Origin of the sequence: Sporosarcina soli (assembly GCF_042655805.1) — a bacterium.
GTDB lineage: Bacteria > Bacillota > Bacilli > Bacillales_A > Planococcaceae > Sporosarcina > Sporosarcina soli.
Genome location: NZ_JBHSNO010000008.1, coordinates 230,908 through 288,445 on the forward strand (window position 1 = coordinate 230,908; position 57,538 = coordinate 288,445).

At 42.2% G+C, this 57,538-nt stretch carries 60 protein-coding genes, 2 riboswitches and 1 other annotated feature (2 of these 63 running past the window's edge); of the genes, 18 read left to right on the forward strand and 42 right to left on the reverse strand.

Going from position 1 to position 57,538, the window contains the following annotated elements:
* The 8 genes from accC to ACFPRA_RS16390 all read right to left on the reverse strand — a co-directional run.
* Positions 1–1,003: the 5' portion of an acetyl-CoA carboxylase biotin carboxylase subunit gene (gene accC / locus ACFPRA_RS16355; protein WP_381437012.1), read on the reverse strand. It extends 368 nt beyond the left edge of the window; the window shows 1,003 of its 1,371 coding nt (coding positions 1–1,003); the start codon lies at positions 1,001–1,003; the stop codon falls past the left edge of the window.
* A 33-nt stretch (positions 1,004–1,036) separates the two neighbouring features.
* Complete coding sequence (gene accB, locus ACFPRA_RS16360) at positions 1,037–1,507, reverse strand: acetyl-CoA carboxylase biotin carboxyl carrier protein (RefSeq protein WP_381437015.1); 471 nt, start codon at positions 1,505–1,507, stop codon at positions 1,037–1,039.
* 25 nt (positions 1,508–1,532) lie between these two features.
* Complete coding sequence (locus ACFPRA_RS16365) at positions 1,533–2,519, reverse strand: 5-oxoprolinase subunit C family protein (protein ID WP_381437018.1); 987 nt, start codon at positions 2,517–2,519, stop codon at positions 1,533–1,535.
* Positions 2,495–3,229, reverse strand: coding sequence for a 5-oxoprolinase subunit PxpB (gene pxpB / locus ACFPRA_RS16370; protein WP_381437021.1), 735 nt, complete (start codon positions 3,227–3,229; stop codon positions 2,495–2,497). The genes ACFPRA_RS16365 and pxpB overlap by 25 nt, the downstream gene beginning before the upstream one ends.
* A 36-nt stretch (positions 3,230–3,265) precedes the next feature.
* Complete coding sequence (locus tag ACFPRA_RS16375) at positions 3,266–4,039, reverse strand: LamB/YcsF family protein (RefSeq protein WP_381437024.1); 774 nt, start codon at positions 4,037–4,039, stop codon at positions 3,266–3,268.
* Positions 4,040–4,055: 16 nt separating this feature from the next.
* Positions 4,056–5,510 carry a Na+/H+ antiporter NhaC gene (nhaC, locus tag ACFPRA_RS16380; RefSeq protein WP_381437027.1) on the reverse strand — a complete coding sequence of 485 codons (1,455 nt, stop codon included), beginning with the start codon at positions 5,508–5,510 and terminating at the stop codon, positions 4,056–4,058.
* A 118-nt stretch (positions 5,511–5,628) separates the two neighbouring features.
* Positions 5,629–6,414, reverse strand: a complete 786-nt coding sequence (locus tag ACFPRA_RS16385) for an SDR family NAD(P)-dependent oxidoreductase (protein WP_381437030.1) — start codon at positions 6,412–6,414, stop codon at positions 5,629–5,631.
* A gap of 306 nt (positions 6,415–6,720) precedes the next feature.
* A complete protein-coding gene (locus ACFPRA_RS16390) occupies positions 6,721–7,887 on the reverse strand; it encodes an NAD(P)/FAD-dependent oxidoreductase (protein ID WP_381437032.1) in 1,167 nt (388 codons plus the stop codon).
* A gap of 337 nt (positions 7,888–8,224) precedes the next feature.
* On the opposite strand from ACFPRA_RS16390, the gene ACFPRA_RS16395 reads away from it, so the two are divergent.
* Positions 8,225–9,436 (forward strand): sugar diacid recognition domain-containing protein, encoded by a 1,212-nt coding sequence (locus ACFPRA_RS16395; RefSeq protein ID WP_381437035.1) that lies wholly within the window; start codon positions 8,225–8,227, stop codon positions 9,434–9,436.
* 105 nt (positions 9,437–9,541) lie between these two features.
* Here the strand turns inward: ACFPRA_RS16395 and ACFPRA_RS16400 are convergent, their stop codons facing one another.
* The 3 genes from ACFPRA_RS16400 to ACFPRA_RS16410 all read right to left on the reverse strand — a co-directional run bounded on the left by ACFPRA_RS16400 (position 9,542) and on the right by ACFPRA_RS16410 (position 12,448).
* Positions 9,542–10,477 carry a metal ABC transporter substrate-binding protein gene (locus ACFPRA_RS16400; RefSeq protein WP_381437038.1) on the reverse strand — a complete coding sequence of 312 codons (936 nt, stop codon included), beginning with the start codon at positions 10,475–10,477 and terminating at the stop codon, positions 9,542–9,544.
* A 373-nt stretch (positions 10,478–10,850) separates the two neighbouring features.
* Positions 10,851–11,708, reverse strand: a complete 858-nt coding sequence (locus tag ACFPRA_RS16405) for a metal ABC transporter permease (protein WP_381437587.1) — start codon at positions 11,706–11,708, stop codon at positions 10,851–10,853.
* The gene (locus ACFPRA_RS16410) at positions 11,708–12,448 is read right to left on the reverse strand and encodes a metal ABC transporter ATP-binding protein (protein WP_381437041.1); all 741 of its coding nucleotides are present in this window, start codon (positions 12,446–12,448) and stop codon (positions 11,708–11,710) included. Before ACFPRA_RS16410 ends, ACFPRA_RS16405 begins: the two co-directional genes overlap by 1 nt.
* Before the next feature lie 317 nt (positions 12,449–12,765).
* Between ACFPRA_RS16410 and ACFPRA_RS16415 the strand changes: the two genes are divergently transcribed.
* Both ACFPRA_RS16415 and ACFPRA_RS16420 read left to right on the forward strand, forming a co-directional pair.
* A complete protein-coding gene (locus ACFPRA_RS16415) occupies positions 12,766–13,551 on the forward strand; it encodes an enoyl-CoA hydratase-related protein (protein WP_381437044.1) in 786 nt (261 codons plus the stop codon).
* Between the two features lie 14 nt (positions 13,552–13,565).
* Positions 13,566–14,618 carry an enoyl-CoA hydratase/isomerase family protein gene (locus ACFPRA_RS16420; RefSeq protein ID WP_381437048.1) on the forward strand — a complete coding sequence of 351 codons (1,053 nt, stop codon included), beginning with the start codon at positions 13,566–13,568 and terminating at the stop codon, positions 14,616–14,618.
* A 145-nt stretch (positions 14,619–14,763) separates the two neighbouring features.
* Here ACFPRA_RS16420 and ACFPRA_RS16425 read toward each other — a convergent pair whose 3' ends face one another.
* The 9 genes from ACFPRA_RS16425 to ACFPRA_RS16465 form a co-directional block, all read right to left on the reverse strand.
* Positions 14,764–15,663 (reverse strand): NAD(P)-dependent oxidoreductase, encoded by a 900-nt coding sequence (locus ACFPRA_RS16425; protein WP_381437051.1) that lies wholly within the window; start codon positions 15,661–15,663, stop codon positions 14,764–14,766.
* Between the two features lie 16 nt (positions 15,664–15,679).
* Positions 15,680–17,395, reverse strand: a complete 1,716-nt coding sequence (locus ACFPRA_RS16430; RefSeq protein ID WP_381437054.1) for an acyl-CoA dehydrogenase family protein — start codon at positions 17,393–17,395, stop codon at positions 15,680–15,682.
* 128 nt (positions 17,396–17,523) lie between these two features.
* Positions 17,524–19,278 (reverse strand): sigma 54-interacting transcriptional regulator, encoded by a 1,755-nt coding sequence (locus ACFPRA_RS16435; RefSeq protein WP_381437057.1) that lies wholly within the window; start codon positions 19,276–19,278, stop codon positions 17,524–17,526.
* A gap of 378 nt (positions 19,279–19,656) precedes the next feature.
* Entirely contained in the window at positions 19,657–20,565 is a 909-nt protein-coding gene (gene prpB / locus ACFPRA_RS16440) for a methylisocitrate lyase (RefSeq protein ID WP_381437060.1), read from the reverse strand.
* A gap of 18 nt (positions 20,566–20,583) precedes the next feature.
* The gene (locus ACFPRA_RS16445; RefSeq protein WP_381437063.1) at positions 20,584–22,020 is read right to left on the reverse strand and encodes a bifunctional 2-methylcitrate dehydratase/aconitate hydratase; all 1,437 of its coding nucleotides are present in this window, start codon (positions 22,018–22,020) and stop codon (positions 20,584–20,586) included.
* Positions 22,021–22,104: 84 nt separating this feature from the next.
* Complete coding sequence (mmgD, locus tag ACFPRA_RS16450) at positions 22,105–23,235, reverse strand: citrate synthase (protein ID WP_381437066.1); 1,131 nt, start codon at positions 23,233–23,235, stop codon at positions 22,105–22,107.
* A gap of 234 nt (positions 23,236–23,469) precedes the next feature.
* Positions 23,470–23,667, reverse strand: a riboswitch (cobalamin riboswitch).
* Between the two features lie 160 nt (positions 23,668–23,827).
* Entirely contained in the window at positions 23,828–25,087 is a 1,260-nt protein-coding gene (locus tag ACFPRA_RS16455) for a hypothetical protein (protein ID WP_381437069.1), read from the reverse strand.
* Between the two features lie 60 nt (positions 25,088–25,147).
* A complete protein-coding gene (locus tag ACFPRA_RS16460; RefSeq protein ID WP_381437072.1) occupies positions 25,148–25,522 on the reverse strand; it encodes a nucleotide excision repair endonuclease in 375 nt (124 codons plus the stop codon).
* Positions 25,523–25,653: 131 nt separating this feature from the next.
* A complete protein-coding gene (locus ACFPRA_RS16465) occupies positions 25,654–25,905 on the reverse strand; it encodes a hypothetical protein (protein WP_381437074.1) in 252 nt (83 codons plus the stop codon).
* Positions 25,906–26,130: 225 nt separating this feature from the next.
* Positions 26,131–26,405, forward strand: a binding site (T-box leader).
* Positions 26,406–26,482: 77 nt separating this feature from the next.
* Here ACFPRA_RS16465 and ACFPRA_RS16470 point away from each other — a divergent pair.
* Positions 26,483–27,343, forward strand: coding sequence for an SAM hydrolase/SAM-dependent halogenase family protein (locus tag ACFPRA_RS16470; RefSeq protein WP_381437077.1), 861 nt, complete (start codon positions 26,483–26,485; stop codon positions 27,341–27,343).
* 39 nt (positions 27,344–27,382) lie between these two features.
* Here ACFPRA_RS16470 and ACFPRA_RS16475 read toward each other — a convergent pair whose 3' ends face one another.
* Entirely contained in the window at positions 27,383–27,814 is a 432-nt protein-coding gene (locus ACFPRA_RS16475) for a YkvA family protein (protein WP_381437080.1), read from the reverse strand.
* A 171-nt stretch (positions 27,815–27,985) separates the two neighbouring features.
* Between ACFPRA_RS16475 and ACFPRA_RS16480 the strand changes: the two genes are divergently transcribed.
* From ACFPRA_RS16480 to ACFPRA_RS16495, 4 genes are all read left to right on the forward strand, one after another.
* Positions 27,986–28,297, forward strand: coding sequence for an ArsR/SmtB family transcription factor (locus ACFPRA_RS16480; protein WP_381437589.1), 312 nt, complete (start codon positions 27,986–27,988; stop codon positions 28,295–28,297).
* Complete coding sequence (locus ACFPRA_RS16485; RefSeq protein ID WP_381437084.1) at positions 28,294–29,592, forward strand: arsenic transporter; 1,299 nt, start codon at positions 28,294–28,296, stop codon at positions 29,590–29,592. Before ACFPRA_RS16480 ends, ACFPRA_RS16485 begins: the two co-directional genes overlap by 4 nt.
* A gap of 16 nt (positions 29,593–29,608) precedes the next feature.
* Positions 29,609–30,028, forward strand: a complete 420-nt coding sequence (gene arsC / locus ACFPRA_RS16490) for an arsenate reductase (thioredoxin) (RefSeq protein ID WP_381437086.1) — start codon at positions 29,609–29,611, stop codon at positions 30,026–30,028.
* Between the two features lie 119 nt (positions 30,029–30,147).
* Entirely contained in the window at positions 30,148–30,762 is a 615-nt protein-coding gene (locus ACFPRA_RS16495; protein WP_381437089.1) for a DUF3298 and DUF4163 domain-containing protein, read from the forward strand.
* A gap of 69 nt (positions 30,763–30,831) precedes the next feature.
* On the opposite strand, the gene ACFPRA_RS16500 is transcribed toward ACFPRA_RS16495, so the two are convergent.
* From ACFPRA_RS16500 to ACFPRA_RS16520, 5 genes are all read right to left on the reverse strand, one after another.
* The gene (locus ACFPRA_RS16500; protein WP_381437092.1) at positions 30,832–31,542 is read right to left on the reverse strand and encodes an NAD-dependent protein deacylase; all 711 of its coding nucleotides are present in this window, start codon (positions 31,540–31,542) and stop codon (positions 30,832–30,834) included.
* 242 nt (positions 31,543–31,784) lie between these two features.
* Positions 31,785–32,963 (reverse strand): MFS transporter, encoded by a 1,179-nt coding sequence (locus ACFPRA_RS16505; RefSeq protein ID WP_381437094.1) that lies wholly within the window; start codon positions 32,961–32,963, stop codon positions 31,785–31,787.
* Positions 32,964–32,967: 4 nt separating this feature from the next.
* The gene (locus ACFPRA_RS16510) at positions 32,968–33,378 is read right to left on the reverse strand and encodes a MarR family winged helix-turn-helix transcriptional regulator (protein WP_381437096.1); all 411 of its coding nucleotides are present in this window, start codon (positions 33,376–33,378) and stop codon (positions 32,968–32,970) included.
* Positions 33,379–33,520: 142 nt separating this feature from the next.
* The gene (locus ACFPRA_RS16515; protein ID WP_381437099.1) at positions 33,521–34,696 is read right to left on the reverse strand and encodes an MFS transporter; all 1,176 of its coding nucleotides are present in this window, start codon (positions 34,694–34,696) and stop codon (positions 33,521–33,523) included.
* Positions 34,697–34,824: 128 nt separating this feature from the next.
* Entirely contained in the window at positions 34,825–36,048 is a 1,224-nt protein-coding gene (locus tag ACFPRA_RS16520) for an MFS transporter (protein WP_381437102.1), read from the reverse strand.
* Positions 36,049–36,251: 203 nt separating this feature from the next.
* On the opposite strand from ACFPRA_RS16520, the gene ACFPRA_RS16525 reads away from it, so the two are divergent.
* Positions 36,252–36,824 carry a nitroreductase family protein gene (locus tag ACFPRA_RS16525; RefSeq protein WP_381437106.1) on the forward strand — a complete coding sequence of 191 codons (573 nt, stop codon included), beginning with the start codon at positions 36,252–36,254 and terminating at the stop codon, positions 36,822–36,824.
* Positions 36,825–37,185: 361 nt separating this feature from the next.
* On the forward strand, positions 37,186–37,563 hold the full coding sequence (locus ACFPRA_RS16530) for a hypothetical protein (RefSeq protein ID WP_381437108.1): 378 nt from the start codon (positions 37,186–37,188) through the stop codon (positions 37,561–37,563).
* 24 nt (positions 37,564–37,587) lie between these two features.
* On the opposite strand, the gene ACFPRA_RS16535 is transcribed toward ACFPRA_RS16530, so the two are convergent.
* Positions 37,588–38,193: a YitT family protein gene (locus tag ACFPRA_RS16535; protein WP_381437111.1), complete on the reverse strand. Its 606-nt coding sequence runs from the start codon at positions 38,191–38,193 to the stop codon at positions 37,588–37,590.
* Positions 38,194–38,385: 192 nt separating this feature from the next.
* On the opposite strand from ACFPRA_RS16535, the gene ACFPRA_RS16540 reads away from it, so the two are divergent.
* A complete protein-coding gene (locus tag ACFPRA_RS16540) occupies positions 38,386–39,675 on the forward strand; it encodes an MFS transporter (protein WP_381437114.1) in 1,290 nt (429 codons plus the stop codon).
* A 58-nt stretch (positions 39,676–39,733) separates the two neighbouring features.
* Here ACFPRA_RS16540 and ACFPRA_RS16545 read toward each other — a convergent pair whose 3' ends face one another.
* Together ACFPRA_RS16545 and ACFPRA_RS16550 are read right to left on the reverse strand one after the other, a co-directional pair.
* Positions 39,734–40,048 carry a magnetosome magnetite crystal formation protein family gene (locus ACFPRA_RS16545; RefSeq protein ID WP_381437117.1) on the reverse strand — a complete coding sequence of 105 codons (315 nt, stop codon included), beginning with the start codon at positions 40,046–40,048 and terminating at the stop codon, positions 39,734–39,736.
* 122 nt (positions 40,049–40,170) lie between these two features.
* Positions 40,171–40,410, reverse strand: a complete 240-nt coding sequence (locus ACFPRA_RS16550; protein WP_239390478.1) for a hypothetical protein — start codon at positions 40,408–40,410, stop codon at positions 40,171–40,173.
* A 152-nt stretch (positions 40,411–40,562) separates the two neighbouring features.
* Here ACFPRA_RS16550 and ACFPRA_RS16555 point away from each other — a divergent pair, with 152 nt between their 5' ends.
* Positions 40,563–41,840, forward strand: a complete 1,278-nt coding sequence (locus ACFPRA_RS16555; protein ID WP_381437120.1) for an erythromycin esterase family protein — start codon at positions 40,563–40,565, stop codon at positions 41,838–41,840.
* 127 nt (positions 41,841–41,967) lie between these two features.
* On the opposite strand, the gene ACFPRA_RS16560 is transcribed toward ACFPRA_RS16555, so the two are convergent.
* The 4 genes from ACFPRA_RS16560 to ACFPRA_RS16575 form a co-directional block, all read right to left on the reverse strand.
* Positions 41,968–42,300, reverse strand: a complete 333-nt coding sequence (locus ACFPRA_RS16560) for an ArsR/SmtB family transcription factor (protein WP_381437122.1) — start codon at positions 42,298–42,300, stop codon at positions 41,968–41,970.
* Positions 42,301–42,720, reverse strand: a complete 420-nt coding sequence (locus ACFPRA_RS16565; RefSeq protein ID WP_381437125.1) for an SRPBCC family protein — start codon at positions 42,718–42,720, stop codon at positions 42,301–42,303. It lies immediately after the preceding gene.
* 659 nt (positions 42,721–43,379) lie between these two features.
* A complete protein-coding gene (locus ACFPRA_RS16570; protein WP_381437127.1) occupies positions 43,380–43,865 on the reverse strand; it encodes a PaaI family thioesterase in 486 nt (161 codons plus the stop codon).
* Positions 43,866–43,908: 43 nt separating this feature from the next.
* A complete protein-coding gene (locus ACFPRA_RS16575; protein WP_381437130.1) occupies positions 43,909–44,640 on the reverse strand; it encodes an AAA family ATPase in 732 nt (243 codons plus the stop codon).
* A gap of 123 nt (positions 44,641–44,763) precedes the next feature.
* Between ACFPRA_RS16575 and ACFPRA_RS16580 the strand changes: the two genes are divergently transcribed.
* Positions 44,764–45,207 (forward strand): hypothetical protein, encoded by a 444-nt coding sequence (locus ACFPRA_RS16580; protein WP_381437132.1) that lies wholly within the window; start codon positions 44,764–44,766, stop codon positions 45,205–45,207.
* A 66-nt stretch (positions 45,208–45,273) separates the two neighbouring features.
* Here ACFPRA_RS16580 and ACFPRA_RS16585 read toward each other — a convergent pair whose 3' ends face one another.
* Complete coding sequence (locus tag ACFPRA_RS16585; RefSeq protein ID WP_381437135.1) at positions 45,274–45,645, reverse strand: DUF4181 domain-containing protein; 372 nt, start codon at positions 45,643–45,645, stop codon at positions 45,274–45,276.
* An 80-nt stretch (positions 45,646–45,725) separates the two neighbouring features.
* Here ACFPRA_RS16585 and ACFPRA_RS16590 point away from each other — a divergent pair, with 80 nt between their 5' ends.
* From ACFPRA_RS16590 to ACFPRA_RS16600, 3 genes are all read left to right on the forward strand, one after another.
* Positions 45,726–46,025: a hypothetical protein gene (locus tag ACFPRA_RS16590; RefSeq protein ID WP_381437138.1), complete on the forward strand. Its 300-nt coding sequence runs from the start codon at positions 45,726–45,728 to the stop codon at positions 46,023–46,025.
* A 116-nt stretch (positions 46,026–46,141) separates the two neighbouring features.
* Positions 46,142–47,965, forward strand: a complete 1,824-nt coding sequence (gene pepF, locus ACFPRA_RS16595) for an oligoendopeptidase F (RefSeq protein WP_381437141.1) — start codon at positions 46,142–46,144, stop codon at positions 47,963–47,965.
* Positions 47,966–48,098: 133 nt separating this feature from the next.
* The gene (locus ACFPRA_RS16600; protein WP_381437144.1) at positions 48,099–49,106 is read left to right on the forward strand and encodes a hypothetical protein; all 1,008 of its coding nucleotides are present in this window, start codon (positions 48,099–48,101) and stop codon (positions 49,104–49,106) included.
* A gap of 75 nt (positions 49,107–49,181) precedes the next feature.
* Here the strand turns inward: ACFPRA_RS16600 and ACFPRA_RS16605 are convergent, their stop codons facing one another.
* Genes ACFPRA_RS16605 through ACFPRA_RS16615 form a run of 3 tightly spaced genes read right to left on the reverse strand, consistent with a single transcriptional unit; the run spans position 49,182 to position 51,686 of the window.
* Positions 49,182–49,994 carry a MetQ/NlpA family ABC transporter substrate-binding protein gene (locus ACFPRA_RS16605; RefSeq protein ID WP_381437147.1) on the reverse strand — a complete coding sequence of 271 codons (813 nt, stop codon included), beginning with the start codon at positions 49,992–49,994 and terminating at the stop codon, positions 49,182–49,184.
* A 17-nt stretch (positions 49,995–50,011) separates the two neighbouring features.
* Positions 50,012–50,683, reverse strand: coding sequence for a methionine ABC transporter permease (locus ACFPRA_RS16610; protein ID WP_381437151.1), 672 nt, complete (start codon positions 50,681–50,683; stop codon positions 50,012–50,014).
* Positions 50,673–51,686 carry a methionine ABC transporter ATP-binding protein gene (locus tag ACFPRA_RS16615; protein WP_381437154.1) on the reverse strand — a complete coding sequence of 338 codons (1,014 nt, stop codon included), beginning with the start codon at positions 51,684–51,686 and terminating at the stop codon, positions 50,673–50,675. The genes ACFPRA_RS16610 and ACFPRA_RS16615 overlap by 11 nt, the downstream gene beginning before the upstream one ends.
* 147 nt (positions 51,687–51,833) lie before the next feature.
* A riboswitch (SAM riboswitch) is annotated at positions 51,834–51,944 on the reverse strand.
* A 176-nt stretch (positions 51,945–52,120) separates the two neighbouring features.
* Here ACFPRA_RS16615 and ACFPRA_RS16620 point away from each other — a divergent pair.
* Entirely contained in the window at positions 52,121–53,287 is a 1,167-nt protein-coding gene (locus ACFPRA_RS16620) for a pyridoxal phosphate-dependent aminotransferase (protein ID WP_381437157.1), read from the forward strand.
* Between the two features lie 99 nt (positions 53,288–53,386).
* Here ACFPRA_RS16620 and ACFPRA_RS16625 read toward each other — a convergent pair whose 3' ends face one another.
* Positions 53,387–53,716, reverse strand: a complete 330-nt coding sequence (locus tag ACFPRA_RS16625) for a hypothetical protein (RefSeq protein ID WP_381437160.1) — start codon at positions 53,714–53,716, stop codon at positions 53,387–53,389.
* Between the two features lie 175 nt (positions 53,717–53,891).
* On the opposite strand from ACFPRA_RS16625, the gene ACFPRA_RS16630 reads away from it, so the two are divergent.
* On the forward strand, positions 53,892–54,470 hold the full coding sequence (locus ACFPRA_RS16630) for a uracil-DNA glycosylase (RefSeq protein WP_381437163.1): 579 nt from the start codon (positions 53,892–53,894) through the stop codon (positions 54,468–54,470).
* A 196-nt stretch (positions 54,471–54,666) separates the two neighbouring features.
* Here ACFPRA_RS16630 and ACFPRA_RS16635 read toward each other — a convergent pair whose 3' ends face one another.
* From ACFPRA_RS16635 to wrbA, 4 genes are all read right to left on the reverse strand, one after another.
* Complete coding sequence (locus tag ACFPRA_RS16635) at positions 54,667–55,068, reverse strand: DoxX family protein (RefSeq protein ID WP_381437166.1); 402 nt, start codon at positions 55,066–55,068, stop codon at positions 54,667–54,669.
* 171 nt (positions 55,069–55,239) lie between these two features.
* On the reverse strand, positions 55,240–55,851 hold the full coding sequence (locus ACFPRA_RS16640) for a nitroreductase family protein (protein WP_381437168.1): 612 nt from the start codon (positions 55,849–55,851) through the stop codon (positions 55,240–55,242).
* A gap of 87 nt (positions 55,852–55,938) precedes the next feature.
* Positions 55,939–56,391, reverse strand: coding sequence for a MarR family winged helix-turn-helix transcriptional regulator (locus ACFPRA_RS16645; RefSeq protein WP_381437170.1), 453 nt, complete (start codon positions 56,389–56,391; stop codon positions 55,939–55,941).
* Between the two features lie 718 nt (positions 56,392–57,109).
* On the reverse strand, positions 57,110–57,538 hold the 3' portion of the coding sequence (wrbA, locus tag ACFPRA_RS16650; protein WP_381437172.1) for an NAD(P)H:quinone oxidoreductase type IV. The gene runs 183 nt beyond the window's last position; the window shows 429 of its 612 coding nt (coding positions 184–612); its start codon lies beyond the right edge, outside the window — the gene reads right to left on this strand; it ends in the stop codon at positions 57,110–57,112.

The following is a 57,538-nucleotide window of genomic DNA, read 5'->3' on the forward strand; positions in this document are numbered from 1 at the left end:
TCGCCCATCCATTGATTTGCACCTCATGCTGAAGAATGGACAATGGATGACCCGCAGCAACCGTAATTTGTTCCTTGATCAAATCAATTCCTGTAATGAGTTCCGTGACAGGATGTTCCACTTGAATGCGCGTATTCATTTCCATAAAGTAGAACGCTCCGTGTTTATCTACAAGAAATTCAACGGTGCCGGCTCCTTCATAGTGAACGGCTTTAGCTGCTAAAACAGCCGATTCTCCCATCTCCTTACGCAACTGAGCATCGAGTGCCGGGGACGGTGCTTCTTCTACCAATTTTTGATGGCGTCGTTGGATGGAACAATCTCTTTCACCCAAGTAAATGACGTTGCCTTGCTGATCCGCCATAATCTGGATTTCCACATGCCGGGGTTCTTCCAAATACTTTTCCAAATACACGCCGGCATTCCCAAAGGCTGTTTGTGCTTCTTGCTGTGCTTGCCGGATCGCTTTGGCTAATTCTTGTTCTTCATAGACGACTCGCATGCCCTTTCCCCCGCCTCCAGCGGTGGCTTTAATGATGACAGGATAGCCGATTGTAGCTGCAATGTCCTTAACGGTTTTGGCAGTTTCAATCAATCCGTCTGTTCCTGGCACCGCCTGTACGCCTGCCTGTTGCATTGTCTCTCTGGCTACTGCTTTGTCACCCATTTTTCGAATTGCCGTGGCACTTGGGCCAATAAACGTCAGCTGGCTCGTTTCACACATCTCCACAAAGTCAGCGTTTTCCGCCAAAAATCCATAACCTGGATGAATCGCATCCGCCCCTGTGACATCCGCAACACTGAGTATACTTTTGATATTCAAATAGCTATCTTTTGCTGCCGCTCTGCCGATACAATATGCCTCGTCAGCCATTTGTACATGTAACGCGTTTTTATCGGCCTCTGAATACACCGCCACCGTTTCAATGCCAAGTTCCTTACATGCTCGGATGATCCGAACTGCAATTTCTCCCCTATTGGCAATGAGTACTTTTTTGAACATAGTTACACCTCCCCTATTTGTTTACCAAAGCATTCACCATTCTTTTATTCGAAATAATGGTTGCCCAAATTGAACAACTTCGCCGTCTTGTACTAAAATATCAATAATTTCTCCATGGACTCCCGCTTCAATTTCATTGAAAAGTTTCATGGCTTCCACGATACAGACGACATCATCTGGCTGTACTGCTTTTCCAATCTCCACATAAGGCGCTGCTTCCGGATTTTCACGTAAATAAAAAGTTCCGACCATCGGAGACGTAATTTCCTGTACCTGCATCGCCTCTTCACTCACCGCTTCTGTTACACTTTCAACGGATGGTGCATTTGGTCGTTCTTGAACGGCAACTGCACTGACACTTGTCGCAAAGCTCAAATCCGTTTCAGACGTCGCACGCTCTTTCCTCAATGCAATTTTCGTAGAATCTTGTTCAAATACAAATTCTTGGGCGGAGGAATCTTTGAATAACTGGAAAATCTCGCGAACTTCTGCAATCTTAAACACAACTAACACTCCTCTAATTGTTCTCTTAAACTAAATTGGTTTTTGGCAATACTTTATTCACAAGCCGTAAATCTGCAAGTAAGCCTTCTTGTTCTCGTAATTGTCGTTGTGCTTCTGCCATTTCAATCGGTTGAAACTGAATGTTATCTCCTGGTTTTCGTTGAGCAACGTAAGAAAGATCCGTCGTAATAATAACGCCCATTTTTGTATAGCCCCCTGATGTGCCACAGTCCGCCATATGAATGATCGGTTGTCCACTTCCCGGAACTTGTATTGTACCGACCGTAATAAAATCCGAAATTATGTCTGGGCTATTCAAATGCTCCATGATAGGACCTTGCAAACGGTAACCCATCCGATCCGATTCATTGGAAACGGTATAAGCTTCATGCAAAAAGGCCGCGACCGATTTCTCCGCAAACTCTTGGTGATGCGGTCCCAATATGAACTGCACAGGACGAGTTGTTCTAAAGTCCGGGATATCCGCTGTACGCAATCTTCTTCCCACCAAATCTCCCACTTCATAGTTTGTGGGACCTAATGGAAGACGGTCACCAGCCTCCAATGCCCTCCCTTCCATTCCACCATAGTTTCCACGCGTAAATGTCGAACGACTTCCCATTACAGACGGGGTTTGGATGCCTCCAGAAAATGCGATATACGCTCGGCAACCATCTATATATTTTCCAAATCGTAGTTCGTCTCCTTGTTTCACACGCAAGGCTTTCCACATCGATACGACCTGCCCATTGAGTACGGGAGAGAGATTGCCTCCCGTTATCGCAATGACTCCATCGCTCTGAAACTGTAAATGGGGACCCACTATCGTCACTTCCAACGCCGCAGTGCCTTCCTCATTGCCGACAAGAATATTTGCTAAACGAAGTGACAAAGCATCCATTGCTCCCGAAGCGGATACGCCCATTGCTCGATACATGGGACGACCTAGATCTTGCACAGTGGTCAATAATCCTGGTCTCAGTACGCTTACATATTCCATTTTTGGTCCCACGCTTTCTGACTATCCTGATCCCACTGCTGGACTTCTTCCTCGCTCACCGGAACATACTGGATGTAATCGCCCGCCTGCAGAAGACTCGGTGGATCTGATTTTGGATTGAAGATTTCCATAGGTGTCCAGCCTACGATGTGCCACCCTGAAGGTGCAGTCATCGTAAAAATCCCTGTCAAATTATTCACGATTTGAATCGTTCCCTTCTCTACCTTGACACGTGGATTGGCTCGTCTCGGGAGCGACAATCTTGAATCAATATCACCACAATATGGATAACCGGCGATGAACCCGATCATATAGGTAAAATAACGTTTGGATTGAAGCAATGCCACAACTTCTTCAATTGTTAACTTTGCATGGTTGGCAATCTCCTCTAAATCAGGACCGTATCTCCCACCAAAGACGACTGGAATATGCAATGTTTTACTTTGTATTTCAACTTGCTCCAAATCGTATTCTTCTAGCTTTTTCAACTCTGTTATTAACTCACCAAATCCGATAAGCACCGGGTCATAACAGACCGTCAGATTATTGAAAGCAGGAATGAGCTGTGTAATGCCTCTAATTTCCCTTGTTTCAATTAAATGAGCAGTCGTATGAACGCGCTTGTTCGTTTCAAGAGATATGACATGTTCAAATTGAATAACGATCGCTTGGTCACCCATCGGAAAATAGAGCGGGGTCTTGGAAGCAACATTCGTTAACATGGGCAGTCTCCTTTTCTTATATATTTATGATTGGGCTTACTTATGCCAACGACCGACTGGTGCAATTTCGATTCCTTTTTCTACAATGGATTTTCTCAAGTGCCGCACAATATCCACTGCCCCTTGCGTATCTCCATGCACACATACGCTATCCGCTTGAATATCGATGAGTTCTCCATCAATGGTCTGCGCTTTTCCATCTAGGATCATTCTTAGTACATTGTCCGCCGCTTCCTGAGGATCTTTGATGACTGCACCTGGCAGTTTCCGTGATACGAGCGTTAAATCTCGGTTATATGCACGATCTGCAAATACCTCGAGGACATGTGAGATGCCTTTTTCTTGTGCGGCTTTATGAATTTCCGTTCCCGGTAAGACAAATAGTTTTGTCTTCGGTAACACTTCTTGGACCGCATCGACGATGGCATCCGCAATATTTCGGTTGACAAATGACATATTGCCCATACTTCCATGTGCTTTGACATGTTGGACTTCCACACCATGCTTTCGGCAAAACGCTTCCAATGCACCAATTTGATAAATGATATAATTCATTAAATCTTTGCGTGAAATATCGATATCTCGGCGACCAAATCCTAACAGGTCGGGATAGCCGATGTGCACACCGACACCTACGTTATATTCCTTGGCCATCGCTACTGTATGATCCATGACATTCGGATCTCCAGCATGAAATCCACAAGCAATATTAGCGGATGAAATGAGCGTAATGACCTCTTCATCCATCCCCAATTTATAAGCACCAAAACTTTCACCCATATCACAGTTTAGATCAATGATTTTCGTCATTGTCAATTCCCCCTTTCTAACTAATCGTTTGTTCAGCTTTCTCGGCCGAGATGGTTTTTTTTCTGTCCTTTTTGACGTTGCCCTCGACCTCTTCTGTATACCAAATGAACTTACCAGTGAACCCGTAGAACAAAGCAATCGCAAGACCAAGAAGGTTTAGCCAGGCAAATGGAAGATAAGACATCGTGGAAACACCTAGAACCGCCGCCATATAGATACCGTTATCTGCCCACGGTACTAACGGAGAGGTTAAGATTCCACCCGTTTCCATATTTCTTGATAATACACGTCGATCCACTTTTAACTGGTCATAGTTTTTTTCAGTTACTTTACATCCCGTAATTAACGAAACATAGCCGGCACTCCCAAAGAAATTGCCTAAAAAGGCCGCGAAAATGGTTGAAGAAGTTAATCTGCCTGCATTGGTAACCCACTTTGCTAAAATCATCGTAAGAACCGTCAAAATTCCGACCTGCTCCATCAAGCCACCGAAACCTAGTGCTAAAATCATAATGGCAATGACTCCTAACATGGATTCAATGCCCCCGCGATTGAATAATAAATCAATAAACGGAACTCCTGATTCAATCACAAATCCACTATATAATGTCCCAACCGCTGTCAAGAGGTCACTCCCTTGAAAAAGAACTGCCCATATGATGCCGAGCACAGATCCGAAAGCCAATGTCGGCATAGCTGGTATTCCTTTCGCCAACATGGCAATGACCACGACCATCGGGATGAGCATATACCATGAGACGTTAAAATTAGCACCCAATGCCTGAATATTAGTTGTCACGACACCGAGATCATTTCCACGACTCGAAAAGAAAAAGCCGGCTATTAAAAACATGATCCCCGAAAGGACAAGTGCAGGAAAACTGATTAATAACATCGATCGAACATGCTGTATGAGATCCACTTTTGCGAGAGAGGCCGTCATCACTGTCGAATCAGAAATCGGTGACAATTTATCCCCGAAATAGGCACCCGATACAACGGCTCCAGCTACGAGTGGCAACGGTAGTCCAAAGCTTTCACCGATTCCCATCATCGCAATTCCAGCAGTCCCCGCCGTTCCCCAAGACGTTCCTGTCGCTAAAGAAGTTAACGCGCAAATCAATAATGTGGCGACGAGAAATATACTCGGATGAATGATCTGTAGACCATAGTAAATTAGCGTAGGGACAATTCCCCCTGCAATCCACGATCCGATTAACGTGCCGACAAAAAATATAATAAGAATCGCTTCTAATCCCGTGAAGATGCCTGTGGCAATTGATTTTTGCAAATTATCATAGGCATGACCAAGGCGTAACCCAAGAAAAATGAGCACAAACCAAACCGCTATTAACGCCAGATGAAGCGGCAGTTCAAACACTGCAAGTGAAAAATACATGATGACTAAAAACGATCCCATGACAAGTAAGAGTTCAAATGAGTTGGGTAAACGAATTTGTTTTTCTTCCATACTTTCACAACTCCCCAGTTATCCATTTCATTTCTATAGAACAGTGACTGCATGAACAGCTTTCAGCAACGGCTACTCATCGCTTTCGCCTAGCTTGTTTAGAATTGAAAGGGATTGATTAGTCAAACATCAACGGTCTTGCCACTTTATTATACGTGCCTCCATCGACCATTAAGGAATGTCCGCTAATATAATTCGATTCGTCCGAAATAAGGAATAAACATGCATTCGCAATATCTTCTCCCGTCGCAATTCTGCCTAATGGCTGATAATCCAATGTTTGTTGAAACGCATCTTCCGGGTCTGGCAAACTTTTAAATGTTTCATAGAGCATTGGTGTATCGACTGTACTTGGACATACCGCATTGACACGGATATTCAAAGGACCGCAATCTAGTGACATTTGTCGTGTTAACGCTGTCATTCCGCCTTTTGACGCAGCATAAGCGGCAAAGCGAGTAATTGTCCGGTAAGCATGCCATGAAGCCATATTGACGATTGCGCCACCTCCGCGTTTTTCCATTTCTGCAATGGCATACTTTGAACAGAGAAATGCACCTGTCAAGTTGACATTGATCACTTTTTGCCATTCTGCTAATGAAGTATCTTTTACAGATTTTCGAATCGTAGCTGCGGCATTATTCACCAATGCGTCTACGCCGCCAAATTGTTCAACCGTTACATGCATCAAATCTTGCACATCTTGCTCATTGCTCACATCCGTTTTCCAAAAAATCGTCTCAATACCTTGTGATTGCAAATCTTTAGCCGTTTTCATACCCGTCTCTTGATCGATATCGGCAATGACAATTTTAGAGCCGTGTTCCCCCAGTTTCTTTGCCGTTGCTTCCCCAATGCCTTGACTTCCACCTGTAATGATCGTTACTTTTCCTTCTAATCTCATTCCAAACTCCCCTTTTTTCTCAGATTTTATAAAATGATTTGATCAATTACGCCTCGGCGTAATTGCGTCCGGATTTTGAATTTCGAATCAAACAGCGAAGGGTTTAATTGGCCGTATTTCTGCGTTTTTTTTGTAGAAATTAAGGCACCTTCAGGACGCGGCAACGCCTGAGTTCATCTATTCAGCCCGGGTTTGAAACCCTACTGAATTGAATGCATTTCTGGCATTCATCCCGCCACTTACAGAAGTGGGGGACTTCTGTAGCTGACGCTTCGCTTTCAGTACAAAAACATTTGCTGAAGCAAGTTAAAATACAGCTGTTTCCAATATAAGATTTTTCGTTGCAAAACGTTCAACCGATAATACAGACATATCAATCGTCTCGTATTTTCCTAGACGGATTAATTCGGAAAGTCCTTTGCCGGCTGCCGGCGCGTGTTGGAAACCATGTCCACTGAATCCACTGATGATGTAATAGCCCGTCATTAGTGGGTGTCCGCCTATGATAGCGTTATGATCGACCGGATTATAATCGTAAAGGCCCGCCCATCCGCTTTCGACTTTCAGTTGCTCAAAATTTGGTGCTCTATGCGCCAATACCGGCCACATTTCCTCCTCAAAATAGGATTTTTCCAGACGGAAATCATAGCCAAATGGCACATCATTCGCCCATCCTACAACAACTTTTGATCTTTCTCCACGAAAGTGTAGACCTGTAGGATCAAACGTAAATGGAATCGTATTTTGAAATTTCACGGTCGTATCGATTGAAAATAACTGGCGCCGCAATGGTTGAATAGGAATTTCCAATCCGATTTTTTTACTTAACTCCCCTGACCATGGTCCTGCTGCATTGACAACGATAGGGGCTTGATACGTATCTCCATTTCTCGTTCGAATGCCAGTCACTTTTTGTTGCTCGGTTAAAATTGTATCCACTTCTTCGTAAATGAATGTAACGCCCATCTGTCTAGCTTTTTTGACATATCCTTGCAATACTGAATACGGATCAGCATTGCCTGCGTTCGCATCGAATACTGAACCAGCCAAATCCTCCACATTGAGTTCCGGGAAGAAATCTTTCGTTTCCTTTTGATCCAACAAATCGGCCTGAACACCGAGCTGTTCTTGGATTTTCATAATATCTTTGAAGACTGGGAGCGTTTGATCATTCAATAAATACAGATAGCCATCTTGGCGAAAATCGATATGGCAAGGTTCACTGTCAATCGCCATTTCTTCTTCGAAGTTTTTATAGATTTCATAGCTGTACTGACTCATTTTAATATTGATTTCTGTACTGAATGTTTGCCGGATCCCCCCCTCACTGCGCGGTGTAGATGAGTATTCATACGCCTGATCTTTTTCCAAAATACCAATGCTCCCTGTATAGCCATCTTTCATAAGGTTATAAGCAAGGCTACCTGCCATAATCCCTCCACCAACAATAATCATGTCAAATTTTTTAGTCATAGCTGTCTCCTTTACATCAATCATATTATGTAACTCTACCCCATAAGAAAGCGCTTTCAATCAAAACTTCTAAGACTAAGTTTAGAGGATACACCCAGTCATTTCTACGTCAAATTTGAACAATAATTTCAAATATTAAACTATTTATCTTCGTGCAACTTGCACAAATATTTGATATTATAAATCAAATGAGGCGGATAGAAACCCTTTCGCATCTTCATTTAAACTAGTTTTTCCCACATAACCTTACATACTTCAGAAAATAATTTGGACAAGTTCACTAAATGCATAAAGGTACTGTTCTCAGTATCTAGATAACAAGAAAGGATGAAGTCGATTGATTTTAAAACAGATCGCCCAAAAGATTTCCGATGATACGACGAAGATTATCGGTTATCCAGTCAGTATTTCGGATGAGAATGGGATTCTGATTGGTGTATCGGACCCAAAACGATTGGGGTTATTCGATAAGTTGCTGGATGGGGTGATAAAGTCGAAGGAGTTAACTTACTACGGTGAAGAAGCTGCACAAGACTTGCCTGGAATTTTCCCTGGCGTTGCCACTCCGATCATCTTGAATGGAGAAGTGGTAGGTGCAGTTGGACTCTTAGGTAAAGTGGAAGAAGACACCGAATCGTATAATTATATCCAACTCGTCAAAAATCATATCGAGATGGTTTGTCACGAGACTTTACGGAAAGAGATGAAGTCGATCGAAACAAGCAATTTAAATACATTGATCCAACTTATTCTTCATTTTGACAAAAACATAAGCGATTTGGAACATCTAATCAGCTATGGAAAGATGTTAGGTTTCGATTTATGTTTAGACCGCATTTGCCTCATCATTGAAGTTGGTACCTTGTCCGATCATAATTACGTCGACCCATCTGTTTCGCAACAAATCCAAGCTGAATTGGAAGACTATCTTCACCATCTCTTTCAAGCAAATCCGCAAAACTTAATCGGCCACTTACATTTCAACCAATTCATCGTATTGGCAGCATTGCCAAATTACCAGACTTTAGAAAGCTTCGTAAAGGAAATTGAAGAACGGATAAAAAAGTTCACACAACACTTAGCAAACAAATATCACTTGTGCCCAGTAGTTGCAATAGGTGATTTTCATCCCGGCATTGGCGGTTTTAAAAAATCCTATCAAAACGCTTTAAAAACATTATCGGCAGGCAAGAAGATTTCAGGAGATGGCAATGTATTTTATTACGATGATCTCTCTATCAAATTGGAAATATTGCTAAATGACTTGCCAAGGAACTTCTTCGACGAGTTACATGGAAAATTTGAATCCTTGATGACACATGTAAACTTTGACATATTGGCCTCAACCTTTCTTGCATACTGCACATGTAAAATGAATGTCAGTGAAGCCGCACGTCACTTGTACATCCACCGAAATACATTCATCTATCGACTGGAACGCATTCATGAGCTGACAAGACTGGATTTAACGAATTATAACCATTGCCTCCTGCTCTATTTAACAATCAAAAACAACCAAAACCGGAATGCACCGCTTGAAATTTTATAATCGAGAACATCATGAAGGCTCCCATCCTCTTTGGATAAAACGATAAAAAAACAGGTAGGATTTCTTCTTTACAAGAAAAATCCTACCTGTAATTTGATGGTTATCTTATTCAGCTAACCCACTAACAATCATATCCGCATTCCATTTCAACATTTTAATATACGTATCGCCGTCTTCACCAGGTTTCCCTAAAGAGTCTGTAAAGATTTTCCCTGCAATCGGTACCCCCGTCTCCCGCTCTACCATTTCCATACTTCTTGGGTCGACGCTCGTTTCAAGGAACAAGGCAGGCACTTGGTCGTCGTTCACGATTTCGATGATGCTTTTTAGCTGTTCAGGTGTTCCTTCACTATGGGAATTGATTTCCCAAATGTAGGCCGCTTTAAAGTCATAGGCATCGGAGAAATATTTGAATGCTCCTTCGCTTGTGACAAGAACGCGCTTTTCTTTTGGAATTTGGTTCACCTGTTCTTGAATTTCTTCATGAAGCGCTTCAAGTTCTTCGATATATGCTTGTGCATTTTCTTCGTAAATCTTAGCGTTATCAGGGTCGACTTTCTTCAATGCATCACGGACATTTTCCGTATAAATGATTCCATTACGTGCATCCAGCCATGCATGAGGATCTTCCTCCCCTTTATGCTCTTCCGAGTTTAAATGCATCGCTTTGACACCTTCACTTATTTTAAAGACTTGCCCATCCTCTTCTGATTTCCCAGCCGTTTCAATCAACTTTTGAAACCAGCCATTCCCTTCTTCCAAATTCAATCCGTTATAAAAGACGACATCCGCATCTGTTGTCAATGCGACATCTTGCGGCAACGGATCATACTGGTGTGGATCCGATCCGATCGGCGCCAGACTGTGCACATCGACCAGATCTCCCCCGACATTTTTCACAATATCATAGATAATCGAATAGGTCGTCACAACTTGCAACTGGTCACCTTTCTCTTTCGTAGTCCCCCCCTCTTCTTCATTACACGCCGTCAAGAAGACAGCAACGACTAGCATCGCTAGCCCCATCAACCATTTTTTCATTTCCCAACTTTCCCTTCTATTTATAGATTGTAGACAAAGTTGTTTCTTAACTTTGTCTACACCTTTTCTTAGAGATACGCTATTACTCAGGAATTCTTTCAGCCTGATTGAAAACGCTTGTCACGTGGAAGGCAAGCTAAGAACGCGACGTCCTGTCACAACGCCTGCATGACTCGCATCCTGCAAGCCCTCGCAAAGACGCGAATTGAACTAAGGTTCATGAGCGGACAAGCGAATAAGGAAGGCATCCTAAGGGCGCCGCGTCCTAAAAGAAGGTGCCTTAATTTCTGCAAAGAACGCAAAAATACGGCAAATCGAACCCTCCGCTGTTCGATTGGCAACGGATGCGAGCGTTTGTCAACAGGCTAAGCTGTCAAGAAACAGCTGATTTCTGTTTGTTAGATCGAATCGTTCTCCATAAAATCCCTTGTTTTGGAGAGAAAACAAATGCCACAATAAATAACACAGTCGCAACAAGTACAATCGTCGCGCCTGACGCGAGATTATACGTAAAACTCAAGTACAAACCGACGATGGCAGCAATCGCGCCGAAAAGAGCCGATAGAAAGATCATAATCGATAAGCGATCTGTCAATAAGTAAGCGGTGGATGCCGGCGTAATAAGCATCGCAACGACTAAAATAATGCCCACCGTCTGCAATGAAGCAACTGTGACAAGTGTCAACAGCGTCATTAGAAAATAGTGGATCAATTTATTCGGCAGACCGTATGCTTGCGCCATAATCGGGTCAAACGAGCTGACAAGCAACTCCTTATAGAATAAGAAGACACTCACTAAGACGATGACACCGATCACCAAGGTCATCCACATATCCGACGGCCGTACAGCCAACACATTTCCGAACAGAATATGATACAAATCGGAACTACTTTTCAAAAACGTAATGAGAATGATCCCTAAAGCGAATGCTGATGTAAACATGATCCCAATGGAGGAATCATTTTTCACACGGCTATTCTGGCTAATAAACCCAATGCCAATAGCCGTTAAAATCCCAGTAACAACCGCGCCGATAAAGAAATTGATACCCAACATATAGGAAACTGCAACCCCCGGCAATACCGCGTGGGAAATCGCATCCCCCATCAACGCCATTCCTCTCAAGATAATGAAGCACCCAATCACTCCACTGATGACACCGACCATAACAGAAGTCATGAGTGCTTTTTGCAGAAATTCGTAGTGCATGACTGATTCGATAAAATGCATCATTTTGCCATCACCTCATCTAAGAACGATAATTGGCTGCCATATGCTTGTGCGATGGTACGTGGCGTATATACTTCTTTCACACTTCCTGCAGCAATCAACTCCTTGTTCAATAATAAAAGTTCATCAAAATACTTTTCTGCCTTGTTTAAATCATGGTGGACAACGAGAATCGTTTTCCCTTCATCCCGCAGTTCCTTTAAAATTTTCACAATCATCTCTTCGCTTGTCACATCAATCCCAACGAACGGTTCATCCAATAAAAACAAATCCGCCCGCTGCGCAAGCGCCCTAGCCAAGAAAACCCGTTGTTGCTGACCACCTGACAATTCACCGATTTGACGATCTTGAAATTCGATCATATCCACTTTTTCCAGACATTTTAAAGCCCATTCTTTTTCTTTTTTTCCTGGTCTTTTCAATACACCGATTGTTGGATATGTACCAATCAGTACCGTATCTTTTACTGTAATCGGGAAATCCCAGTCGATTGTACTACGCTGCGGTACGTAAGCAATCCGTTTCCGCACTTCTTTCAGGCTAGCACCTAGAATCGAAATTTCTCCTTTATCTATTGAAATCAAATTCAATATCGATTTTAGTAGCGTGGATTTGCCTGCGCCATTAGGCCCGATGATCCCTACAGATCTGCCCTCTGGAATCGTAAACCCGATATTATGCAACACTTCTTTTCCGTAATATGAGACATGCAAATCCGAAACTGTTATCGCATTTTTCATCTAAAAAGCACCTCCATAGTTCTATTTATATGCAATAGTTTCCTTAAGGCAACTTCTATTGTAAATTTTTTTGCCCTAAGGCAACTTTACAAGTAAAAAAAAGAAAACCACTTTTGTTTCCCGAAGGAAACTTTACTTCTACATAATAAAATATACCCGCTGAAATGTAAAGCAAAACTTTTTAACTTTTTTTATTAAGCAAATAACCGCAAAACTGTCTAGACAGTTTTACACTTTCTTTTGAGTAATTGTCCGTATTGAACACTTCATAGACTGGTACAATTCTTGCATGTTCAACTAGATAAGGAGGGATTGGGTTGTCCAAAAATTTCACGAATGTATTGATTGAAGATGCGATTGCAATTGTGGAGATCGATCATGCACCTGCCAACACATTGTCATCGGCATGTATCGCAGAACTAAGGGAAGTATTTAATAATTTGTCAAATGATAAGCAAGTGAAAGCGATTATTTTAACTGGAGCGGGCCGCTTCTTCGTAGCAGGAGCCGATATTAAAGAATTTGTAGCGGCTTTCGGCAATGAGGATAAGGGACTTGATATGGCAGTAGCCGGACAAGCGATTTGCGATGAGATTGAAAATATGAAAAAACCGGTCATCGCGGCCATTAACGGTGCCTGTCTCGGGGGCGGTCTTGAATTGGCGATGGGCTGCCATTATCGGATTGCAGTGCCTGACGCCATACTTGGATTGCCGGAACTCAAACTAGGTCTTATTCCAGGTTTTGGCGGAACACAAAGATTGAGCAGATTGACTGGAACAGCAACTGCTTTGGAATTGATTTTGACGAGCAAACAGCTCAAAGGCAAGGAAGCCAAAGAGGTCGGTATTGTCCAGCTTGTCGTATCACCGGAAGAACTATTGCCGTCTGCCAAAACGATTGCCAAGGCATTTATCGAGGGGAAAAGCATGACAAGTATTACAAGAGCTGTAGAATGTATTATAGGAGGAGCCAATGAATCTTTGGCAGATGGGCTTGAACGGGAACGTTCTCGATTTGCCGAACTATTCTTAACCGATGATGCCAAAGAAGGGGTACAAGCATTTATCGAAAAAAGAAAACCGCTCTTCACACATAAGTAAAAGGGGTGGAATGGATGACAAATGAAGTGTTATTTTCAATCAGCGACAATGGTGTGGCAACCATCTTGTTGAATCGACCTAAAGCGCTCAATTCATTGTCTTTGGAAATGGTGCAAGCCATCGGGACAACTTTGGCAGATTGGGCGGAAAACGATCAAGTCAAAGCGGTCATCATGAAAGGGGCAGGTACAAAAGGGCTTTGTGCAGGCGGGGATATCAAAACATTATATGCTGCCAAAGATAGTGCCGATGGACTTGAAAAAGCGCATGATTTTTTCATAACGGAATATCGGACGGATTTAGCGGTGGCTCAATTTCCTAAACCGATCATCGCTTGTTTAGATGGCATTGTCATGGGAGGCGGCGTCGGTTTAACGTATGGTGCTTCCACACGAATTGTCACGGAACGGACGATTTGGGCCATGCCTGAAATGACGATCGGCTTTTTCCCTGATGTAGGGGCAGCCTATTTTCTCAATAAGGCTCCAGGTTTCATCGGCCGCTATCTCGCACTGACAGCTACGCAATGGAAAGCAGCAGACGTTCTTTATATGAATGCTGCCGATCATTTTATTTTGCATGACAACCTTCAACTTTTCCTTCAGGAATTGGAGCAAATCGAGTGGCAAGATTCAACTCTCGATACATTGCTGGCAAAATATACGGCGAATCAACCTGAAGAAGGCAAGCTTGCCTCCTTACAACAAGAAATCGATATGCATTTTTCCAAAGAAACAGTTGAAGCAATCATCGACTCTCTCGGGAAAAGCAACACCCCATTTGCAAAAGAAACACGTGAAACGATGCTCTCGAAATCACCTGTCTCTTTAAAAGTGACACTGAAACAAATAGTGGATGGTCAATCTAAAACATTGGAAGAATGTCTCGCAACAGACCTGATTCTTGCGAAAAACTTTATGAAACATGAAGACTTTTTCGAAGGTGTCCGTTCCGTTTTGATCGATAAAGATTTGACACCACAGTATAACTATCCGCTACTTTCATCCGTATCCGAAGAAATGGTCAACCGTTTTTTCATAGCGGAGTCAACAATCGCCCATAATTAAAGAAAAAAGCCGAATCCTCTTGAAGGAGCTCGGCTTTTCCATTTTTCATGTAGCGGATCCATTGACGTTGACACCAATCATATCAGCATCGACATTTGTGTGCTTCCTCACTTTCTCCGTAAATGAACATTCCTTTCGTAAGAATTTATTTCGCCCCTTCCGTTGTCAAAGATGTGGCTTGTTCTTTCACTTTTTTATAAAGCGCCGACATATCTTCCTCCGCAAATCCGGATTGCTCCGCATTTTTGTAAACAGCTAACAGTGCTTGGCTGATCGGTAAATGCAAATTCTTTTCTTGTGCCAAATCCATCGCAAATCCCATATCTTTTCGTAATAGTTTCAAGGCAAAGCCAGGGGCATAATCTTCAGTTGCGATAAAAGACTTATAGTTTCGTTCATAGATGCGACTTTGCCCATAACTCACATTCAACATGTCGAAAAGCTTATCCAAATCCATGCCGCTTTCTTTGGCCAACACTAACGCTTCAGCCACTCCAGCCGTATAGAAGCCAATCAGTAGATTATTAATCAATTTCGTAACAGTCCCACTATCGATCTGTTCATTGACATGAAATAGGTTTTCGCCTAACAATGAAAGTACAGGTAACGAACGCTCATAATGAGCTGTAGAGCCCCCGACCATAAACGTTAGCGTCCGATTTTCCGCTCCAATGACCCCTCCGCTGACTGGAGCAGCCAAATAGGCAACCCCTTTCGCATCCGCTTCCGCATGAATGCGTCGATTCACTTCCGGAGCGACCGTACTCGTATCAATTAATAGAATCTTGTCACTGCTATGATGAATGAGCCCTTCTTCTCCTAAAAAAACGGATTCCACAGCAGCAGAGGAAGGTAAGCTCGTTAGTATAATCGCACAACTCTCCGCCATTTTTTTAATAGATTGACCGATGCTCCCTCCCGCTTCCTGAAATGCTTTTTCCGCCGCTTCGCTTTTGTCCATTCCATAAACGGTACATCCTGATTCCAGCAGATTTTTCGCCATGGGCATCCCCATGTTTCCTAAACCGATCACACCAATTTCCATTGTTCTCCTCCTCCAATTAGACGGTATAACGACCGCTTTTGATCATCGCTTGGACAATTTCTCTTTTCTTTTCAAACAAATTGCTATAGAGCGGAAATGAGACGGCTTCAATTTCTGAAACGATTTTTCGCCGACTATTCTCATCGGTATACGCGCTTGACACAAAGGTTATCGCATCCGCTTGTATACTGCGGTATCCTTCTTCACAGAGGATTTCAGTGAGGAGACGTTTTAATTTTTCTGAGGCCTCCTCCTGTTTGTCTATCGCCTTTTCTGTCCGTTTGAACGCGGATTCGAGTATAAACAGTCTTTTATTTATATTGGCCAATAGCCGTAAAAATTCTTGTTGTTCGCCAATCGATTCTTTCAAATGAAGTGTTAGCGCTTTCAAAACGATATCCACCTGTTGTTTCGCCGCTACAATATAGTCATAGGATCTTTCCAAACAAGCTGGATAATCCGCTTGTTCAATTCGGGAAACACTTTGCCCCTTTTTGAGAACTACTTTGGCAATGGCAAGACGATTGATTTCATTCGTTCCTTCGAAAATCCGATTGATCCTCGCATCGCGGTATAAATTTTCTACCTCATATTCTTGCATATAGCCGTATCCACCATGAATTTGTACAGCCTCATCGACGATATAGTCAAGCGCTTCAGAACAATTCACTTTGTTGATCGCACAGTCCATCATGAAACCTGCAACGACACGCACAAATTCTTCAGTGGATGCCAGATGTTGTACGGCATCATCCAATTCACCGGCAGTCCGGTATGCAGCACTCTCCGCGCCAAATAGTTGCACGGCCATATTCGCAATCTTTTCCTGGATCATCGTAAAGTCGACTAATGATTTTTGGAACTGTTTTCGCTCTTTCGCATAAGCGAGCGCCAGTTGGAATGCATGCTTTCCTGTACCGATATTGGCAAAGGCCAATTTCAAACGAGCCATGTTCAAGATATTTAAGGCGACTTGATGCCCTTTTCCAATTTCGCCCAAAACATTTTCAGCAGGAATCTTCACATCTTCCAATATAAGTGTCGCAGTTGAAGAGTCTTTGATTCCCATCTTTTTTTCCTCAGGCCCTATAGAGACCCCTTCAAAGGTTCGATCCACGATAAACGCGGTCATCCCTTTGGCGGTTTTTCCAAATACGACATAGCAATTTGCAAGTTGCGCATTGGTAATCCATTGTTTCTCTCCATTCAAGGTCCAATAGGTCCCTTCTTCACTCAAAACGGCAGTTGTCTGTGCATTCAATGCATCCGATCCCGCATTTGGTTCCGTCAATGCATAGGCGCCGATCCATTCTCCACTTATGAGCTTCGGTAAATATTTTTTCTTTTGGGCTTTCGTTCCGAAGTAAACATAGGGCAATGTACCAACTCCAGCATGGATATTGAATGATACGCTAAATGAACCGGCAGCCCCCATCTTCTCCGCAACGAGACCCGCCACTTTTTTTCCCAGTTCCAAGCCACCAAAGTCTTCAGGTACTTCGATCCCAAGAAGACCAATCTCCCCCGCTTTTTCAAAGAGAGTACGTACCGCTTGCTGTTCGATTGGTGTAGCCTTTTCCATTAAAGGCCTTACATCCAACTTGAGAAATTGCTCAGTCGTTTTTGCAATCATTTCTTCTTCGTCTGCAAAGTCTTCAGGTGTGAAAAAAGTTAAATCCTCCACCTTGTCAGTCAAATTGGAATTTGATTCTGCATACTGTGTTTGATCCATTCCTCTTTCCCTCCATTCACTTTATCAAATTATAATTGCAATTTTTATGCCAAGAAAAATGAAGGCAGCTGGCAGCTCCTGAAAAGGGGATTTGTATAAGTGACTAGACAGTTTGACAGTTTATCCATTCATAGTTGATAACGGGATAGTTTATTGTAAAGAGTCGCTCTTGTGATACCAAGACGCTTAGCCGCTTCCGATTTATTGCCTCTCACTTCTTTTAATACTTTTTCAATGACTGTCTTTTCTTCTTCCTCCTGATCAAGCTGTCTGGCTTCCCTTCTTTCATGGAGCGGCGAAGAGTTTGTCATGTAAGCTTGTATCTTTTCAGTTTGAAAAAATTCCTTTGGCAAATCAGATACTTTCACATGCGATTCACTTGTCAAAGCAAATAATCGCTCTAAGACATTCAATAACTCCCGTATATTTCCCGGCCAATGGTAACGGAAAAACAATTGCATAACATCTTTATCAATCGTTTTCTGTGTAATGCCGTATGTTTCACAAAGAATGGACAGCTGACCTGAAATCAAGAGAGGGATGTCTTTTTTCCGTTCTCTTAAAGGCGGAATATGCAGAGGGAGAACATGCAGCCGATAATAGAGATCTTTCCTGAATTCTCCTTTTCTCACCATTTGTTCTAAGTTTTTATTGGTCGCGGCAATGATGCGAAAATCGACCGGTATCGGTTCCATTCCTCCAATCCGCTCCACTTCTTTTTCTTGAATAACCCGCAAAATCTTCGCTTGTGTAGAAAGGGGCATATCGCCAATTTCGTCCAGAAAAATGGTCCCTTTATGGGCCAATTCAAACTTTCCTTGTTTTCCTCCTTTCTGTGCACCTGTAAATGCACCTTCCGTATAGCCAAACAACTCAGATTCGAGTAAGTTATCCGGAATGGCAGCACAATTGACACTGACAAAACGCCCGTTCCGCATAATACCTGTATCATGGATCGCACGGGCGAATTGCTCTTTTCCGACACCGCTTTCCCCGCTAATGAGAACAGGTGCTTTGGACAGCGCTGCCTTTCTCGCAATCTTTTTCGTCTGGGAGATGGCAGGGCTTTCGCCAAGAATCTCTTCAAAAGACATTCGTTTCCGGGCAATAGGTTTGTTGCTTTGGTGCGAACTGTCCCCTTTTTGTTGTTCCAGCGCACCTTTTTTCGTCATAATTTGTTGAATTTCAGAAACGCCTTCATAAATGAGCATACCGACCGCCCCAACTACTTGCCCATTTTTCCAAATGGGCATTCGGTGCACCACCATTTCTTGACCTTGTAACCGATGAATTTGATTCCGCTCGGGAATACCTGTTGTCAGGACGATCGGAATTCTTGTATTCTCGATTACTTGCTCAACAGGGCGCCCAATCGCTTCTTCCTTACTCATCCCGACATAACGACTATACGTTTCGTTAAACAATTTGATGATTCCCGTTTCATCCACAATTGCAAGCCCCTCATAGGCTGTATCAAAACAAAGTTGATACCACTCATTCGTTTCCTGCGATTTTTCATGCTGTTGAACAACTGTTTGATAGATGGACAACAGCTCTTTTTGTGTGATGACGCCTTTTAAAACTTTTGTTTCTTCGCATACGACATAGAGTGGACAATGATTCAATTCCTTTATCGAAAAACCCTCGTTGATCGTCAGAAAGTTTACACTACCGATCAAACCGATCGGTTCATCCCAATCCATCCCGCCTTCAATTGCAGCAAGACAATCCTTTATGTTAACGACCCGTATCATCTTTCCATCTTCCACGAGCGGTAATTCCACCCATTCGCCATCAGCCAACAACCGAAATGCGTCCTTTAGCTTATGCTTTGTTGTCAGCATTTGCAGAGAAACATCCATCCATTCTTTCACCAAACCCATAGTCGCTCCCCCTTTCAACACTTCCTCCAATCCAAATTCCTACTATTTTAAATAGTAGATCAAAAATAAAGTTGTTTATTTAACTTCGCCATAACCCGAGAAAATTCCTTCGTAACGAACAGCCCGATCGGTGCAGCGTTATTGTGAAAATAAAGTGAAACTTCAATCAGTGGGGGTTTTCCCCATCCCCCACTGATTGTTAGTTGAACCAATCGGGCTTTTACGGGCAGTTGATCTCCCACCTATCCTTATCGTTATACTTAAGTCTTCAGGTGGCAGTCTTACTGCCCGTTAATGCGGGATAAAAAAATGATGGCTCGCTCCTGAGAATGCCAAACGAGCATTCTTCAAAATACGAACCATCATTGTGAAACCTAGTTATTGTCCTTTCGTTAAAACCGTTTTGGCAATGGATTGGTCTAATGCTTCAAATTCATCATAAGAAATGGTTTCATACAATTCACTTCTCGTCTGCATAGCAGCTAATGATCGTTCTTGGGATCCGCTGCTAATTATTTCTTCATACACACGTTCATAAGCTTTAGCGGCAACTCTTAAAGAAGTGACAGGATAAATGACCATTTGAAAGCCCATATCCGCAAATTGTTCAGCACTATAGTAAGGCGTTTTTCCAAATTCGGTCATATTGGCAAGTAAAGGAATCGGAATTTCTTTTGCAAACAAACGGAACTCCTCTTCCGATTGAAGGGCTTCCGGAAAAATGACATCCGCCCCCGCCTTCACATAAGCTAGTGCTCTTTGCAATGCTTTTTCCAATCCTTCTACAGCTCGAGCATCGGTTCTTGCGACAATGTTGAGAGAAGGGGCGACCTGTTTAATAATCGAGACTTTTTGCACCATCTCTTCAATGGTCACTAAATTTTTGCCATTTAAATGACCGCATTTCTTCGGTAATTGCTGGTCTTCCAATTGTACAGCAGCGACGTTCGCTTCTACCATTTCGCAGGCGGTACGTGCCACATTTAACACGCCGCCAAATCCTGTGTCAATATCGACGAGCACTGGCAAGTCCGTTGCCCGTATGAGATCTCGTGCACGATCCGCAACTTCGGCTGACGTCACTATTCCTAGATCAGGCAAACCGCGGCTCGCGGTATAGGCTGCCCCCGATAAATACAAAGCTGAAAATCCGGCACGCTTCGCAACGAGCGCTGCCATTGCATCATGCGCACCAGGAATCTGTACAATTCCCGATGTTTGCATAAGCGAACGGAATTTCTTAGCCAATGTTTCTTGTGATGATGGCTGATCAACAATCCAAGCCATATTCTTTCCCCTCCTTACTCATAGCAAAAATAAGTCGACAAACGCATTGACATGCATCTTTTCCAATTCGCTTTGCTTTGCACACGCCGCTTCGATTTCTCCGCGTTTCTTTTCAGGATAGTGTGTCACTAGCGTTGCCGAAAACTTTTCATGTATTTTAGGGATGGCTTCTTCTCTTCTAAAGCGATGGCCAAGCGGATACTCGCACACAATCTTCTCAGTCGTCGAACCGTCTTTAAATTTCACTTGCACTGCATTAGCGATTGAGCGCTTGCTCGGATCGAGATAGTCTTTTGTATATTGTTCGTCTTCTACAACGACCATCAAATTTCTTAATCGATCGATGCGAGGATCGCTCGCTGCATCGTCTTCATAATGATCGGCAACAATATCCCCATACAATAAACCGAGTGCCGTAATGTATTGCAAGCAATGATCACGATCGGCAGGATTATGGAGCGGCCCCACTTTGTCGATAATCCGAATCGCGGATTCATGCGTCGTAATCAAAATTTGATCGATTTCGTCGAGTCGATCCTTGACATTTGGATGGAGAGTGACTGCACATTCAGCAGCCGTCTGTGCATGGAATTCGGCAGGATACGAAACCTTAAAGAGCACGTTTTCCATAACATAGGCATCCAATGGACGTGTAAGTGTCACTTCCTTTTGCTTGAACAATACATCTTGGAATCCCCATTGCGGTGCGGATAATGCCGACGGATAACCCATTTCCCCCGTCATGGTCATCATCGCCAGCCGGACCCCTCGACTCGTCGCATCTCCTGCCGCCCATGATTTCCGTGAACCGGTATTTGGCGCGTGACGATAGGTCCGTAGGCTTGCTCCGTCAATCCAAGCATTTGTGAGCGCGTTATTGATCTCCGTGCGGCCTCCGCCAAGCATTTTGGTGACAACCGCAGTTGTAGCGATTTTAACGAAATGGACATGATCTAGTCCGACACGGTTCAAGCTGTTGTTTAGCGCCAGGACGCCCTGAATTTCATGCGCTTTGATCATCATTTCCAAAACGTCCCGGATCGTAAGCGGTTTTTTCCCTTCGGCCAATCGGACACGGCTCAAATAATCCGCTGTCGCTAAAATGCCCCCTAAATTATCGGATGGATGCCCCCACTCAGCGGCTAACCAAGTGTCATTATAATCTAGCCAACGAATCATCGCGCCGATATCGAATGCCGCTTTTATCGGATCAAGAACATAAGGCGTGCCTGGTACGCGGCTACCGTTCGGGACAACTGTACCCGGAACAACCGGCCCTAGTAATTTAGTACATTCTGGATAATTCAAGGCCAGTATGCCGCACCCGATCGTATCGATCAATACATGGTAAGCGGTCGTATACGCTTCTTCACTTGTAATCTCTTTCTGCAACACATATTCTGTAATCTCTTCAATCAATGCATCTGTCGACGTCTGTTCCTGTAGTTTCAACATCCCAACGCTTCCTTTCTGCAATCGAATTGTTTAAGATAGAACTAGGCGATGCATACTGCATCCCTTCTTAAGGTGAACGGCCAGTTACAACTCCCCAGTTGATTGATGACTGTGTCGTTCGCCATTATAGTGAACCCGCGGTCGGAATAAGCGGTTATTTTCGTGTTGTTCGATGATATGCGCACATAAGCCAACCGTTCTTGCCCCAAAGAAAATCGGTGTGAATAATGGAATTGGAATGCCGAGCATCGAATAGACAGGCGCCGCATAATAGTCCAAATTCGGATAAAGCCCCTTCTCCCTTTCCATCACTTTTTCCCCTGCCTCACACATGCGGTACAGAAGGTCGTCCCCTTTCAACTCGCATAAGGCTTTTAACTCATCTTTCATGACCAATGCTCTCGGATCTATTTTCTTCATGTAGACGCGATGACCAAATCCCATAATCTTTTCCTTGTTCTGTAAACGTTTTTCCAGCAATGTTTCAAATGCCTCCACTGAGCCCGCTCCCAGCAGCATATGCATCACTGCCTCATTGGCACCGCCATGCAAATTTCCTTTTAAGGAAGCGACAGCACCAGTCAACGCACCATATATGTCCGAAAGCGTCGAGGCGATCACCCGAGCGGTGAAAGTGGAATTCGGCATTTCATGTTCGCTGTAAAGTAAAAGCGATTGATCAAAAATGGACGCTTCAAGGTTTGTAGGTTTTTTCCCAGTGATCATATAGAGGAAATTGGCGCTATAGGATAATTCATTTAACGGACGAACCGTTTCTTCCTTTTGTAAAATGTGATAGCTATTGGCAATGATTTCAGGAATTTGACTGAGCAATTTATAAGCCCGTGCTTTATTGGCAGCCAACGTATGATGATCGATAGTCGGGTCATAGCCTGCCAAGGCAGAGATCCCCGTTCGCAAGGCATCCATAGGATGAGTCTCTTCCGGAAGCAGTTGCAAAACTTTCATCACGTCCTCTGGGAGGTCGTATTCCGCTTTTAACTTCGCTTCTACATCCGCTTTTTCCGCCTCAGTCGGCAATCCATCTTCCAATAGCAAGTGCACGATATCGAGATAACCTTTTGTTTTCGAGAGCTCAATTAAATCGTATCCTTTGATAACAATCTGTCCCAATACCGTATCCAATAATGATATGGCGGTCTCAGCAGCTACAACCCCTTCTAATCCCGGTGAAAATGTCATCGTATCCGTCATCCAATCTTCCCCCTATCCGAATAGTAGTTGCTTGTACTTTGTAAGCGCTTTAAATCCGTTAGAAAACAGTTTGGCCCCGAACATTTTATACGCTTAGCTATTTCTGACCACAAAAAAACAACTTCTCTAAGAAGTTGTTAAAGAGCGTCAGAATACCTCCTGAAGAAAGCTGCCCGTCACAAATAGGCACAGCTCATCTGCGCATCCTTAACACCCCCTATCCTCGTAGGTCCATACGTGTTTTAAAAAAAGGCAGGTCTCCTGGCTAATGATCATCGCTATTCGTCCCTTCCCGCCTTTATCAAAAAGCAGTGGTCTACACGAAATCGCTCCCATATACAGTTGCGGGACAGCGTCGGATTCACACCGAACTTCCCTTTTAAGCACATTCATAGATTACGATGGATGTGCACCTTTTTTCACACATATTCAGTTATACTTTCGACTATACCACACAACTCTAAAAATTCAAAACATTTTATACTTAGTTGTTTACTAGTATTGAAGCAAAGATTCATGACAACGAAAAATCGTCATCCTTCGACACCGTCCTTGCCATCATAAGGACAATTCTCAGAATGACGACTCCATTTTATAAATCGCTCAACGCAATAATTTCACCCGTTACCGCATCCACTGCTTCCGCTGCATCGAGCAAACCACAAAGAATATATTTTCCGGAAAGCTCATCATAGAGATAAGTCGGATCAAGCGTAATGTAGGGGATCATTTTTTCAAAAGCCTCTTCATGCGTAACCTTCTCCTGTTCCGCTGGCGCGAATGATTCGAAAATCTCGAACATGGCATCGTTATCCATAAAATTCAACACAGACATCTGCTCAGGATCGATGAATACAACTAATTTCCTTTTCAAAATTGAAGGATTTTCTTCAATCATTCTACAATGCGCTTCAATGAAATTCTCTTGGCGTTGGAATTTATACAGCTTCCACTGTCCTGATTCGTCCGGATACTCGGCTCGCAGAAGGTCTAGTACTACTTTTTTCGCCTGTTCGAGCTGTTCTTCAGTCAGCATCTGTTTTTCAAGATCGACATTCCCAAATGCATCTTCCACACTAGCTACAGATGTGAGTTCAATTTGTTGACGTTCAATTTCCATTTCAAGCGGCGTATCCCATTTCATCACTTCGTCCACTGTCACTTCTGTGCGCTCGTGTTCGAAAAACGGAATGATTCTTTTTCCATCGACTGTCACAAACACCTCTTCCATTGCATACGCCGGAACGAACCGCATATCCGCTTCGGACGGAAATTTGATAAGCTGAAGCTGCCGTTTGACAAGCGGTTCAATTTCTTCCAACGTCAATGTGAAATCTGATTTCTCAATTTCTTCCCGATACGGAAGCGATCCATATGTGGAAAAATGAGTGAGCTTCCCTTCATCGTCGAACTTCACCGTAATGCTACAACCCGGTGAAATTCTAATTCCATTCACATCAAATTCGAATTCAATTTCATGCTCATTCACTTGTGTTAGCTTAAAGTCATCCAAATACGTCCACCCTGTTTGTTGCTCAACCCATGCAACGACCTCCTCAACGGATTTCCCTACAAAATGCTTTTTCTTTGAGAAAGATTGCCCTTGCACAAAAATAACACTTTCAAAACGTTTTTCTTGGATATTATAAGCAATGCTGGCCGTTCCCTCCGGATTTAAATCTTCTTCCACAGGCTCATTCAATTCTTTAGGGAACCACTCCATACTAAATTGATAGTATGCTTCACCTTTTGAATCCCTTTGTTTATAGATTCCATACCTTTCTAACCGATACGCATCCAGTCCAAATTCTGTTTGTGCTTCATCCACTATTTTTTGTAACCGTTCATCCATATTCTCACTCTTTTCTTCTAAAAATTCAAAAAGAAAAGCTGAATGCACCTGGCAATCAGCTTATTTGAAAAACACTTTATCGACGTTATATTTCGCGCGCAATGTGTTAATGATGTACGTTTCGTAAATTTCACGTTCCATTGGGTCTTCCACAATGATAATGGAAATTTTATTCACTTCAGCACGGTGATTTTTAATCGGAGAAACTTGATCTTCAAAATGTTTTTTCACACGTTGACGCAGTTTGCGGGCCTTCCCAGCAAACAACAACTCGTCCTGCTTATTATAAAATAAGATAATACCGCCTTTATCACGCGGAATCTCATGCAAATCAATAAAGCCATTGACCGGTTTAATCGGCGCTGTATCCGCACTCATTTCTTGCTTGCGCTGCACAATCGTTACATCCGGGTTCGGTATCGTAATCGTAATCAATTCAACTTCACGTCCTCTTTTTTTGTGAACTTCAATCGTAGCATAAAATGGCTGAAAAAGCGAAGGTCAATATCATGTAACTCAATCTAAAAAATGCTTGCAACTCTAATTTTTAGGAGTCGCAAGCATTTTTATTTTGCACGTTGCAGTTCAACAATATCTGCACGCATTGTAAGAACTTCATCATTCAGCACATAAATTTTTCGATCGAATGATTTTGTCACTTTATGATTCTCGTCGATTTTTTCATTCATCCGCTTCATCTCTTCTTTTATCTCAACTATTTCTTGCTTTACTTCAATCATATCTGCGGAAAGTGTTTTCACATAGTTCGATAACTCGCTGATTGCTGTTAAGATCGTTTCATTCGTCACTTGTGTCATAATAGCCCCCTCCGTTTCTTCATTTTCCGATACATTTCTTCATCTCTACCAATTATCGGACATTGTTCGCAAGAATTCAAGTGGTAGTATTTTCAGATCGCCACCTATATGACACGTCCATCGAACAACTATCAGCAAGACGTTCAGAGAACCTGTCGATCTGATTGAACTTATTTTCCGAAAACATTGACAGATATTTGTTTTTCGTGTACATTATTCTTTAATACAAAAGCGTTGAAGAGAAGAAGTAAAGTGATCGGATTTCCTAACAGAAAGCTTCGGGAGCTGAAAAGAAGCAGGTTGTCCCCACTTGAAAATGGCCTCTGAGCTCTGCTTTGAACGTGCATCTTGTGCATCAGTAGACAGCAGCGGGAGTTGGTACCCGTTATCCGAACTACGGTCTAGAATTCATATCGACTGAATTCTGTACTTGCTGAGGTTGTCTACGTGAATAGGCGACGAAAAAAGGTGGTAACACGAGAATTCATCTCGTCCTTTTCAATCGATTGATGATTGAATGGGGCGAGATTTTTTGTTTTGACTTTCATAAACTATAAGAATGAGGAGTGGATAGGTAATGACAACAGGATTATTGGTTTTTCAATCGGATTTTGGAAAAAGTGACGGTGCAGTCAGCGCTATGCATGGTGTAGCGAATTCAGTTCAACTCGGTATACCGATTTTCGAAATCACCCATCAAATTCCTCAATATAATATTTGGGAAGCATCGTACCGCTTATTGCAATCGATCGGCTATTGGCCTGCCGGCACGGTTTTCGTCTCGATTGTCGACCCGGGTGTCGGATCCGATCGCCGGGCCGTCGTTGCCAAAACGGTGAATGATCACTATATCATCACGCCAGATAACGGAACTTTGACTCATGTGAAGCAATTTATCGGCATTTCTGAAGTGCGCGAAATTGATGAATCCGTTAACCGGCTACCGCAATCAGGGGAATCCCATACATTCCATGGACGCGATATTTTCGCCTATACAGGAGCCCGTCTTGCTGCAGGTGTCATTGAATATGAAGGAGTCGGACCGGCGATCGACCCGGCTGTCCTAGTTTCCTTACCTCTTAAAATGTCGAAAATAGTGGATGAAGTGATCAAAGGCATTGTCGATATCATCGACCGTCCATTCGGTAACCTTTGGACGAATATTAGCCGCGCTCAATTCAAGGAAATCGCCGAACAACACGGGGATTCTTTCGAAGTCACCATTACAACGGATGGCCGTACAATTTACAACAACATTATGACCTATGGCAGGTCGTTTGCGGATTTGCATATCGGCGAACCGCTCGTCTATGTCAATTCACTCGATAACATCGGCATCGCCATCAATCAAGGCTCTTTCGCAGATGCGTATCGAGTCGGCACAGGTACCAATTGGGAAATCGTCATCCGCAAAGCACCGCGCATTGTTTATGAATGAAAAAAGAGCAAACAAGGAGAGTGCTCCTTGTTTGCTCTTTTATAATAATTGCTTATCGATTTCCTCGTAATTCTCATCTCTGCCAAAATACTTATGCAACTTCTTCTTCGCTTTCTGTTTAATATCCTCATCTATATGCTGGACAATTTTAACCACTGCGGCTGCGACTACACTCGCATCATCTACAAGTCCGACTGCCGGGATGAAATCAGGAATGAGATCGGCAGGGAAAATGAGATAACTCAATGCTCCGATGACGATCATTTTTGATGATTTCGGCACTGTCGGACTTTTCGCCGTGTAATAAAGTAGCAAGCTATAATAAAGGGTCTGCTTCCCCGCCTGTTTACCGTATTTTTTCACCTTGTCCCAAAATTTCCGGTCCGAATAATGGTTTTCTGTTCCTTGCATGCTCGATTCTGAATCCAAGTTAATCAATTCTTTTTCATAGTCTTTCCGTTCCTTCGTCATGTAAAATGCCTCCCAATTGCATGTTCGTTTCCTTAATTCTACATGGAACCTTGCGATGTGTCATTCCATACTGTCGGTCGCTAAATTTCCCCTTGTATATATAAGCGCATACTTATATGATAATACTTGTACGGATATTCAATCATAAGCGAGGAGATACCTTTGGAGATTGTGCAACTTGAACGTTATTTAAAGACTATTGGTGTAGGCACCCGGTTACAAATATTGAAGGACATTCATCACGGTCCACTCTGTATTTGTGATTTGACCGCTTCGTTAAACATGTCACAACCTGCCGTCAGTCAACATATGCGCAGATTGAAAGAAGAACAGATTGTACTTGACGATAAACGGGGGAAGTGGACATTTTGGTCTTTGAATACTGAACACCCTCATCATTTCATTCTCCTACAACTGCTCGACCTCCTTCCAGACCGGGAGATCGCTAAACAATGCTGTACAAATGAATGGGAAGATCGATGATGCAAGTTATATTTGCAGCACTCATTTTTATCATTACACTTATTTTTGTCATTTGGCAGCCGCGTGGTTTGTCGATTGGATGGTCTGCAATTGCCGGAGCAGCACTGGCACTTCTCGTCGGTGTTGTCAGTTTCAGCGATGTATGGGATGTAACCAGCATTGTTTGGAATGCAACCCTAACATTCGTTGCGCTCATAATCATCTCCCTCATTCTCGACGAAATTGGATTTTTCGAATGGGCGGCTTTACATATGGCGCGTTTTGCAAAGGGAAGCGGCATCCGGATGTTTTTCCTGATCACCTTATTAGGCGCTGGAGTTTCAGCACTTTTTGCAAATGACGGAGCGGCACTGATCCTTACGCCGATTGTCCTTGCGATGGTGCGCGCACTTGATTTTAAAGACAAGATGGTGTTGCCATTCATCATGGCATCTGGCTTCATCGCCGATACAACTTCTTTGCCTTTCGTAATCAGCAATCTTGTCAACATCGTATCCGCCGATTTTTTCAGCATCGGTTTCACGGAATATGCCATTCGCATGATCATCCCGAACTTGTTTAGTCTAGTCGCAAGTATGCTCGTTCTTTATCTTTATTTCGCTAAATCGATTCCAAAACAGTTTGACGAAAAGCGGTTACAAAAGCCGGCAACAGCATTGAAAGATACGAGAATATTCCGGATATCCTGGATCGTTCTTGGGCTTCTCGTTGCAGGCTATTTCTTCAGTGAGACGCTCAACGTGCCTGTATCACTGATTGCTGGCGTCGTCGCGCTTGTTTTCCTTCTGATTGCACGGAGAAGTCCTGCGGTGGATACCGTCATGGTGTTAAAAGGCGCTCCTTGGGCAATCGTCTTTTTTTCCATCGGGATGTATGTCGTTGTCTACGGCTTGCGCAACGCAGGATTGACCTCTGTTTTGACAGCTGTTATCGAATGGACAGCAAGTCACGGGCTATATGCCGCAACAATCGGTATGGGCTTCATCGCAGCCATTTTATCATCTGTCATGAACAACTTGCCGACCGTCATGATCGATGCACTCGCAATCCACGATGCAAATGTGCCGGAATCCATTCGCGAAGCACTCATTTATGCCAATGTCATCGGATCGGATCTCGGGCCGAAAATGACCCCGATCGGTTCGCTTGCAACGCTTCTTTGGTTACACGTGCTCAATGCAAAAGGCGTCAACATATCTTGGGGCTATTATTTTAAAGTCGGTATCGTACTGACATTGCCTACGTTGTTCATCACGCTGACCGCACTCGCAGTATGGCTACAAATTTTGAGTTAAGAAAGGAATGATGAAATTGGATAAGAAAATTATCTATTTTCTCTGTACGGGCAATTCTTGTCGCAGTCAAATGGCTGAAGGATTTGGTAAAAAAATCTTAGGTGACACATTCGAAATATATTCTGCAGGTATTGAGGCACATGGTCTCAATCCAAAAGCAGTCGAAGCGATGCAAGAGCTTGGGATTGATATAAGTGGACAAACCTCAGATAGGATCGATCCAGCTCTTCTGGCAAAAGCGGATTTTATTGTGACGCTTTGCGGCGATGCCCATGACAATTGTCCTGTTACACCTTCTCATATTCCCCGCTGGCATTGGGGATTCGATGATCCGGCTCGTGCTACGGGGTCAGATGAACAAAAATGGGGAGTGTTTCAACGCGTACGTGATGAAATAGAGGCACGTATCCAAAAGTTTGCCACTACCGGTCAATGAAAAGAGGGCAAAATCCGAAATGACGGATTTTGCCCCCTTTTTATCTTATACTTCCGTCTTTCCTTACCTTCTCCAACATAAGATGTACGGACTCTATTGAAAAGGAAAGGACGGCAATTATGGATTTACCGGTTTCAATTGTCACCAAGCGATTACCGCATGCTTCCCCAAAAGTGACGGTTTATTACCCTGTCGTTGTCCATTTGCCAAACGTCAATGTACAAAGCCGCATCAATCATGCCATCATTACAACACTGAACAAACTGCTAGTTGAGCAGAACTTCTACGACGCAAACCTTGTGGAACTGCTTGCTAATTTTGAATTGAAAAACAATCAGCGAGGCATCCTCAGCTTGAATCTGATCGTCTATTCATTCACTGGTGGCGCTCATGGCATGACAGTCGTCAACTCCTTAACGTTCGATACGAAAACAGGCAAGCAGTATACACTAAAAGAATTATTCAAGCCGGGAAGTGATTATGTAAAGCGGATTTCTGAAATAATTACACAGCGGATCAAGGATTGGGATATTCAATTGTTAGACCCGCCTTTCAAAGGTATTCGCAGCGATCAGGATTTCTATATTGCAGACACCTCTCTCGTCATCTACTTCCAACTTTACGAAATCACACCTTATGTATGGGGCTTCCCCTATTTCCCAATCCCGATTCTTGATCTAGCAGACATTATCCAACCCGACGGCCCTCTGGATCGGATGATGGCGTTCACGTGAAAAAAACAGATAGAAGACCAAAGCAATCAAGCGTCCACCTTCTTACAGGGACGGACGCTTGATTATTTTTTATAACTGTTCAGCCACTTCAGCTAATACATCCCCGATTTTCCGATCGTGAATGACTACATCTGCATATTCGTCAAATACTGTCGGCTCCATATTGACAATAATGAGCTTGGCGCCACTTTCTTTTGCGAGGAGAGGAAACTGGTTCGCCGGAGTAACAGTGAGTGAAGAACCGAGTACGATGAACAACTCTGCGCGTTCACTTTCCTCGACTGCTTTCATAAAGGTATCTTCTGGCAACCCTTCACCAAATAAAACAACTGATGGGCGTAACTTCCCACCACATTTACAATAAAAGATTTCCTCCTCATACGTCTCATTCCCATACTTTTTTCCACATGACTGGCAATGGACTTTTTGCAATGTCCCGTGCAACTCCATAACCTTTTCCGATCCTGCAACTGAATGGAAGCCATCGACATTTTGTGTAATGATCCCTCGGATGATGCCTTCCTTTTCCCATTTCGCCAACAGTTCATGCCCTTTATGCGGATGGCAGTCTTTCACCCCGAGTACTCGTGTACGATAAAACTGGAAAAAGCGCTCCACATCCTTATTCAGAGCTTCAGTGCTTGCCACTGCGGCAGGGTCTTCATTTTCCCAAAGACCTGTATTAGCAGAGCGAAAATCAGGCAAGCCACTTTCCGTGGACATCCCCGCGCCTGTGTAAACGATAGTATAGTTTGATTTTTTCATTAAATCAGCAAGCATTTTTCTCCCCCTTACGATCAATGTCAAACCAACTTCCATCCTAAGTTTTCAAAATATTCCCCAGGAAAAGAATAGCATCAGTTTTTGCGTCCACACAATTTTAGCTTCTAATGGTGTATGCTACCTATCACTTTATCATGATAAGCAAATGAAGTCATAAGAAATGACATTCGGTAGGATCTTTCCACATCAAAAAGCGAACCCTCAAATTATAAGGTTTCGCTTTTCTTATTTCACAATCATTAACTACTAATCATCGCTTTATTTTTTCGTTTCATAAAGGTACTCAAATAGATGATAAACACAACGACGGCCAAGCCAGCTGATAACAAATAGACATTTTGATAGCCAAAATGGACAGCAATAATCCCTAACACATAGGATCCGAGTGCTAGCCCCGTATCAAAAAACGTAAAAAACGTTGCCGTCGCATAACCACTTCTTTCTTTTTTCGTCGATTGCACCGCAAGTGTTTGGAAACACGGAACGAGCGCACCATATCCGAATCCGATAAACGCTCCAGCGACTAAAAAGACCAAGATCGAATCCATATACGCCAATAGGACAAGACCGATGCCAAAAGTGATAAAACCTGGGATGAGCACATACTGAGACCCTTTTTCATCAAAAAGCTTTCCCGTAAAAGGTCGCGTTAGCAACATGACCGCAGCGAATACGAGAAAGAAAGTGCTCGCCAATGGCAAAAGCCCTTTCTCCTGTGCGTAAATGGATAAAAAGGATAGGACGCTTGCATATGACAGGGCAATCATACTGCCGAGGAGCGCTACCGGCATGGCTCCCTTTTCGAATAGATCGCCGATTGTTAATCTTTTTTTCTTAACTGACTCCTCCGGTGCCGTCCCCACCGGAGCAAATGCGGATGTCGCGACACCGAATACCATCAAAATACTCATCACGATAAATAACACATCAAAAGATGCTGTTTGAATGATCGATAATGCGATCATTGGACCGAGTACAACAGCCAGATTCGTTGACATCGTAAAATAACCCAAACCAGCACCTCTCCGCGCAGCTGGTATCGAATCTGCAGCAAGCGAAACGGCTGCCGTCGTAATAATACTAAACCAGATCCCTTGCACAAAACGTAATACTAAAAGCGCTTCAAACGGCTTGATGAAATAATAAAGTATCGTACAAAGTAAATATAGTACAAGTCCAATCCATAACATTTTCCGCTTACCGATTATATCTAGTATCTTTCCTGTAAACGGTCTGACTGCAATTGCGGATAATAAAAAGACCGTCATGAGTAATCCGGCTTCTTCATCCGTTCTTCCTAACACACCGATCGCATATAACGGTAAAGCAGATACAAGACCATAAAATACGATGAAAACAGCTATATTCGTAATAAACAGACTCATAAATGATTTTGTCCATATTGGTTCTTTATTCATTAAATTACATCAATCCTTCCTTATCCATCTTCCGAAGCAACGTCATCAGTTGTACCTGCTCCTCGACTGTTAAACCGGTCAGAAATTCATTTTCAAATTGAATAATCGATGATTCGACTTCCGGAAACTTGGTAATCGCCTCATCCGAAAGACGAACAATCTTTTCTCGACGGTCCTTCCCCTCATGTGTGATCAACCATCCCAGTTCTTCCAAACGGTTAACCGTACGCGTAATCGTCGGTGCTTCAACGTTTAAGTACTTCCATATTTGCGTCAGCGTCATTTCCCCTTGTTGATAGACACATAATAAAACTGTCCATTGTGAAGCAAATAACTCATGTTTTTTTAGCGCTTGATTCACTTCTTTATTTAACATGCGCGTCATTTGAAAAATGACATGAAATAACGGATTCATCATTTCATCCCCCTTATTTACCTAGGTAACTATAAAAGTATACTTCGCAACCCGAAGTTTGTAAAGCGATCTGTTTCTTGAACGATACCATTTTACACCATTAGAAAAGCCATCCAAGGGAAATGGATGGCTGCAAGTAACCTTATACAACTGTTGCGCGTGGACTTTTCCATTTCATCGATAAGAACATCGTTCCCACAAGGACAATTAACCCTAGCATGAACGGATACAAAATCTGTACATCGTACAATACGCCCGCAAGAAGCGGACCGAGTACGTTACCGATGCTCATATACGCATTGTTCATGCCCATTGCGAACCCTTGCTCCTCTCCGGCCAATTTTGAAATCAGCGTAGTCAGAACAGGTCTTAAAATAGAAGTTGCAAGGAAAATGATCATTGTCACCCCAAAAAACAGGATATAGCTTGGAGCAATGATGGAAAGTAAAAACCCGAGTGCAGCAACTCCGAGGAAAATACTCAGAACAGCTTTTTCCCCAAACCGACGCACAACCCGATCAACAGCAAATAATTGAATGATCACGCTAATGATACCTGTTGATGTCACCATGATCGCAATATCTTTCGGAGAAGCCCCGAACTGATTATCGACAAAAAGGCCTAAAACCGATTCATATGCCATCAAACCGAAACTCATAACGAGCGTAATGACTAAAGGGATAAAATAAGGTTTGTTAACGGATTGAGCAATTTCTTTCACCATCGGTTCTGGCTTTTTACTAGGAGCATCCACTTTTGCGACACGGCTTTCCTTCAGCATGAATGCTGAGAAAACAACCGCAAAAACCCCCACGATCGCTGAAACGAGCAACGGCATTTTCAAACCGAAATCCGCTAAAAAACCACCAATACCAGGGCCAATTACAATGCCGAGCGACATCGATGCAGAAATAAGACTATTTCCTTTTGCCCGCTGATCCATCGACGTAATGTCAGCAACATAAGCAAAGATCGCCGGCACTAACAGCGCTGCTCCGATTCCGCCAATAACACGTGAAAGATACAGCACACCGATTGAGTCCGAAAAGTAAAAAACGAACATCGAAATGGCCAAGACACTTACCCCTGCAATAATCATCACTCTTCGCCCATACTTATCCGCCCATTTCCCTGCAATAGGAGACATAATCAGCTGTGCACCCGCAAAGATCGAGAGCATCAATCCTGCCGCTTTGCCCCCTTGTCCGATCGATATTAAATACGCCGGTAAAATGGGAATAATAATACCAAAACTTCCTATCGCAATAAACATGTTCACCATTAAGATAAGCATTTTCTTTTTTTGATCACGCGTCAAATCAGTTCACCTTCTTTTCATTTTTTCACAGACTTCCTATTATAATCTTTCCTATGTGCATTGTCACTATTTTTTTAAAATGACCTAAGAAAATGCCAGCTTCCACCGTTTGTGGAAGCTGGCATTTTTTATCCATTATTCGGTGCTGCTGTTAGTTTCTGATCACGTGGAAGTGCCAAGCCAACAAGCCCAAGTATTGGCAATAACGATATTATTATCATTGTCGGAAGAATTCCTAAGTGGTCCATAAAAATCCCGACAACGACTGCTCCAACTGCTCCCATCCCAAATGAAAGTCCGACCGTCAAGCCTGCCATTGTGCCAATTTTACTCGGGACTAATTCTTGTGCATAGACGACTGTTACCGTGAAACTGAGCATGATGACAAACCCGATGAACATCAAGAGTATGACAACCGCCCACAACGGAACATACGGCAAAATCAGACAGAAAGGAAGCGGTACTGCGAGTGAAAGCATGATGATATTCTTTCTACCAAACCGATCTGCCATCGGTCCTCCGAATAATGTGCCTAACGCACCGAATGCCATAAATAAGAAGATATACAAAAACCCTCGTTCACTTTGTAAATCGTATTTCTCCATCAAATGAAAAATAAAAAAGCTCGTAATGCTCGTTACGTAAAATGAACGGGCAAAAATGATAACAAAAATCAATGTAAGAGCAGTACCAACTTGTTTTTTCGTCAAATTCCCCAACGAAGACAGGAGTACTTTTTTTCGCTTTGTCGTCTGTTCTTGTTCTAACTGCTTTTTATACCATGTCGATATTTTCATCAAAATAATAAAACCGATTGCCGCAACGATTATGAAAAAGGCTGCGCTTTTTTGACCATAAGGCACCAATATGTATGCACCGATCAACGGAGCGAGCGCTTGTCCCGAATTCCCGCCAACTTGGTAAATCGATTGGGAAAGCCCCCGTTTCGAACCTGCCGCCATATATGATACACGCGAACCTTCCGGATGAAAAACAGCTGAACCCAATCCGAGTATAATGACGGCAACTAACAACGTCCAATAATTTGGTGCAAATGCAATCCCCGCCATGCCGATCAGTGAAAAAATCATACCTGTTGGAAGTGCAAAAGGCATCGGCTTTTTATCACTGATAAAGCCGACAACAGGCTGTAGAACAGATGCAACCATATTCAGAGCAAAAGCGATGTATCCAAGTTGAGTGAACGTTAAACCTTTCTCCTGCTCCAACACTGGAAATAACGCCGGAATGACTGCTTGCAGCGTATCATTTAGTAAATGGCAACCACCGATTGCAAACATGATCGGATAAACCGGGTTGCCCAAAATCGATGTTTCTTTCATTGTAGCCATTAGTCCTCACACTCTTTCTGTCTTCTAAATTTTTCAATAGACTTAGTATATCGTAAATTCCGGAAAATGAAATGAATTATATCCAGATTTTGAAAACACTTGCGTTATCGGGATATGAACAAAAGCGAAAACAATGATTATATCCTTTACGTACGCTATACTAGTAGTTGAGAGTCATTATCAATAGAAAGAGGCGAAACCATTTGAATATCCATGAAGCGATTAAAACACGGCGAAGCATTTCCCTTGTAACAAATCAAGAAGTGCCTGAAGAGCTTATCGAACAAATTATTGAGTCAGGCACCTATGCGCCCAACCACCATAAATCAGAACCATGGCGTTTTTTCGTCCTGCGTGGCGATGGTCGCAAGAAATTAGGAAAAGTTCTTGCCTCTATTACAAAATCCCAACAGGACGATCCTCTCTCTGCGGACAGTTTAACAAAAATTGAACGTAGTGAACGCAATCCGCTCCGTGCACCTGTCATCATTGCTGTCGGTGTTGAACCGGGTACTGAGGACAAAATCATTGAAAAAGAAGAATTTGCCGCTGTAAGTAGCGCAGTTCAAAACATGCTATTAACAGCTCATGCACTCGGACTCGGTGCCGTTTGGAGAACGGGCGCCATTTGTTATCGTCCAGAAGTGCGCGACTTCTTCGGGTTATCCGAAAAAGGAGAACTCTCCGCCTTTATTTACCTCGGTTATCCGGATTTCGAACCGAAACCTTATACGAAAACAGATGCCAAAAAATTGACAACTTGGATTGACGCATAATCATCTACCGCCCATCAAACTGTTTGATGGGTTTTTTTGTGAAAATCAGTAAAGCGAGAATCTCATTTAGCACAACCAATCTTATTTTTAGATATTCAGAACATCCATATCCCTTTGAAAATAGATAAAAGTGATTAACAACAAGATAATTGGGGTATAAAAAAATAAGGATGACCAATCCATTCTTGGTCGAAGCAGAACAATTGAACTTAGCAAACAAATATATGAATCGATATGCCCTACAAGCTCACCATTATTTCAGGAAGTATCATACATCCCTTTAACTTCACTTATAATTGACAATTCTTTTGGCTACACTCTTCATATGACTGAATCACATTAGAAAGGGTTGGAAAGGCATATGTCCATACTTAACGGTGAAGTGCTAATAACTTATTTTCCTGCTGCTCTTCTATTGATCACCTTCGAAGTCATTATGTCGATTTATAAGTCGGATGTTTACCAATGGACGGCAAAGCATGCAGTCGGAAACCTGTTCGTCAACTTAATGTGGATTGTACTCATCCTTGTCGTTGCAATGGATCCGAAACTGTTCAATCCTGAATTTGCCACGTATTTGGCCGGTACTTATAACAGCACGTCTGAAAAAATGACGGATATCATTCAACTGGTAATGAACGCAGTCGTCTGCTTAGTTGTCGTCACAAACATCATCGACACGTACAGCGGTTTTAATATGGTGAAGGAGAAAGAGAAGGAAAAAAGTGATCAAATTTGAGAATTCACTCAAATTTGATCACTTTTATTGTGTATGCATATCGACGGCTTTAGGAGAAATTGAAACGATCATACTCGTAGTAAGCCCGACAAATAAGACGGTCGTAACCGATAAAAGTAAGTGGACCGATTGGATCAAATAACTGCCGACCGAGACAATGAGAAAATCTATGATCAAAATCATGATGCCTGGATTGATCGTCATTTTTTTTGCAATCATTTGCGCAAGTAAGTCTGTCCCACCAATACTAATATCATGTCGAAGCATGATGCCGACCCCCGAACCAATCAAAATCCCCCCACATGCTGCACTCACTAATGGAGATAGGAGAGTTTCTCTTCCGATTATCTGCAACGGATAACAAACATCGATAATGAGCGAAGAAAAGAGCATCCCATGGATACCGTTATAGAAAAAAGAGCGATAAAAAATCCAAGCAAGAACAAAAATCGGAATACTGATCAGTAAAAAAGTCATCCCCACTTTGACATCCAAAACATAATGGAAGATCAAACTGATGCCCAATGCGCCTCCATCGAGCAAACTGTGCGGCAAAAGAAAGGCATTAACACCGCATGCGACTAAAAAACTACCGATTAGGATCGTCAAAGCTTTCTGCAAAAGATACACCAAACCCCACCCATTTTGTTTTATTTGTAGATGTATATGCTTGTGCTAACAAAATCTTCACCGATAAATACTCAATTCCGATTGTGAGAGAAAAATGAACAGAACGATTCATAATTTCTAATTTACAAATAAGTCCTCTTCAGCTATCGTAAATTTAGTAGCTATTGAATTTGAAAAGGGTAGGGTTTTGAATTGAAATTGAAAATACATTACGCATGGATCATTTTACTACTCACTTTCTTTACACTATTAGCCGCACAAGGTGTACGTTTGTCGTTTGGTGCTTTTATCGAACCTTGGGAAACCGACTTTTCAACAAACCGAGGCGTCATTACGTTGATTTCCTTTATTAGTTATATTGTGTTCGCCTTCACTCAACCGTATGTCGGAAAATTGATTGATCGATTCGGTGTCAGACCAATTATTTCCCTAAGTATATTACTAATCGGCTTCGCTACCATTTCCACCTTTTTTGCGACCAGTCCTTGGCAACTTATCGTTATTTACGGTGTGATTGCTTCAATCGGTTTTGGCGGGGCCTCAAATGTGGCGGGTGCTATTATCATTGCAAACTGGTTTAAGGAAAAGAAAGGGTTCGCATTAGGTTTAATGTCTGCTGGAACTGCAGCAGGCCAGCTTTTTCTTGTTCCTGCCGCCTTATTGTTAATCCATCAACTTGGGTGGCGTTCGACTGTATTAGTATTAGGTTTTTTCTTAACAGTCATCGTTTTCCCGCTAATTTTTCTTTTCCTGCGTACACATCCTGGAGAAAAGAATCTTCAAGCGTATGGAGAATCGAATGAGGTAAGTCACGAAAAGAATGAGTATAACGTCAAAACGGAGATCAAGCGATCCCTATCAATCTTTCAGTTGCTTAAAAGAAAAGACTTCATGTATTTAGCTTTCCCATTTTTCGTATGTGGTGTCACAACAACAGGCTTAATGGATACACATCTCATACCGTTCGCGCAATTTTGTGGCATATCGCCTACTGTCACGGGGGTTGCAGTGAGTTTATTGGCAGGCTTCAATATTCTGGGAACCGCATTTTCAGGCTACCTGGCCGATCGCTGGAGCTGTCGATATATGCTGTTCGGGTTGTACGGAGTAAGGTTGCTGACAATTATACTATTGTTAGTCATCCTAAGTGATTTATCCTTGATAGGAATCTTTATTACTCAGTCCCATTTACTATTAATTTTTGCGATTAGTTTTGGCATCGTCAATTTCGCAACGGTAGCGCCGACGAACAAATTGGCGACGGATTATTTTCAAGGTACATCCGTTGGAAGTGTCATTGGTTGGTTGTTTCTCGGCCATCAATTCGGGGCGGCTTTAGGTTCTTTTATCCCCGGTGTATTATTTGAAATGACCGGAGGCTATACGATTTCATTTGTTGCTTCCATCATTTTATTGATCATCGCTTCTTATATGAGCATTCGGTTACCTAAAAACCAAACGCTCCCAATAGAGCTTACATAAAAAAGGACTGACTCGAAAATCCATGACAATGATTTTCGAGTCAGTCCTTCCTTTTTCATTAGATCCATCTGCCGACAATCGGATAATTATACGTTTCGCTATTCACCGCTTTCACAATACCGATGATCGGGACGATGATCCACATAAGTCCAAAACCGATAACCATCGGAATCCCGATAATCACAACGATGAGCAACGTCGAAATAAAGAGGATCACACCCATCACAAGTTGAAACAGAATCGCTTGTATGGATAACCGTTTTACTTCGTCATCTTCGGTAGAGTGAGCAACGAGAAAAATAATAAATGGCACTAAAAAGGGGGCAAAAAAAGCACTGGCGTGTATCAACACTTTCATCCCTGTTTTTTCCACTCGAACAACCTCCCTACTTTCTTCTTGTACCTAATTATACGTATATAGAAAGAGGAAGTTTCATCGACTTTCGATTGAATTTGAACCAATAGCATTTTTGAACGTTCTCGATTCACAGGATGTCATTTATCGATTTTCAGTAATTCATTTTGCCCCGATGTATAATCCAGCTTCATCTTCTCCAATTCGAGTTTCATTTTCTCCGTTTCTACAATAAAGTTCTGCTGTTTTAATTTCTCCAATTCGATTTCATCACGAACCGTTTCCGCTTTAATTTTCGCGATTCTACGATTGTGATCCGTAATGATGGCAGTAATCGGTACGGTCATGACAATTGCAACGATTAGTACAGCGGTCAGCATGATAATCTCCCCTTACCGTTCATTTGTTTCAATTGTACATGATTGAAATGAACGATCCCACTTTTTTTATTGTTGTATTCCACATTCTAACGGCTACCAAACGGCTAGATGGACATACTATCCGAATACCTTGAAAGAAATGGGGTTTTCACATGAAAGACACACTTGCAGAAGCGGTAAAGCGCTACGCACTCCCTTTTGAATCGGATGCAGATTTTGCACCTCTTCTCGAAGCAATCGGAGATGCAAAAATCGTTCTATTAGGGGAAGCGAGTCACGGCACTTCGGAATTCTATAAAGTCAGGGCGAAGTTGTCTAAATTGCTGATTGAACAGAAAGGATTCTCTGCCATTGCGGTGGAAGGCGATTGGCCATCCGCTCAGCAGGTGAACAGATTTATAAAAGGATATGGGAAGCAAGTTTTGACGGTACATGAGGTGTTAAGCGCATTTAGTAGATGGCCGACGTGGATGTGGGCAAACGAAGAAATTGCAGCGCTCATCAACTGGTTGCAAATCCATAACAGTCTTAAAGCACCGGAACAAAAGGTCGGTTTTTACGGCATAGACTTGTACAGCCTTTGGGAATCCATCGATGAAATCATCCGGTATTTAACCGAAACCAATCCTACTGGCGCCGATTTGGAATTGGCTAAGAAAGCCTTTTCCTGTTTTGAACCGTTTAACGGCATGCCTGAACATTATGCCATTTCCACCGCGCATTTTTCGCAAGCTTGCATTGAAGAAGTCAGTAATCTGTTGGCATCCATCCGTTCACACGCCAAACACTATGATGATGAACAGGAATCAGAATTGAATTTGAAAGTAAATGCACTCGTCGCCAAAAATGCGGAAGACTATTACCGGGCGATGCTCCAAGACAATGCCCATTCTTGGAATATCCGTGATGAACATATGGTCGAAGCCCTACATGAAATACGGAACCATCACGGAGAGGATACCAAAATCATCGTTTGGGAGCATAACACACATATCGGGGATGCCCGCGCAACTACGATGCAGGACGATGGCATGTTAAATGTTGGTCAATTGCTGCGTGAACAACATAAAAAAGAAGAGGTCTTTGCAATCGGATTCGGTACGCATCGTGGCACAGTCATTGCAGCCGAAAAATGGGGACTCCCCTTCGATAGCATCGATGTACCGCCTGCGCGTCAACATTCGTGGGAAGATCTACTACACAAAGCTGGTGCTTACGACAAATTGTATGTATTCAATGATACCAACCGGGATGTTTTTTCCGGATGGGTTGGTCACCGCGCGATCGGGGTCGTCTATAATCCCGAATTTGAAGCTTTTGGAAACTACGTCCCTTCCCAAATCGGCAAACGGTACGATGCTTTCATTTACCTCGATCAGACAAAAGCCCTGACACCCATACAAGTGAAAGAAGTCGTAAATGACATATGAAAACATGAAAGAAAAATGATGTACGCGAATCAAGTACATCATTTTTCTTTCGATTGATTAAGTAGCATAAGATGAGATTGCCCTGACTTTCCAGGTAAACTGTCGCAACAAATCATAAGTTTTGAAATCAATCTTCACGCTGCTCTTTTTCAATGATTCTTTTAAGATCCGAAAGTTTAGCTTCCCAAAAGGGTCCGAAAAATTCCAGCCAGGACTGCAATTTCTGTAGGGGCTTTGTTTCCAGACGGTATATCTTTTCACGTCCCATTTTTTGAGAACGGACAAGTTCCGCCGATTCCAACACGCTCAAATGCTTGGTCACTGCTGTTCTGCTCATTGGAAAATGCTTGCTAATGGTTGAAATCGACATTTCATCACCAGCAAGCAACTCGAGCAGTTTACGTCGCGTCGGATCTGCGATTGCTTGAAAAACATCATATTGCTGATGCCCTTCTGCCATTTATGCTTCCACTACATTTTTCAGTTTGAGAACGAGTCCATCCCATCCGTATGACATACGTGAACGCACTTCCAAATGGGATTCCCCAAATTCTGTCTGTTCCTCTTCATTCCAACCGGCATGGATCAATGTCAATTCAGTTCCGTTTTCCGTTGCCTTCAACTCAAACGTGATAAGCCAATCCTTTCCCCATTCAAAAGATAAACGGTTCGGCGGACTCACTTCAGTTACCTTACAGGCAGAGTTACCCCATGGCCCGGCTTGTATGATAAATTCTTTCCCCTCAATCGGCTCCATATCATTCGGCATGAACCAAGCCGCAATCCCTTCAGCGGTCGCAACATATTCCCACACCTTTTCGATTGGTGCATGGATCATTACATTTTTTCTTACTTCTGCAAAATTTTCATTTTTTGACATATCAATTCCTCCCACTTTCAAAAGCGAAACCATTTGGTTGCATATATTACTATACGCAACCAAATGGTTTCATGTCAATCATTATTCAACTCTACATCCGTCGAATTTCAAAATGGACCACTCTTTCATCTTGTTCGTTCTTTCACTAATTGTTGGATCAAGTCGCTCTCGCGTTTTCCACCCATCACAATCATCAAAACAGCCGCAAAAATTTCGACTATTTTTCTCATCACATTTCCCTCCATATTACATTATCTTCTTTACGTTTAAATCGAAGAATCCTAAGCAGTCTACCCAACTATTCAGTTTTCATTCACTTATCTTCATTCAGCAGTAGACTCCCACCTCTATAGTTGGCAGGATGAATGCGGTTATGTTTCCTGTTTAGTAGGTGTTCAAACGCCAGCTGAACGAATAATGGAAGGCAGTCTAAGTGCGCGACGTCCTGATTAGGTGCCTTAATTTCTGCGAAGAACGTAGAAATACGGCAAATCGAACTCTTCGCTGTTCGATTCGCAACGACTGCATGACCTACGTCTTGTAGGCCTCAAACTCGATTCAAAATCGGGACGCAATTAAGCCAAGGCGTAATTGATTATTTTCATAAACAGCAAAAAAGCTGATCGCATATGGCAATCAGCTTGTTTTATGTTATAGGCTTATTCGTTCTGTGCAAATGTTGACGGCATGACAACACCGACAACTTCCCCCGTTGCACATAATGTTTTATCCGCAAAGACTTCAACGGTCACTTTCCATTTCTTCGGATGGATTTCCTCCACTTTTCCAACCGCTTTCAGCAATTTCCCTTGAGGTGTCGGTTTCAAGTAATTCACATTCAAAGAAGCTGTAACAAATCGTGGAGGCACTTCACCGCTCCCCGGTTCGAAACCGTTTTTCCGAAGCAACGCCAGTGCACACGAGCCTGTCCCGTGACAGTCAACAAGTGAAGCGATCAATCCGCCATAAACGAATCCAGGAATCGCGATATGTTTGGTCGACGGCTCATAATACGTCACTGTTTCTTCTCCTAGCCAGCCTGTCCGAAAATGATATCCCTCTTCATTCAATCGGCCACAGCCGAAACACCACGCAAAATCATCCGGATAATCATCTTGAATTGCATGCACTACTTCATTTTTCATCTCCCTCATTCCCCCTTCGGACTTATTATAACATTCCGACAGGTCATTTATCTTTCAAAATTTCTTGCAGAAACTTTTCCCGATGATCCAAGAAATACTTCGTAATTTGATAATGGTCTGTTGCCTCATAATCCATTTCCTTTATGACACCATCGTCAAAACTCAAAATTGTCGCATCCGGGTAACCGAGAATAATGGGCGAATGCGTTGCAATTATAAATTGACAATCCGCCTCTTTTATTAAATCGTGCATGACACGCAAAAATGTCAATTGTCTTTGCGGAGATAAAGCGGCTTCGGGCTCATCCAATAAATAGATTGCTCTGCCTTTGAACCGATTTAAAAACAGGGAAAGGAACGATTCGCCATGTGACTGTTTGTGTAATGACTTCCCCCCATAAGCACCATATGTATCGAAAGGTTGTTTAGCCAACTCATCGATGTGTGAAGCAAAATGATAAAAGGACTCTGCCCGTAAAAAGAAACCATTTTTCACTTTTGGCATCCACGATAAGCGCAGATGATCACTTAATGAACTTTCGGAAGCATCCACTTCGTACAGATTATTCTTACCTCCACCTGCCGGATTGAACCCACATAGGTCAGCAATCCCTTCCAATAGCGTCGATTTACCCGAACCGTTCTCCCCGACGAAAAAAGTCACTTTCTTTGTTAATTCCAATTCTGTCATCGATTGAATCGAAGGGATTGTAAACGGATAAGATGTCGTTTTTTCCCCTTTCCCACGGAGCAATGTTACCTTTTTCAAAAACACGCAAACACCCCCTTTAGACAAATTTTTCTTGGACGGTAGGCATATCTTCATATAGTCACATGCTGGAGACTCTACAGCTTCGTTCGCGTATAATATAGAAACGAATTGCAGGAGGAATTCAAAATGAAAATAAGAGCATTCCTACTTATACTCATTATGGTGGGCGGCGCTTATGCCATGTTCCAATCTTTTCATGACTACAAGGCAAAAGCGATGACAGAACTACTCGGTTCTCATCCTACGCCATTCACCTCGCTTATTTTTACAAAACCGGCCCCGGATGGTGTCAGATCTGTATCATGGAATGTATCAAACGAAACAGAAATTGCGGATTTACTCGATTTCCTTCAAGATTATCACGTTCGAAAACTTCGACCTGAAGAAATCAATACAGATGATCGTTTCGATCAATTTGTCATTAGTTTAAAAGACGAAAACGACAATTTGATTAGCGTGATTGTCACCAAGAATCTCATCATCCAAAACGAACAAAACTTTTACGAAATTGTTGACGGACCGCTCGATGTCAACTGGCTAGTCAAATTCTTCGTCGAAAATCAAATTTAAATCGATTTATGTAAAATAAGGGTTTTTTCCCTGTTGGCTAAAAGGATAAGAGACGTCTCTTGTCCTTTATCCAAATAATTGATCCCCCGCAACGAGTAAAAAAATAATTAAGACACTAAACGCACAGAGCGAATAGATTTCCATTGCCCATTTTCTTGCTTGCCGATTAAATCGCCATTCCATAAAAGCTCTGAACGAAGACAAGACAATGAAAAAAGGTAACATGAGGAATAATACATTCACATCGTCATATTTGAAAATGAACGTAGCAGAAACAACCAGATAACCTATAAAGAGAATGGTTACACCAATATTTTCAATCCGTTTTGGACTAGGATCCATTTTCTCATGCTTCATTACTTTCAATTTCTTTTTCAGTACATATTCCCCACCGACTAACAAACATATAATTATTCCGATGATGATAAAAATTTTCATTTCCCCTTACCCCTTCCAAACAAACTGATGAAATTTCCTATATACTTATTATGAGTGTACCAAAAAAGGAGTTTGACTGTATGGATTTCAAAAATATGGATGAACAAATCATTCAAAAATATCAAGAAGATGAGCAACTGATGATCCGATTATTTGTTCAATGGTGTGCCAATCATCAACTGGACCCAAAAGAATTATATCAACGGGCCTATCCTTCTCAGCAAGAAAACGAAGCAATGCGGAGGATAATCGAAGAAATGGATGATGAAGACAACATCCACATCGATCATGAAATGATGCTTGATGTCTTGCAATTATTCGGTAATGAAGACCTTGCTTTTGTCGTGGCCGAAGAAATGGAACGGCTTCTAAAATCTTAATTGGGAGAGCGTTAGTCTGAAAGTTGCCAAAAGATCGATTCGTATTTTTACTTTCATCTAATTCTACTATATACTGGTATTAGTTCGACATCCGTAATAAAAAGGGAGAGATCTAATTGGTTAAAAGTTTACCACTTCGTTCAGAAGTAAATAGTGAAGAAACATGGAATTTACAAGACCTCTTCAAAACCGAAGAAGACTATAATAGCGCAGTGACCGAACTGGAAAAAGAAGTTGCATCTTATGCAGATCAATTCAAAGGAAAGCTGACAGATGCATCTACCGTCATTGAAGGCTTGAAAGGCTATGCCACAATTTCCGAAAAAATCGTTCCAGTTGCTACCTACGCCCGCCTTTCAGCCAGTACGGACCAAACGAATGATGAAGCGCAAATGCGTTCAAGCAAATTCGGATCGATTGCTGCACAAATCGAAAGTCAGCTGAGCTTCGTCAACAGCGAACTTTTATCGTTGCCGACTAAAGTATTACAAGAAGCGATGCAAAAATCCGCTGAATTCCAGAACTTTTTAGAGAAACTGATCAGCAAAAAAGACTATCAATTACATCCGGAAGTCGAGAAAACATTAGCCGCTTACTCCTCCACTTTCAATGGACCTTATGGCTTGTATAACACAACGAAAATGGTCGATATGGCTTTTGAAGATTTCGAAGTTGACGGAAAAAGCTATCCGTTAAGCTATGTCACTTTCGAAGGCGATTGGGAATCGGAACCCGATACTGCTGTGCGTCGTGCAGCATTTGAAGCTTTTTCCGCCAAACTGAAAGAGTACCAACATACAACGGCAAAAACATATGATATGCATTTGCAAATTGAAAAAACGACATCCGATTTACGCGGATACCCATCGATTTTCGATTATTTGCTTTTCAATCAAGAAGTCGATCAATCGATGCATGACCGTCAAATTGATCTAATTATGAACGAACTCGCACCCCATATGCGTAAATACGCAAAACTTCTTCAAAGCGTACACGGAATCGATAAAATGACATTTGCTGATTTAAAAATTCCACTCGATCCAACTTATGAACCGAAAATCACAGTTGAAGAATCGAAAAAATACATCGATGATGCCCTTGCAATCATGGGTAATGATTATATCCATATGGTCGATCGTGCTTATGAAGAACGCTGGATCGACTTTGTACAAAACAAAGGGAAATCGACGGGTGCATTCTGCTCAAGCCCCTACGGCAACCATCCATATATCTTGATTTCCTGGACAGGCAGCATGGAAGATGTCTTCGTATTAGCCCATGAATTGGGACATGCAGGACATTTTTACAATGCCAATCGTGAGCAGAATGTGTTCAACGCACGTCCATCCCTTTATTTCATAGAGGCACCTTCAACGATGAATGAGATGTTGATGGCGAATCATCTACTCGCAAACTCGAACGATCCGAAATTCAAGCGATGGGTCATTTCATCTATAGTCGCGCGAACCTACTACCATAACTTCGTCACGCATTTGTTGGAAGCAGCTTATCAACGAAAAGTATATGAGCGCATCGATGAAGGCGGAAGCGTCAATGCCAACATATTGAATAATCTTAAGCGCGGAGTCCTGGAAGAATTCTGGGGTGAAGATGTTGACATAATCGACGGAGCTGAATTGACATGGATGCGCCAGCCACACTATTATATGGGCTTGTATCCATACACTTACAGTGCTGGTTTGACCATTTCTACACAAGTATCCAAGCGCATTTTAGAGGAAGGACAACCTGCAGTCGATCAATGGCTGGACGTCTTGAAAGCGGGTGGTACAAAATCTCCGGTCGAACTGGCCAAAATGGCAGGTGTCGATCTTACAACAGAGCAACCTTTGCGTGACACTATTGCCTATATCGGAGAATTAATTGACGAACTCGTTGCGTTAACAGAGGAAATTGAAGCGGCAAAAGTGAATGAATAACTAAAAAACGAAGCATTTCCCACTTGATCACTAGGGAAATGCTTCATTCTTATTGCATTTTGAAACTTATTTGATGATGTCCCGTATAGATATAAATCGCTAAAAATGTATTGTGCCAGTGGAGGTCCGTTTCATGCCATCTAAACTTTCAAATCTATTGGCCGGTCTCGGTTGTCTTACACCGATTACCGGTATTGTGCTATTATGCTATTTTTTGTTCCAAAGCTCTATCTCACTCGGAGTCATTTCCATTGTAGTTTCCTTCGTAATAGCCATTATCTTCATCGCATTAGGTATCCGGATTGAAGAAAAACGCAAATTAAAACAGCTGGATTTCCTTCAGACCTTCCAGCCTGATGTGGACGATTTCCATAAACTAAAATCCTTTACCTCTTATGATTTATTGACCAAAATCGCTATCGATGACCAGCATGGAAAAGTGTACTTCTGGGCAGCCGATTCAGATAAAGTACAAAACGTCACAAAAGCATATGTTGGAATGCCCTATACTATCAAATCCTACAATTACTCCGATATTCTAGCCGTGAAGTTCACAGAGGATCATCATCAGACAGCTATCGTTCAGAGGGATACCCATTTCACCCACTACTTGCTCAATAAAGTAAGTGAGGAAAAAGTAGAATCGAAAAATGCATCTGGTCCTCCTATCGATAAAATCAGTTCAATGGACCTTGAAATTATTGTGAACAACAACGTAAATCCGAGGTATCTAATCCGATTTTATCATTCGCCGAACATGCGGATAAGAAAAGATTCACCCGAATATCAAGTTCACTACAGCAGCCTTCAGCAATGGTTTACCAGGTTAGAAACCATAATCGATGAGACTGAAGAAAGTTTCGCCACTTCAAATGTCGAACAACCGCTTGAAATTACCGAACCAACTGACCATGAAGATCTATTCCAAGAAGATCCTCCTAATGAAAAGACACAAATTATGGTTGATGTCGACATAAAGCAATATTCACTAGACTTAACTAAGGACCGTACAGAATTAAATCCGCAAAGTATTCCAGATGACCCTATACCGAAGCAAACCTCGGAAAAGCCAACCTCCTATTTCGAACAATTGATTGAAAAAAATAAAAGACAACTGCGCGGCGACTATTCCGATGAATAGGTTGAAATAAAGAAAAGCCATCCGTTTAGATGGCTTTTTGGCTATTCATATTCAATCGACTGGTTGTTTGGCTACTTATTGCATCCAAGCCGGTTTTCCAAACCCTTGGAAATCCGAGTCGATCACTTTTTCAAATTGCTCCGATTCAATCACTTCAATGATGTCTTTTGCAAACTGCTCGTCCTTGTTTTCCGTTTTTACAGCAACCACATTACGGAATTGGTCCGGCATATCTTCCAAAACAAGCGCATCCGTTAAATTCATGCTTGCCGCGAGCGCAAAGTTACCCGGTACTGCCGCCACGTCTGCACTTTCAACAGAGCGGGGAAGTTGTGCAGCCTCAATCGGTGTCACCACTAAATTTTTCGGGTTTTTCACGATATCTTTCTCAGATGCCTTCAATGGCTCAACGTTTGGATCGATTTCGACTAGACCGTTAGCCTCCAACACGATTAACGCTCTCGCCGCGTTGACCGGATCATTAGGAATCGTGACTGTTGATCCGTCTGCAATATCGTCAATCGACTCAAATTTTTTCGAATAAATTCCTAGCGGTGCGGTCGGGACAACGATCAAGCTCGATAATTCCATGTTATTTTCTTTTGCAAAGTTTTCCAAGTAAACAGTATGTTGAAAGAGATTCGCATCGACATTCCCGTCATTTAATGCATTATTTGGCTGTATATAATCACCGAACTCCGTCACTGTCACTTTGTAACCTTTATCTTCAAGACCCGGAATGATCGCCTTTTTCAGCATATCGCTATATGGACCTGCTGTTGCTCCAAACGTCAATGTTTTATCGTCACCGGCCTTTTCTTTGCCGCCACATGCAGCTAAAGCCGCACCAAGTACAAGGATCAGTACTGTCAATAATAATTTCTTCATCTGTCATTCTCCCCTTCTTATCTCTTATCGACTGCTTTTGAAAGTCGATCGCCCGCAAATTGAATAAGTTGCACGAGCACAATCAAAATGATAACTGTCACAACCATAATCGTCTTGTCGTAGCGATAGTACCCAAATCGGATGGCTAAATCCCCGATTCCTCCACCGCCAACAACTCCCGCCATTGCAGCATAAGCAACCAAGCTGATTGCCGTTAACGTCAAACCTTGAATAATACTCGATTTCCCTTCTGGCAATAAAACATCCCTGATAATCATCCACGGACTGGCACCGATTGAAATCGCCGCTTCAATTACGCCTTTATCGATTTCCCGAAACGACGTCTCAACGATCCTTGCAAAAAAAGGAATGGCCGCTGCCGATAAGGATACACTGGCAGCTGTCGGTCCATATGCTGTACCTACTAATAGAGTCGCTAAAGGAATCAGTAAAACAAGTAAAATGATAAACGGAATGGATCTCACCATATTGACGATAAAACCGATAACCGATTTGATAACTGTATTTTCAAGAAACAATCCTTTATCGGTCACAAACAACAAAATGCCTAGCGGAAGCCCAATGATGAGTGCAACAAGTAACGAAATTCCTACCATATAAAGTGTCTCGCCAAATGCTTTCGTCATATCCGGCAATAATTCGACGATCCGTTGAACCTCAATCCCCATTATTGATCACCTCCACATGGACATGGCGGGTGGACATATAGGAAATGGCACGCTCGATATCCGGTTCCCGCCCTTGCAATTCCATTAAAAATGTTCCTAGCGGCATCTCTTGAATGTATTCAATCGAACCGTGCAAGAAATTCCCGTGGACATCAAACTGCTGAATGGTTTCTGATATGACGCTTTCTCCAGCCACATTTCCTTTAAACAATAATTTCACTATGGTTCCTGTACATTGCGCCAAAATCGTGTCCGGAACTTCAAAAGATACAACACTGCTAATGAACTCTTTCGTCAACTCTGCCACCGGATTCGAAAAGATATCATACACTTGCCCTTCCTCGATCACTTTTCCATCCTGCATAATGGCCATACGGTCGCAAATCTCTTTCACCACATGCATTTCATGGGTGATTAAAACGATTGTAATAGCCAATTCCCGATTAATTTTCTTCAGTAACCGTAAGATGGACAATGTCGTTTTCGGATCCAATGCGGACGTCGCTTCATCACAGAGCAAAACACTCGGATTGTTCGCAAGGGCACGCGCAATAGCGACCCGTTGCTTTTGACCACCGCTCAATTGACCCGGATAAACGTTGCGCTTCTCCGACAATCCGACCATTTCAAGCAGTTCAGTCACCCGATCATCGATTTGTTGCTTAGGCGTTTTGGCAGCCCGCAAAGCGAAGGCGATATTCTCATATACAGTCTTTTGACTGATTAAATAAAAATGTTGAAAAATCATTCCTATTTTCAATCTAGCCTGACGCAACTGTTTCCCTTTTAACTCCGTCAAATTGATGCCATCTATAAGAATTGTACCTTCTGTCGGTTTCTCCAATAGGTTCAAACAACGAAGCAAAGAACTTTTCCCCGCCCCGGAATAACCAACTATACCAAAAATTCCACCTTTTCCAATTTCAAGGGATACATTGTCAACCCCTTTTACAAGCCGATCTTTTGTTTGATAGACTTTCGACACTTTTTGAATTTGAATCATAAATTTCTCCTCTTTCTATACTTTCTATAGAAAAGCGTCCGGAGTCTAGACACTCATATTTTTGAAAATCATATATTTTCCTGTCTGACCTCAATAAAATAAAAGGCGCCCCTTTCATCAATGAAAGAAGCACCGAAAAATTGTTTCAGCTTATCTTTCAGAATGAAAATCACCCTGTAGGAGTTGGCACCTTCCTTGTATGATACAAGGGGTTGCTGGACGTCATCGGGCCTATCCCTCGGTCGCTCTTGATAAGTTACAATATGAAGTTGAATTTGAGTATACATCATATAATAGTTTGTACAATCGCAAAAGTCAACATGATTTTCATTTCAGTAAGAATTCTATGAATGTTGTCATTTCGACTTTGAACCTAGTATACTTACTTCATTACAAGATCTATATTCCATTATGAATTGAAAAGAGGTTTTTCCATGACCATATCGAATCGCTTAAAAAGCTTACCTCCCCACTTCTTCTCCACACTCGTCAAAAATGTGGAATCAGCGCTCGCTGAAGGTCGGGACGTCATCAATCTAGGACGGGGGAACCCCGATCAACCGACTCCGCCTCATATTGTCGAAGCTTTACAAGCGGCCGTCGAGGATCCGGCAACACACGGTTACGCACCATTTGGTGGAACAGTTGAATTGAAGCGTGCTGTTGCAGATTTTTATAAACGTGAGTATGCCGTGGATATCGATCCGGATACGGAAGTCGCCATCCTATACGGCACGAAAACAGGATTGGTTGAATTGCCGCTTGCCATTATGAATGAAGGCGAATTGCTCTTGCTTCCTGACCCGGGTTATCCCGATTACTTATCCGGCGTCAGCTTGGCCAATATTCGTCATGAAATGTTCCCGTTACTTGCCAATAATAATTTCCTTCCAGACTATGACAGCTTGTCAGCTGAACAAAAAAAGCAAGCTAAATTAATGTACTTGAACTACCCAAACAATCCAACGAGTGCAACAGCAACACTTCCATTCTTCGAAGAGACAGTCTCGCTCGCCAAAGAACATGACATTGCCATTATGCATGACTTCGCTTATGGCGGCATCGGATTTGACGGCAAAAAGCCGGTCAGTTTCTTGCAAGCAGAAGGGGCAAAAGAAGTCGGGATAGAAATGTATACATTGTCCAAAACGTATAATATGGCAGGTTGGCGCGTCGGTTTCGCGATCGGAAATGCAGGTATCATTGAAGCGATAAATTTATTGCAAGATCATTTATTCATCAATCAATTCCCGGCTGTTCAACGTGCTGCCATTACAGCCCTCTCTGGTGATCAGGAAAATGTACGCGAACTCATTGCTCTATATGAAGGTCGGCGCAATGTCTTTATTGACGAATGCAGACGCATCGGTTGGGATGTCCAAGCACCCGCCGCTTCGTTCTTCGCTTGGTTACCAGTCCCAGCAGGTTATACGAGTGCATCGTTCACCCAATTATTACTGGATGAAGCAGATGTCGCGGTAGCCCCTGGCAACGGTTTTGGTAAATACGGCGAAGGCTATGTCCGAGTTGGTCTACTGGATGATGAGGAACGCTTAAGAGAAGCCGTAAGAAGAATTGAAAAGTTGAACCTTTTTTCATAAACATCAAAACGATCCCAACAAGAAAAGGCGTTGGGATCGTTTTGATATACGACAGTTTCGCCAAGTTGAAGATTAGGAAACAAGTGACAAGTCTGCACTTCACTTTTTCTGTTCATCGATTTTTTCCAATCGCTCAATCAGTCTCTCCAACAGTTTTCCAAGCTTTTCAACGTCGGAACTATCTGTGGAATTTTGCGATTGTTGTTTTTTCAGCTCATCTATCTGACTTTGCAATTTATCCATCGCCTGTTGTTGCTGAGCATCTGAAATCCGGTCTTCCTCAATCGAAATTGCCCCACCAAGCGTTTGCAGCGCATCCCCCAATGTCGATATCGCCGAACCCCAAAGAGATATTTTTGCTCCCCTATTCAGAGGTATATCATTATTTGGTTTCTCATCATCGTTAAAAAACTGGTTATTTTGCCACAAAGCCATCGCTCCTCTAACCATGTGGTTGAATGATTATTCTTAGCTTATACGCTAGTATATGTACATGAGGATCGTTTAGGGCACTTGCTTGCTTAGTAGAATGAAATCCTTCCGAATAAAAACTTTATGTATTAGGTAAACTTATGGGATGAAGTTCGATTAGGAGTTGGAAACCATGACCGAATTTTGCCCAATTGCATTACCTGAAGAACCGACACCTGAACAGCTTAAAAATTGCGAGGATTGCGGTTTATATCAACACGGGACACGTATGGTATGGGGAGAAGGAAATCCGGAAGCCCGTGTTCTCGTTCTTTTAGATAATCCTGGCGCCCGTGAGGATCTCGAAGGGAATCCTTTTGTTTGCGGAACGCGCCAAACTTTCCAACAAGCAGCGAATAATGCTGGTTTGCAGATGGATGACTTATACATTACGTTTATTCTAAAAAGAAAACCTGTACGCGGTTACGATAAAGTCCAGACTCGTCAAATTTGTATGCAGCATTTAGAACAACAGCTACAAGAAAAAAAGCCATCTCTCATTCTTTGTTTAGGTAATGTGGCGGTTCAATCTTTTTTCCAAGATCCCGAAGCCGAAGTAAAATCATTGCGCGGTAGTTGGCATGACGTCCAAGGCTATCCGACAGCAGTCGCGTACCATCCACTCGCTATAAGACGCCGTCCGAACTTGCGCTCATTATTTGTGCAAGACTTGGCATTTGTTGCCGAGCGTTACCATCGTTTGAATCCCTGACAAGCGCTGTTTCAAAAACAAAATATCACATCTTCTTAATTATCCAGTTATCACCGATACCAACACAGAAGAGACTGTAGACAAATCTGTTTTACCAGTATTAACTACAGTCCGGGCAATCAAAACTGATTTGATTGTCTCTTTTTATTATTTAACGTAATTAATTTCCTGTCTCTCGACGGCAAGACATTAAAGTTTAGGAATTCCTAGCTTCTTTTCCTTTAACGATCAGTTGATCAAGAGAATATAATTTACTGCCGTTTAAGACAATGTGCACCGCAAGGACTAATAATACCAAATCGAAAACATAGCCATTTAGAAAACCAGCCGGCAAATTCACTGTAAAGATTGCACCAACCATGATAATACCGAATAGCAAAGATACAATCCGTGTCCCTAAACCGAGGATAATAGCAATCCCCCCTACTAATTCAATCGTACCTACTGCATAAGCAAGATAGCCTGGAATCCCTATGCTTTCAAACCAACCTGCTGTATTTTCTATACCACCTTGAAACTTAGTAAATCCGTTTGCCAAAAAGACAAGCCCCAGTACAATACGTAGTAGCAATTTTCCAACTTCATTTTTGTTCGACATCAAATATTTCCTCCTGTTTTCACTATCAAATTAAGTTATTTAATCATTTACCTTGAATTAATACATCGCCAATTCAAGGTATTCACCCAAAAAAAATTTAGATACCTCGGAGATCATACCGTTATTTCCCCAGGAACTAGACACACACTTTCATCTTTATAAAACGTTAGATTACTTATGGAATCTTACTCGATCTTCCAGTGGCTGGAATTCTTTTTCTCCTGCTTGAACTATTGGATTACCAAATGGCATTTGTGCAATCAGTTTCCAATTAGCAGGGATATTCCATTCTTTTTTCACTTCATCATCAATTACCGGATTATAATGTTGTAAAGACGCTCCTAGTCCCTCTGCTTGTAATGCTGTCCATACGACTAATTGGTGCATACCTGATGCTTGGTTTGACCAAATTGGGAAGTTATCAGCATAAGAAGAAAATTGTTCTTGAAGAGATTTAACGATTGCTTCATCTTCAAAGAATAATACGGTACCATATCCTGCTTTAAAGGAATCCATTTTTTGTTGAGTTGCTGTAAAATCCCGATCACCAACAGCTTTTCTTAATGTTTCAGTTGTAATGTCCCATAATTTATCATGTGCTTCGCCTGATAAAACAACTAAACGAGCAGTTTGAGAATTGAAAGCTGAAGGTGTATATTCCACAGCAAATTCAACAATTTCTTTAATTCTTTTATCAGATACGCTTACATCTTTATTGATCCCGTAAATCGATCGTCTTTCTTTGAGCGCTGTGTAAAAATCTGTTGTTAGAGTTGTTGTCATAATAAGTATTCCCCTATTTCATATAATTTCGAGTTCATTTATCTTGATTTAACAAATAACGAATTCGAGAGATTAAGATAAAAAAATTTAAATATTTTGCGCATGATAACCTAATTTTTTCAGCTGTTCTATTAGGACTTCTTTTTCTTTCGAATCTAATTTGCCGCAAATTTCTTTCATAGCAATTCTATGTTTCGGGAAAACTTCATTCATCAATTCAGTTCCTTCGTTTGTGATTGCTGCGTATGTGATACGGCGATCTTTCATACATGGTTTTCTCTCAATTAATTTTTTCTTCTCAAGCTTATCGACTACATAGGTAATGCTACTACTCGCAATCAATACTTTTTCGCCAATTTTTTGTATAGGTTGATCGCCTTTACTATAGATTAATTCCAGAACAGAAAACTCAGTTGGATTTAGTCCTAAACATTTGATATCCTCTTCCACACGTTTTTTGATGGATTGCAACGCCCTAGACAGGACAATAAACACCTTCAAAGACAAATCTTCTTCAAACCCATTCATTTGATGATTCATGATAATCACTCCTTCCCCAATTATCTCGAATTCAAGGTAATTATATATACCAAATTCCAAATTGTCAACTGATAGTCACTTAATGATATCCACTTTCTTATTTTAAAAATCTATGCCAAAGTCTCTTCCACGTACAGAATTACCAGAATCGAGGGGTAATGACATTAATCATTACTAAAAATAAATAATTCAACAGTAAGGGAAAAGTTAATTTTGGAACTGGAGGATAACAGAAGAAACATCTTTCATCTCGCGAAGAGATGCCATATGTACGACTTACCAAATACAAATCTGATAGTTTACTTATTTAAGAAGAGACAATTAAATCGCTTTAATTGCCTTTTTTCATTATTTATCTTCATTCAGCAAATCTTTTTGTACTGAAAGCGAAGCGTCAGCTACAGAAGACTCCCACCTCTATAGGTGGCGAGATGAATGCCGGTTTTGTTCTCTGTTCAGCGGGTGTCCAAACGCCCGCTGAACGAATAATGGAGGGCAGTCTAAGTGCGCGACGTCCTAAAAGGAAAGTGCCTTAATTTCTGCAAAGATCGCAGAAATTAAGGCAAATCGAACCCTCCGCTGTTCGATTCGCAACGACTGCATGACCTACATCCTGTAGGCCCGCGGATGTCACAGATTTTGAAAGGAGTTAATCGAGCAGGCTCGATTCAAAATCTGGACGCAATTACGCCGAGGCGTAATTGATTATGAAATAATCTTATTGGTTCCCTTTTTTAACCCATTCCGCGACTGTGACTGTACGTTTTGCTTGATGCTTAACAGCTGCTTGCACATCCTCAATCATTTTTCCATTTTGATCAACGGTTACACTTGTTCCGTAAGGATTTCCACCTGCGCCAAATAGGACAGGGTCAGTGTAGCCAGGGGAAGCAATAATGGCACCCCAGTGCATCATAGCAGTATATAAGGATAATAATGTAGCTTCTTGGCCACCATGTGGATTTTGCGCAGAAGTCATTGCACTTACCACTTTATTAATCGTCTTACCGCTTGCCCATAGTCCACCTTGAATATCAAGAAATTGCTTCATTTGTGATGCCATAACTCCAAATCGTGTTGGGACACTAAAGATGATTGCATCTGCCCATTCAAGATCCTCTGATGTCGCTACTGGAATATCTTTTGT

Excerpts from the sequence above, each read along its gene's own strand:
- ACFPRA_RS16495 (WP_381437089.1), top strand. The coding sequence starts at position 30,148 with ATGGATTTACCGGTTTCAATTGTCACCAAGCGATTACCGCATGCTTCC.
- ACFPRA_RS16465 (WP_381437074.1), bottom strand. The coding sequence starts at position 25,905 with ATGACACAAGTGACGAATGAAACGATCTTAACAGCAATCAGCGAGTTA.
- ACFPRA_RS16550 (WP_239390478.1), bottom strand. The coding sequence starts at position 40,410 with ATGCTGACCGCTGTACTAATCGTTGCAATTGTCATGACCGTACCGATT.
- ACFPRA_RS16425 (WP_381437051.1), bottom strand. The coding sequence starts at position 15,663 with ATGGAAATTGGTGTGATCGGTTTAGGAAACATGGGGATGCCCATGGCG.
- ACFPRA_RS16635 (WP_381437166.1), bottom strand. The coding sequence starts at position 55,068 with ATGTCGAACAAAAATGAAGTTGGAAAATTGCTACTACGTATTGTACTG.
- ACFPRA_RS16385 (WP_381437030.1), bottom strand. The coding sequence starts at position 6,414 with ATGAGATTAGAAGGAAAAGTAACGATCATTACAGGTGGAAGTCAAGGC.
- ACFPRA_RS16470 (WP_381437077.1), top strand. The coding sequence starts at position 26,483 with ATGACAACAGGATTATTGGTTTTTCAATCGGATTTTGGAAAAAGTGAC.
- ACFPRA_RS16400 (WP_381437038.1), bottom strand. The coding sequence starts at position 10,477 with ATGAAAAAATGGTTGATGGGGCTAGCGATGCTAGTCGTTGCTGTCTTC.
- ACFPRA_RS16475 (WP_381437080.1), bottom strand. The coding sequence starts at position 27,814 with ATGACGAAGGAACGGAAAGACTATGAAAAAGAATTGATTAACTTGGAT.
- ACFPRA_RS16645 (WP_381437170.1), bottom strand. The coding sequence starts at position 56,391 with ATGAATCATCAAATGAATGGGTTTGAAGAAGATTTGTCTTTGAAGGTG.
- ACFPRA_RS16530 (WP_381437108.1), top strand. The coding sequence starts at position 37,186 with ATGTCCATACTTAACGGTGAAGTGCTAATAACTTATTTTCCTGCTGCT.
- ACFPRA_RS16510 (WP_381437096.1), bottom strand. The coding sequence starts at position 33,378 with ATGAATCCGTTATTTCATGTCATTTTTCAAATGACGCGCATGTTAAAT.
- ACFPRA_RS16430 (WP_381437054.1), bottom strand. The coding sequence starts at position 17,395 with ATGGATCAAACACAGTATGCAGAATCAAATTCCAATTTGACTGACAAG.
- prpB (WP_381437060.1), bottom strand. The coding sequence starts at position 20,565 with ATGGCTTGGATTGTTGATCAGCCATCATCACAAGAAACATTGGCTAAG.
- ACFPRA_RS16605 (WP_381437147.1), bottom strand. The coding sequence starts at position 49,994 with ATGAAGAAATTATTATTGACAGTACTGATCCTTGTACTTGGTGCGGCT.
- ACFPRA_RS16410 (WP_381437041.1), bottom strand. The coding sequence starts at position 12,448 with ATGAAAAATGCGATAACAGTTTCGGATTTGCATGTCTCATATTACGGA.
- ACFPRA_RS16570 (WP_381437127.1), bottom strand. The coding sequence starts at position 43,865 with ATGAAAAATGAAGTAGTGCATGCAATTCAAGATGATTATCCGGATGAT.
- ACFPRA_RS16580 (WP_381437132.1), top strand. The coding sequence starts at position 44,764 with ATGAAAATAAGAGCATTCCTACTTATACTCATTATGGTGGGCGGCGCT.
- nhaC (WP_381437027.1), bottom strand. The coding sequence starts at position 5,510 with ATGGAAGAAAAACAAATTCGTTTACCCAACTCATTTGAACTCTTACTT.
- ACFPRA_RS16405 (WP_381437587.1), bottom strand. The coding sequence starts at position 11,708 with ATGCATTTTATCGAATCAGTCATGCACTACGAATTTCTGCAAAAAGCA.
- ACFPRA_RS16620 (WP_381437157.1), top strand. The coding sequence starts at position 52,121 with ATGACCATATCGAATCGCTTAAAAAGCTTACCTCCCCACTTCTTCTCC.
- ACFPRA_RS16500 (WP_381437092.1), bottom strand. The coding sequence starts at position 31,542 with ATGCTTGCTGATTTAATGAAAAAATCAAACTATACTATCGTTTACACA.
- ACFPRA_RS16445 (WP_381437063.1), bottom strand. The coding sequence starts at position 22,020 with ATGTTGAAACTACAGGAACAGACGTCGACAGATGCATTGATTGAAGAG.
- ACFPRA_RS16505 (WP_381437094.1), bottom strand. The coding sequence starts at position 32,963 with ATGAATAAAGAACCAATATGGACAAAATCATTTATGAGTCTGTTTATT.
- pxpB (WP_381437021.1), bottom strand. The coding sequence starts at position 3,229 with ATGTTAACGAATGTTGCTTCCAAGACCCCGCTCTATTTTCCGATGGGT.
- ACFPRA_RS16560 (WP_381437122.1), bottom strand. The coding sequence starts at position 42,300 with ATGGCAGAAGGGCATCAGCAATATGATGTTTTTCAAGCAATCGCAGAT.
- mmgD (WP_381437066.1), bottom strand. The coding sequence starts at position 23,235 with ATGACGGATACGATGACATTTTCACCGGGATTAGAAGGGGTTGTAGCT.
- ACFPRA_RS16640 (WP_381437168.1), bottom strand. The coding sequence starts at position 55,851 with ATGACAACAACTCTAACAACAGATTTTTACACAGCGCTCAAAGAAAGA.
- ACFPRA_RS16610 (WP_381437151.1), bottom strand. The coding sequence starts at position 50,683 with ATGGGGATTGAGGTTCAACGGATCGTCGAATTATTGCCGGATATGACG.
- ACFPRA_RS16375 (WP_381437024.1), bottom strand. The coding sequence starts at position 4,039 with ATGACGAAAATCATTGATCTAAACTGTGATATGGGTGAAAGTTTTGGT.
- ACFPRA_RS16520 (WP_381437102.1), bottom strand. The coding sequence starts at position 36,048 with ATGGCTACAATGAAAGAAACATCGATTTTGGGCAACCCGGTTTATCCG.
- ACFPRA_RS16590 (WP_381437138.1), top strand. The coding sequence starts at position 45,726 with ATGGATTTCAAAAATATGGATGAACAAATCATTCAAAAATATCAAGAA.
- ACFPRA_RS16420 (WP_381437048.1), top strand. The coding sequence starts at position 13,566 with ATGACAAATGAAGTGTTATTTTCAATCAGCGACAATGGTGTGGCAACC.
- ACFPRA_RS16630 (WP_381437163.1), top strand. The coding sequence starts at position 53,892 with ATGACCGAATTTTGCCCAATTGCATTACCTGAAGAACCGACACCTGAA.
- ACFPRA_RS16390 (WP_381437032.1), bottom strand. The coding sequence starts at position 7,887 with ATGACTAAAAAATTTGACATGATTATTGTTGGTGGAGGGATTATGGCA.
- ACFPRA_RS16565 (WP_381437125.1), bottom strand. The coding sequence starts at position 42,720 with ATGTCAAAAAATGAAAATTTTGCAGAAGTAAGAAAAAATGTAATGATC.
- ACFPRA_RS16615 (WP_381437154.1), bottom strand. The coding sequence starts at position 51,686 with ATGATTCAAATTCAAAAAGTGTCGAAAGTCTATCAAACAAAAGATCGG.
- ACFPRA_RS16435 (WP_381437057.1), bottom strand. The coding sequence starts at position 19,278 with ATGGGTTTGGTGAAAGAATGGATGGATGTTTCTCTGCAAATGCTGACA.
- ACFPRA_RS16555 (WP_381437120.1), top strand. The coding sequence starts at position 40,563 with ATGAAAGACACACTTGCAGAAGCGGTAAAGCGCTACGCACTCCCTTTT.
- ACFPRA_RS16455 (WP_381437069.1), bottom strand. The coding sequence starts at position 25,087 with ATGGATGAACGGTTACAAAAAATAGTGGATGAAGCACAAACAGAATTT.
- ACFPRA_RS16600 (WP_381437144.1), top strand. The coding sequence starts at position 48,099 with ATGCCATCTAAACTTTCAAATCTATTGGCCGGTCTCGGTTGTCTTACA.
- ACFPRA_RS16585 (WP_381437135.1), bottom strand. The coding sequence starts at position 45,645 with ATGAAAATTTTTATCATCATCGGAATAATTATATGTTTGTTAGTCGGT.
- ACFPRA_RS16485 (WP_381437084.1), top strand. The coding sequence starts at position 28,294 with ATGATGCAAGTTATATTTGCAGCACTCATTTTTATCATTACACTTATT.